At 56.9% G+C, this 56,539-nt stretch carries 53 protein-coding genes and 2 pseudogenes (1 of these 55 cut by a window edge); 28 read left to right on the forward strand and 27 right to left on the reverse strand.

From position 1 onward, the window contains the following. Positions 1-862, reverse strand: an 862-nt coding sequence (locus tag GHO03_RS04825) for a fatty acid desaturase (protein ID WP_256668412.1), incomplete at its 3' end; no start/stop codon positions are given. A 445-nt stretch (positions 863-1,307) separates the two neighbouring features. Continuing rightward, complete coding sequence (locus GHO03_RS04830) at positions 1,308-1,643, reverse strand: hypothetical protein (RefSeq protein WP_130872522.1); 336 nt, start codon at positions 1,641-1,643, stop codon at positions 1,308-1,310. 169 nt (positions 1,644-1,812) lie between these two features. Between GHO03_RS04830 and GHO03_RS04835 the strand changes: the two genes are divergently transcribed. Further along, positions 1,813-2,331: a DUF4142 domain-containing protein gene (locus tag GHO03_RS04835; protein ID WP_133144886.1), complete on the forward strand. Its 519-nt coding sequence runs from the start codon at positions 1,813-1,815 to the stop codon at positions 2,329-2,331. Between the two features lie 63 nt (positions 2,332-2,394). On the opposite strand, the gene GHO03_RS04840 is transcribed toward GHO03_RS04835, so the two are convergent. From GHO03_RS04840 to GHO03_RS04850, 3 genes are all read right to left on the reverse strand, one after another. Then, positions 2,395-2,691, reverse strand: coding sequence for a DUF6388 family protein (locus GHO03_RS04840; RefSeq protein ID WP_133144887.1), 297 nt, complete (start codon positions 2,689-2,691; stop codon positions 2,395-2,397). A gap of 76 nt (positions 2,692-2,767) precedes the next feature. Then, the gene (locus tag GHO03_RS04845) at positions 2,768-3,970 is read right to left on the reverse strand and encodes an MFS transporter (RefSeq protein ID WP_153399303.1); all 1,203 of its coding nucleotides are present in this window, start codon (positions 3,968-3,970) and stop codon (positions 2,768-2,770) included. A 148-nt stretch (positions 3,971-4,118) separates the two neighbouring features. Further along, positions 4,119-4,436, reverse strand: coding sequence for a YqjD family protein (locus tag GHO03_RS04850; protein ID WP_095002252.1), 318 nt, complete (start codon positions 4,434-4,436; stop codon positions 4,119-4,121). A 166-nt stretch (positions 4,437-4,602) separates the two neighbouring features. On the opposite strand from GHO03_RS04850, the gene GHO03_RS04855 reads away from it, so the two are divergent. Next, a complete protein-coding gene (locus GHO03_RS04855; protein WP_095002251.1) occupies positions 4,603-4,857 on the forward strand; it encodes a hypothetical protein in 255 nt (84 codons plus the stop codon). Positions 4,858-4,966: 109 nt separating this feature from the next. Here GHO03_RS04855 and GHO03_RS04860 read toward each other — a convergent pair whose 3' ends face one another. After that, positions 4,967-5,449: a GreA/GreB family elongation factor gene (locus GHO03_RS04860; RefSeq protein WP_133144888.1), complete on the reverse strand. Its 483-nt coding sequence runs from the start codon at positions 5,447-5,449 to the stop codon at positions 4,967-4,969. A gap of 126 nt (positions 5,450-5,575) precedes the next feature. On the opposite strand from GHO03_RS04860, the gene earP reads away from it, so the two are divergent. The 3 genes from earP to GHO03_RS04875 all read left to right on the forward strand — a co-directional run bounded on the left by earP (position 5,576) and on the right by GHO03_RS04875 (position 8,220). After that, positions 5,576-6,709: an elongation factor P maturation arginine rhamnosyltransferase EarP gene (gene earP, locus GHO03_RS04865; protein ID WP_095019386.1), complete on the forward strand. Its 1,134-nt coding sequence runs from the start codon at positions 5,576-5,578 to the stop codon at positions 6,707-6,709. 49 nt (positions 6,710-6,758) lie between these two features. Beyond that, positions 6,759-7,331: an elongation factor P gene (locus GHO03_RS04870; protein WP_016780001.1), complete on the forward strand. Its 573-nt coding sequence runs from the start codon at positions 6,759-6,761 to the stop codon at positions 7,329-7,331. 139 nt (positions 7,332-7,470) lie between these two features. Then, positions 7,471-8,220: a sulfite exporter TauE/SafE family protein gene (locus tag GHO03_RS04875; RefSeq protein WP_176465201.1), complete on the forward strand. Its 750-nt coding sequence runs from the start codon at positions 7,471-7,473 to the stop codon at positions 8,218-8,220. Here GHO03_RS04875 and GHO03_RS04880 read toward each other — a convergent pair. Continuing rightward, positions 8,210-9,067: a LysR substrate-binding domain-containing protein gene (locus GHO03_RS04880; protein WP_153399305.1), complete on the reverse strand. Its 858-nt coding sequence runs from the start codon at positions 9,065-9,067 to the stop codon at positions 8,210-8,212. The genes GHO03_RS04875 and GHO03_RS04880 overlap by 11 nt on opposite strands. Before the next feature lie 96 nt (positions 9,068-9,163). Here GHO03_RS04880 and GHO03_RS04885 point away from each other — a divergent pair, with 96 nt between their 5' ends. Beyond that, positions 9,164-9,343 (forward strand): DUF1127 domain-containing protein, encoded by a 180-nt coding sequence (locus GHO03_RS04885; RefSeq protein ID WP_133144889.1) that lies wholly within the window; start codon positions 9,164-9,166, stop codon positions 9,341-9,343. Positions 9,344-9,467: 124 nt separating this feature from the next. On the opposite strand, the gene GHO03_RS04890 is transcribed toward GHO03_RS04885, so the two are convergent. Continuing rightward, positions 9,468-10,814, reverse strand: coding sequence for a class II 3-deoxy-7-phosphoheptulonate synthase (locus tag GHO03_RS04890; RefSeq protein ID WP_095024006.1), 1,347 nt, complete (start codon positions 10,812-10,814; stop codon positions 9,468-9,470). Between the two features lie 157 nt (positions 10,815-10,971). Between GHO03_RS04890 and GHO03_RS04895 the strand changes: the two genes are divergently transcribed. Further along, entirely contained in the window at positions 10,972-11,727 is a 756-nt protein-coding gene (locus GHO03_RS04895; RefSeq protein WP_095002245.1) for a spermidine synthase, read from the forward strand. Positions 11,728-12,099: 372 nt separating this feature from the next. After that, positions 12,100-13,770, forward strand: coding sequence for a DEAD/DEAH box helicase (locus tag GHO03_RS04900; RefSeq protein ID WP_095002244.1), 1,671 nt, complete (start codon positions 12,100-12,102; stop codon positions 13,768-13,770). A gap of 99 nt (positions 13,771-13,869) precedes the next feature. Here GHO03_RS04900 and GHO03_RS04905 read toward each other — a convergent pair whose 3' ends face one another. After that, positions 13,870-14,637: a class III extradiol ring-cleavage dioxygenase gene (locus GHO03_RS04905; RefSeq protein WP_153399307.1), complete on the reverse strand. Its 768-nt coding sequence runs from the start codon at positions 14,635-14,637 to the stop codon at positions 13,870-13,872. A gap of 101 nt (positions 14,638-14,738) precedes the next feature. Between GHO03_RS04905 and GHO03_RS04910 the strand changes: the two genes are divergently transcribed. After that, complete coding sequence (locus GHO03_RS04910) at positions 14,739-15,398, forward strand: thiopurine S-methyltransferase (RefSeq protein WP_133144890.1); 660 nt, start codon at positions 14,739-14,741, stop codon at positions 15,396-15,398. A 60-nt stretch (positions 15,399-15,458) separates the two neighbouring features. Here the strand turns inward: GHO03_RS04910 and htpX are convergent, their stop codons facing one another. Together htpX and GHO03_RS04920 are read right to left on the reverse strand one after the other, a co-directional pair. Further along, complete coding sequence (gene htpX, locus GHO03_RS04915; RefSeq protein ID WP_088379295.1) at positions 15,459-16,346, reverse strand: protease HtpX; 888 nt, start codon at positions 16,344-16,346, stop codon at positions 15,459-15,461. 313 nt (positions 16,347-16,659) lie between these two features. After that, the gene (locus GHO03_RS04920; RefSeq protein WP_095002241.1) at positions 16,660-17,871 is read right to left on the reverse strand and encodes a pyridoxal phosphate-dependent aminotransferase; all 1,212 of its coding nucleotides are present in this window, start codon (positions 17,869-17,871) and stop codon (positions 16,660-16,662) included. A 222-nt stretch (positions 17,872-18,093) separates the two neighbouring features. Between GHO03_RS04920 and msrB the strand changes: the two genes are divergently transcribed. After that, on the forward strand, positions 18,094-18,489 hold the full coding sequence (gene msrB, locus GHO03_RS04925; protein ID WP_095002240.1) for a peptide-methionine (R)-S-oxide reductase MsrB: 396 nt from the start codon (positions 18,094-18,096) through the stop codon (positions 18,487-18,489). Positions 18,490-18,506: 17 nt separating this feature from the next. After that, a complete protein-coding gene (locus tag GHO03_RS04930) occupies positions 18,507-18,992 on the forward strand; it encodes a glutathione peroxidase (RefSeq protein ID WP_095024004.1) in 486 nt (161 codons plus the stop codon). A 142-nt stretch (positions 18,993-19,134) separates the two neighbouring features. On the opposite strand, the gene GHO03_RS04935 is transcribed toward GHO03_RS04930, so the two are convergent. Next, the gene (locus tag GHO03_RS04935; protein ID WP_133144891.1) at positions 19,135-21,483 is read right to left on the reverse strand and encodes a response regulator; all 2,349 of its coding nucleotides are present in this window, start codon (positions 21,481-21,483) and stop codon (positions 19,135-19,137) included. 177 nt (positions 21,484-21,660) lie between these two features. Here GHO03_RS04935 and GHO03_RS04940 point away from each other — a divergent pair, with 177 nt between their 5' ends. Beyond that, positions 21,661-22,554 (forward strand): ATP-binding protein, encoded by an 894-nt coding sequence (locus GHO03_RS04940; protein ID WP_095002237.1) that lies wholly within the window; start codon positions 21,661-21,663, stop codon positions 22,552-22,554. Next, entirely contained in the window at positions 22,547-23,029 is a 483-nt protein-coding gene (locus GHO03_RS04945) for a GAF domain-containing protein (protein ID WP_095002236.1), read from the forward strand. The genes GHO03_RS04940 and GHO03_RS04945 overlap by 8 nt, the downstream gene beginning before the upstream one ends. A 6-nt stretch (positions 23,030-23,035) precedes the next feature. On the opposite strand, the gene GHO03_RS04950 is transcribed toward GHO03_RS04945, so the two are convergent. The 4 genes and pseudogenes from GHO03_RS04950 to GHO03_RS04965 all read right to left on the reverse strand — a co-directional run. Next, entirely contained in the window at positions 23,036-25,990 is a 2,955-nt protein-coding gene (locus GHO03_RS04950) for an HD domain-containing phosphohydrolase (protein ID WP_153399309.1), read from the reverse strand. 79 nt (positions 25,991-26,069) lie between these two features. Next, on the reverse strand, positions 26,070-29,693 hold the full coding sequence (locus tag GHO03_RS04955; RefSeq protein WP_153399312.1) for a transporter substrate-binding domain-containing protein: 3,624 nt from the start codon (positions 29,691-29,693) through the stop codon (positions 26,070-26,072). A gap of 8 nt (positions 29,694-29,701) precedes the next feature. After that, entirely contained in the window at positions 29,702-30,328 is a 627-nt protein-coding gene (locus GHO03_RS04960; protein WP_153399314.1) for a response regulator transcription factor, read from the reverse strand. A 266-nt stretch (positions 30,329-30,594) separates the two neighbouring features. Beyond that, positions 30,595-31,177: pseudogene (locus tag GHO03_RS04965) on the reverse strand (deoxyguanosinetriphosphate triphosphohydrolase); the annotation flags it as partial. A 550-nt stretch (positions 31,178-31,727) separates the two neighbouring features. Here GHO03_RS04965 and GHO03_RS04970 point away from each other — a divergent pair. After that, the gene (locus tag GHO03_RS04970) at positions 31,728-32,288 is read left to right on the forward strand and encodes a hypothetical protein (protein ID WP_141228169.1); all 561 of its coding nucleotides are present in this window, start codon (positions 31,728-31,730) and stop codon (positions 32,286-32,288) included. Between the two features lie 177 nt (positions 32,289-32,465). Further along, positions 32,466-33,827: a deoxyguanosinetriphosphate triphosphohydrolase gene (locus GHO03_RS04975; RefSeq protein WP_306108787.1), complete on the forward strand. Its 1,362-nt coding sequence runs from the start codon at positions 32,466-32,468 to the stop codon at positions 33,825-33,827. An 87-nt stretch (positions 33,828-33,914) separates the two neighbouring features. On the opposite strand, the gene GHO03_RS04980 is transcribed toward GHO03_RS04975, so the two are convergent. The 6 genes and pseudogenes from GHO03_RS04980 to GHO03_RS05000 form a co-directional block, all read right to left on the reverse strand. Further along, a complete protein-coding gene (locus GHO03_RS04980; RefSeq protein WP_095002231.1) occupies positions 33,915-34,568 on the reverse strand; it encodes a hypothetical protein in 654 nt (217 codons plus the stop codon). Between the two features lie 487 nt (positions 34,569-35,055). Continuing rightward, positions 35,056-35,157: pseudogene (locus GHO03_RS25795) on the reverse strand (hypothetical protein); the annotation flags it as partial. 164 nt (positions 35,158-35,321) lie between these two features. Beyond that, positions 35,322-35,660, reverse strand: coding sequence for a hypothetical protein (locus GHO03_RS04985; protein WP_153399316.1), 339 nt, complete (start codon positions 35,658-35,660; stop codon positions 35,322-35,324). Continuing rightward, positions 35,657-36,031, reverse strand: coding sequence for a phage holin family protein (locus tag GHO03_RS04990; protein WP_095002229.1), 375 nt, complete (start codon positions 36,029-36,031; stop codon positions 35,657-35,659). The genes GHO03_RS04985 and GHO03_RS04990 overlap by 4 nt, the downstream gene beginning before the upstream one ends. A 1-nt stretch (position 36,032) precedes the next feature. After that, on the reverse strand, positions 36,033-36,347 hold the full coding sequence (locus tag GHO03_RS04995) for a YqjD family protein (RefSeq protein WP_095002228.1): 315 nt from the start codon (positions 36,345-36,347) through the stop codon (positions 36,033-36,035). Between the two features lie 142 nt (positions 36,348-36,489). After that, entirely contained in the window at positions 36,490-38,223 is a 1,734-nt protein-coding gene (locus GHO03_RS05000) for a monovalent cation:proton antiporter-2 (CPA2) family protein (protein ID WP_095002227.1), read from the reverse strand. Positions 38,224-38,432: 209 nt separating this feature from the next. Here GHO03_RS05000 and GHO03_RS05005 point away from each other — a divergent pair, with 209 nt between their 5' ends. Both GHO03_RS05005 and GHO03_RS05010 read left to right on the forward strand, forming a co-directional pair. Then, entirely contained in the window at positions 38,433-38,669 is a 237-nt protein-coding gene (locus tag GHO03_RS05005; protein ID WP_095002226.1) for a glutaredoxin family protein, read from the forward strand. Positions 38,670-38,711: 42 nt separating this feature from the next. Then, a complete protein-coding gene (locus GHO03_RS05010) occupies positions 38,712-39,602 on the forward strand; it encodes a pseudouridine synthase (protein WP_153399318.1) in 891 nt (296 codons plus the stop codon). Positions 39,603-39,650: 48 nt separating this feature from the next. Here the strand turns inward: GHO03_RS05010 and GHO03_RS05015 are convergent, their stop codons facing one another. Both GHO03_RS05015 and mobA read right to left on the reverse strand, forming a co-directional pair. Next, positions 39,651-39,872 carry a YgdI/YgdR family lipoprotein gene (locus GHO03_RS05015; RefSeq protein ID WP_095002224.1) on the reverse strand — a complete coding sequence of 74 codons (222 nt, stop codon included), beginning with the start codon at positions 39,870-39,872 and terminating at the stop codon, positions 39,651-39,653. Positions 39,873-39,976: 104 nt separating this feature from the next. Then, the gene (mobA, locus tag GHO03_RS05020; protein WP_095025147.1) at positions 39,977-40,546 is read right to left on the reverse strand and encodes a molybdenum cofactor guanylyltransferase MobA; all 570 of its coding nucleotides are present in this window, start codon (positions 40,544-40,546) and stop codon (positions 39,977-39,979) included. 78 nt (positions 40,547-40,624) lie between these two features. On the opposite strand from mobA, the gene moaB reads away from it, so the two are divergent. Together moaB and glp are read left to right on the forward strand one after the other, a co-directional pair. After that, positions 40,625-41,164: a molybdenum cofactor biosynthesis protein B gene (gene moaB, locus GHO03_RS05025; protein WP_095002222.1), complete on the forward strand. Its 540-nt coding sequence runs from the start codon at positions 40,625-40,627 to the stop codon at positions 41,162-41,164. Next, positions 41,148-42,374 (forward strand): gephyrin-like molybdotransferase Glp, encoded by a 1,227-nt coding sequence (gene glp / locus GHO03_RS05030; RefSeq protein ID WP_133144895.1) that lies wholly within the window; start codon positions 41,148-41,150, stop codon positions 42,372-42,374. The genes moaB and glp overlap by 17 nt, the downstream gene beginning before the upstream one ends. 83 nt (positions 42,375-42,457) lie before the next feature. Here glp and GHO03_RS05035 read toward each other — a convergent pair whose 3' ends face one another. Beyond that, the gene (locus tag GHO03_RS05035) at positions 42,458-43,900 is read right to left on the reverse strand and encodes a mannose-1-phosphate guanylyltransferase/mannose-6-phosphate isomerase (RefSeq protein ID WP_095023997.1); all 1,443 of its coding nucleotides are present in this window, start codon (positions 43,898-43,900) and stop codon (positions 42,458-42,460) included. Positions 43,901-44,057: 157 nt separating this feature from the next. On the opposite strand from GHO03_RS05035, the gene yegS reads away from it, so the two are divergent. The 3 genes from yegS (at position 44,058) to GHO03_RS05050 (ending at position 46,857) form a co-directional block, all read left to right on the forward strand. Beyond that, complete coding sequence (gene yegS, locus GHO03_RS05040) at positions 44,058-44,969, forward strand: lipid kinase YegS (RefSeq protein ID WP_153399320.1); 912 nt, start codon at positions 44,058-44,060, stop codon at positions 44,967-44,969. 75 nt (positions 44,970-45,044) lie between these two features. Continuing rightward, positions 45,045-45,980 carry a chemotaxis protein CheV gene (locus GHO03_RS05045; RefSeq protein WP_095019373.1) on the forward strand — a complete coding sequence of 312 codons (936 nt, stop codon included), beginning with the start codon at positions 45,045-45,047 and terminating at the stop codon, positions 45,978-45,980. A gap of 70 nt (positions 45,981-46,050) precedes the next feature. After that, positions 46,051-46,857: an MOSC domain-containing protein gene (locus GHO03_RS05050; RefSeq protein ID WP_095002217.1), complete on the forward strand. Its 807-nt coding sequence runs from the start codon at positions 46,051-46,053 to the stop codon at positions 46,855-46,857. A gap of 53 nt (positions 46,858-46,910) precedes the next feature. Here GHO03_RS05050 and GHO03_RS05055 read toward each other — a convergent pair whose 3' ends face one another. Continuing rightward, the gene (locus GHO03_RS05055) at positions 46,911-48,839 is read right to left on the reverse strand and encodes a transglycosylase SLT domain-containing protein (RefSeq protein WP_153399322.1); all 1,929 of its coding nucleotides are present in this window, start codon (positions 48,837-48,839) and stop codon (positions 46,911-46,913) included. A gap of 215 nt (positions 48,840-49,054) precedes the next feature. On the opposite strand from GHO03_RS05055, the gene GHO03_RS05060 reads away from it, so the two are divergent. Next, positions 49,055-50,971, forward strand: coding sequence for an ATP-binding cassette domain-containing protein (locus GHO03_RS05060; RefSeq protein ID WP_016780043.1), 1,917 nt, complete (start codon positions 49,055-49,057; stop codon positions 50,969-50,971). Positions 50,972-51,047: 76 nt separating this feature from the next. Here the strand turns inward: GHO03_RS05060 and GHO03_RS05065 are convergent, their stop codons facing one another. Continuing rightward, on the reverse strand, positions 51,048-51,488 hold the full coding sequence (locus tag GHO03_RS05065; RefSeq protein WP_016780044.1) for a universal stress protein: 441 nt from the start codon (positions 51,486-51,488) through the stop codon (positions 51,048-51,050). Between the two features lie 103 nt (positions 51,489-51,591). On the opposite strand from GHO03_RS05065, the gene GHO03_RS05070 reads away from it, so the two are divergent. The 5 genes from GHO03_RS05070 to topA form a co-directional block, all read left to right on the forward strand. Continuing rightward, complete coding sequence (locus tag GHO03_RS05070) at positions 51,592-52,029, forward strand: hypothetical protein (protein WP_088379313.1); 438 nt, start codon at positions 51,592-51,594, stop codon at positions 52,027-52,029. Positions 52,030-52,434: 405 nt separating this feature from the next. Beyond that, positions 52,435-54,582, forward strand: coding sequence for a fatty acid oxidation complex subunit alpha FadB (gene fadB, locus GHO03_RS05075; protein ID WP_095002215.1), 2,148 nt, complete (start codon positions 52,435-52,437; stop codon positions 54,580-54,582). A gap of 27 nt (positions 54,583-54,609) precedes the next feature. Beyond that, on the forward strand, positions 54,610-55,785 hold the full coding sequence (gene fadA / locus GHO03_RS05080) for an acetyl-CoA C-acyltransferase FadA (RefSeq protein ID WP_133144897.1): 1,176 nt from the start codon (positions 54,610-54,612) through the stop codon (positions 55,783-55,785). A gap of 87 nt (positions 55,786-55,872) precedes the next feature. After that, positions 55,873-56,109, forward strand: a complete 237-nt coding sequence (locus GHO03_RS05085) for a DUF1653 domain-containing protein (RefSeq protein WP_095002213.1) — start codon at positions 55,873-55,875, stop codon at positions 56,107-56,109. A 114-nt stretch (positions 56,110-56,223) separates the two neighbouring features. Then, positions 56,224-56,539, forward strand: partial view of a type I DNA topoisomerase gene (gene topA / locus GHO03_RS05090; protein ID WP_095019369.1) — the 5' portion only. The gene runs 2,312 nt beyond the window's last position; 316 of the gene's 2,628 nt are visible here — the first part of the coding sequence; it begins with the start codon at positions 56,224-56,226; its stop codon lies off the right edge, out of view.

The raw sequence follows: 56,539 nt of genomic DNA on the forward strand, positions 1-56,539 counted from the left end.
ATTTCGCGGTCAATAGCGCCAAATTCAGCGGGATTTTCAACTTACTGCGCGGTTGCGGCAAGTTGATCGGAGCTTCCTTAGAGCTGATAAAAAACAGGCAGAACTGACGGATGATATTGGGCGCGACGATAATCACCACTGCAGCATTGACCACCTGTATCAGCAGTGATGCGGCAGCAGAGAGCTCAACGGTGAGGCCCATCAGCGAGTTCACCCATGTGTAGAGGTGGTAACCCAGGAATATATACCAGCAGCCCCAGTACAGAAGCCCCATGGGCGCATTCAACCGAAGCACCTTGACGGTCAACCTGATTTTTTCTTGCCAGGTCGGTGCGATCAGGGCATTGACAATGCCAAAGACAAAACCGTCGATGAGTTTTAAAAAGCGCTTGGCCCCCCACTTGCTGCCGCTGGTGGTAATCCAGGCTTCAACATCGGTGTCGGTGCCGGATTCTTTGTGATGATGAAAGTGCAGTTCACGCCGTAACCAGGGGCTGGGCATACCGGGGCGGGCTATCCAGCACAGCAGCATCATCAGGTTGTGCGCCACGGGGTGTTTTCTGAAATACAGGCGATGAATCAAGTCGTGTTCAAGTTCATGAATAAATGACGTCAACAACGCATTGATTACAATACAAAGCCAGCCGGGAATAAGCCCTTTTATATACAGTGTGCCCGTTATTATCATGCCAGTTACAGAAACAGCCATCACGCTGGCGCCTATGGCATTCTGGAAACCCAGTACGCGATAGCGTTTACGTAGCTCATTACTGTGCTGTGTGATTTTTTGAGTAACGTCGTTAATTAAATCCTGCTCGGTTTTTGGCAAAGTCGTACTGGGTGCTCGAGAGTCAGTGTTCATCACTTCATCCTTTGAAGACGATGGGTTGGGATCGCTTCACTAGAAAAGCACATTTATTTTATTGGGCAAGTTTTAATGTTTTTATGGCGGTTTGGTCGGACGAGCGGATATATATCGTTATATTGTCGGACAATAACTTTGTGGCGCGGGGTTAACTTTTGCGTCGGGTTAAATATCGGCCTGAAAACTAACGTTTGATATTATGTAACTGGCCTGAACCGAATTGTTGCGAATGCTCGGTCGTGTGGCGCCGGGATTGAAGGATTACTACCCGGTAGTGCCATTGAACGCTCCCATTCGAGCTCAAATGGATTTAGACGATGATAAGGCTGCTCCCCCTTTGGCGTGCTGTTGCTGAATGCGGGCTGCGCGCAGGCCCGGCAGTACACGCCACCTGCCGGTGCCCCCGGGCGCAGCGCTACCCGGTCACGGCCCAAGACTTGATTCAGGAAGGCGGACTGTTCAGGTCCAGTTCTCTGGAAATTGCTTGTTCCGCTTTCACGAATGCTGGGGTTTTGCCGGCATCGGCATAAATCTCTTCACCTTCTTCAATCCTGATGACCTCAGAGCCCTTCACATAGGGCATGGCCTGCTCTGCTTGCTCAAGCGCGCAATGAATCAGGCTTTGGGTAATGGTGGCTTCATCCAGCCCGTAGGCTTGGGCGAAAGCCTTGATTTTGACCAAATCACGCTTGTGTAGTGAAAGGTTGTATTCAACCCGCTCACTGGACTCCTGAGATCTGGACTCCCAGTTGTCGAGCATGGCCCTGAAGGCGTCCATATGGCTTCTCCTGTTTGGCGCAAAGTGTTGCTGGACAGTATGGCTCAGGGTTCGCTGAAGTGCCTTCAGTTGCCATCCGTCAGAAAAAACAGCTTTGATTTAAACCTTTGCCATCACGTGCCTTCAGATTCTGTGCAGGGAATAAACCTGCCTTTTTCTGGAGGACGTTATGAAACACCTGATTGGCCCCAAACGCTTTGTGGCAGGTTGTGCCCTGGTCTGCTCCCTGATCGTGGCGGCCACAGCAGTCGCAGCCAGTCCGGCAGACTTTGTTGATGAGGCTCATGCAGCAGGGATTGCGGAGATCGAGACCAGCCGTATGGCGATCAGTAAAACCTCTTCGACGGACATAGAAAGCTATGCCGTGGAAGCCATCAAGGACCATACCAATGCCAATCGGGATTTGAAGGATCTTGCCAGCCGACTGGGCCTGCAGGTGTCCAGCGATGAGCAGATACTCGACAAGGCGAAAAAGCTGATGCTGCAAGTGCAGGAGGGCGATTCGTTCGACGCGGCCTATGCGGCCAACCAGGTCAAGGCCCATGAACAGGCCATCGAGTTGTACAAGGAGCAGGCGCAAAATCCCGAGTCACCGGAGTTGCAGGCGTTTGCCGAAAAGTATCTGCCCAAGCTGGAAATGCATCTGCTGATGGCGCAAAAACTGGTGGATGCCCACCAAAAGTCCTGATCCTTTAAGTGCAAAAACGCCCGGTGAGTGATCGACCGGGCGTTTTATGCAACGTGGCGTGGCTCAGACCGCGATTTCGTTGAACCCGCAGTACTCTTCCCAGCTCATGTCCAAGGCTTCGGCGACTTCCTGATGCACTTCAAGGCGCATGCTCTTGAGTTCTTCGGGGGAGCGGGCGATCAGTTCCAGGGCCAGTTCCCAGGCTTCCAGGCCGCGGCTTTCGGCTTCGTCTTCAAAGGCCCACAAAATCTGTTGCTGGCGATCCTCGGCGCTCAGCTCTTTCATTTCGTCGATCAGTTCAGGGTGCGCCTTGATAAAAGTATCCAGGGCCAGTTCGTTACGGGATTCTTTAGGGATCATATGGCGTCTCGGATGGTCAGGGCATTTTTCGCATGCTAGCGAGTTCGCATTACGATGAAAAGTGCCATATAGCTGCTTAGCCCACCGGTTGCAGCTTGCTTTCGCGCTGCAGGCTGTAGCCCCATACCGCCAATGCCAGTGTCGCGACCACGGCGCCGACCACGACAATACCGTCCCAGCCATAGGCCGGGTAGGTCTGCGCACCTACCAGTGAACCCAGTGCGCCGCCAATGAAATAACAGGTGATGTAGCCAGCATTCAGGCGGTTGCGGGCTGCCGGGCGGACTTTGAACACCGCGTTCTGGTTGCTCACATGGACCAGTTGCACGGCAAAATCCAGGGCCAGCACACCGATCAGCAAAGCCACCAATGAATGCCCGGCAAATGCCATGGGCAGCCAGCAGGCCAGTAGCACCAGCAGGCCAGCGGTGGTGGCCTGTTGCCCCTTGCCGCGATCAGCCATGCGTCCGGCCCAGTTGGCCGCTACCGCACCGACGGCGCCGGCCAGGCCGAACAGACCGATCACCGCGTCCGAGTAGCTGTAGGGTGGTACCGCCAGCAAAAAGGCCAGGGGGGTCCAGAACAGGGCGAACAGCGAGAAGGTCAGCAGGCCCAGCAGGGCGCGCAGGCGCAGTACGGGTTCTTCGATAAACAGAGTGAACACCGACTTCAGCAGTTTTGGGTAGCTCAGCCCGGCGCTTTGATGGTGGTTGGGCAGGGCGCAATACAGCGAGATGGCACTGATCAGCATCAAGGCGGCAGCTACCAGGTAAATGGTGCGCCAGTCACCTGCCGATGACAGCGCGCCCGCTACGGTGCGGGCCAGCAAAATGCCCAGCAACAGGCCACTCATCAGTGTCCCAACGACCCGACCACGGCTTTGCGGGTCGGTCAGGCTGACCGCCATGGGCACCAGCACCTGGGCCGATACCGAAAACAGTCCGGTCAGTGCCGTGCCGATCAACAGCCACGTCAACGAAGGGGCAAATGCGCTTAGCAGAAGGCCCAGGGCGCTGAGCACGGTCATGGTGACGATCAGTCGGCGTTGTTCGAACAGATCACCCAGCGGCACCAGCAGTAACAGGCCAGCGCCATAGCTGAGCTGGGCAGTGATAACCACGGTACCGGCGCTGCCCATGCTCAAGCCCAGTTGCTGGGCGATGGTATGCAGCAGGGGTTGGGCGTAATAGTTGCTGGCAACAGCCAGGCCGGTGGCGGTGGCCATCAGCAGAATCAGGGCGGTGCTAAGAGGTTTTGTTGCAGCAGTAGACGTGGACATTGACTGTCTCGTTGGCATGGGGAATGCGACGAAGTATCAGAATGTCAGCGGAGAATGTCACTGAATATGTCGGCGGTTTTAAATTTTAAACCGCACAGCCCCTGGCAATAAACACCAGGGGCTGTGCAGGCAACAGTGGCAGCCGATGTTAGTTGCGACGCCCCAGCAGCAGGCCAACGACCAGACCGAAACCGGCCGAGATGGCCACGGTCTGCCATGGATGGCCACCGATGTAGCTTTCCGTGGCGTCGACCACAGGCTTGGTGCGCTCGCGCACGTTGGTCACTGAATCCAGTGCCTGCTTGAGCTTGAGGCTCACCTGGGCACGCAGGGTTTCGCCTTCTTCACCGACCAGGGACACGCTGTCCTTGAGCAGTTTTTCAGATTCGGCAATCAGGTCTTGCAGTTCGCTGAACGCTTGATCCTTGATTTGATCTTCAGCTTGTACGGCATTTTTTCGAGCCATTGCGGTACTCCTTGCAGGTTAAAGGGGTGATATGTAATGGAGTCAACCCAATGCTAAAAAGTTGCATCTGATTTGCGCCTGAGCTGACAGCGTAGTCAAAAACCAGACTGAGACACTTCTTTGTAGGGTGTAAGATGTCACCTAATTAACACCGCAGGAAATTCACATGAGCTTCAACCTCGCCAACAAGCCTCTCGCAGAGCGTGCAGCGCTTGAAGATGAAAAATCCCGTTTGTATGACCTTTGGCAGAGCAACCTGGGCAAGGCCAAAGGGGATGCGGCGCGTTTGTTTGGTGAACGTGCCAAGCGCAAGGGCAAGTGGGCTGAATGGGTGCGCTCGGAACTGGACGCCATGTCACCGCCGGAATACGCCAACATGGTGCGCAGTGAGTTGAACCGCATGGTGGCTGCTGCCAAGTAAGGCATGCATCAAACTTTGGTAGGAGCGGGCTTGCTCGCGATTCAGCTGCCGCGGTTTATCTGCGTGACCGGGGCGATACTATCGCGAGCAAGCCCGCTCCCACAGTTGTCTAGAGCGTTTCGCAAACGCTAAACACCTGTACCGCACCGCCTACATTGATCTGCACTTCATCATCAAGCTGTTTGCCCTGCAAGGCGGCCCCCAGGGGTGAGCGCGGGGTGATGACGGTGACCGTCTGCCCGCTGTGGTCGAGCTTGAGCCCGGCGGCATCGGGGGCGAGGAACAGCCACTGTTCGCTGCCATTTTCCGCTTCCAGCTTGACCAGAGCTCCGATCTGAATGCCCTGCGCCGGGTTGTACGGCGCAAGGGTCATGGCCCGGCAGTTTTTCAACGCCTGGCGAATTTCCTCAACCCGGCGTGCCTGTCCTGTGGCCAGATATGACGCTTCCAGGCCGAGGGTGTCGTATTTGTTCTCGGCGATGTTTTCCGCATGGGTGGCCGCTTCATAGGCGGTTTGCGCCGCGCGCTGGAGGACATCGAGGTCGATTTCGAGTTTCTCCAGCATCAGCAGGTGCACAGCAGTCTTGTTCATGGTCGCAGCTTGATAGTGACGAACGCCGATTGTCGCACGAGTGCCGCGCAGATTAATCCGTCTCAAGACTTCTGTACGCAGCCAATTATGCGGACAATCCCCCCCTTTTGAATGTTGGAGCCCGGTATGAAAGCCTCCTGGGATATTTTTTGCAGCGTGGTCGATAATTACGGCGACATCGGGGTGACCTGGCGTCTGGCCCGGCAGTTGGTGGCCGAGCATCAGCAGGGCGTACGGTTGTGGGTCGATGACTTGCGAGCGTTTGTGCCGTTGTGCCCCGAGGCGGATGTCGGCGCTGCGCAGCAATGGCAGCAGGGGGTTGAGGTTTGCCAGTGGCCGGCGCAGTGGCCGGCGACGGAGGTTGCCGACGTGGTGGTCGAGGCCTTTGCCTGCAAACTGCCTGAAGGCTATCTGCAGGCGATGAAGGCTCGCGAAAAACCGGCGTTGTGGATCAATCTCGAATACTTGAGTGCCGAAGACTGGGTCAGCGGCTGCCACGGCCTGCCATCGATGCGGCCTGACGGTTTGAAACGGATGTTTTTCTTTCCGGGGTTTGATGCCGGTACTGGCGGGCTGTTGCGTGAGGCAGACTTGTTGCAGCGCCGCCACGCCTTTGAGCAGGACCCGCAGGCCAAGCAGGTATTTTTGCAGGGGCTGGGGGTTTGCCCGGCGCACAATGCGCGGCTGATTTCATTATTTGCCTATGAAAATACCGGCCTGGCCAGCTGGCTGGATGCAATGGCGGCGGGGGCCGGGCCGACCCACCTGCTGGTGCCACAAGGACGGATCATGGGTGATCTGCTGCAGTGGCTGGGTATTGAGCAGTTACCCCTGGGTGCGGTCGAACAGCGCGGGGCGTTGACCGTTCAGGCGTTGCCGTTCGTCAGGCAAGAGGATTACGACCACCTGTTATGGAGCTGTGATTTCAACGCAGTGCGCGGTGAAGACTCGTTTGTGCGGGCGCAATGGGCAGGGCGCCCCCTGCTGTGGCATATCTATGAGCAGGAAGAAGACGCGCACTGGGTCAAGCTCAACGCATTCCTCGACCTCTACGTCAAAGGCCTTTCGCCACAGGCCGCCCGGGCGGTTACCGGGCTTTGGCATGCCTGGAATGCTGGCGCCGAGATGGGCGAAAGCTGGAATGGGGTGCTCCAATGCTGGCCTGAAATCGCTGCACACGCTGAACAGTGGTGTCTGGAACAGTCATTACAGGCTGATCTTGCGCAAGCGCTAGTACTGTTTTATAGAAATTGGATATGATACGCGACCTAGATTTTTGTAAATCTCAATCCAAATTCGGATATTCGTAATGAAAACTGGTAAAGAGCTTAAACCCGGTACAGTCATCAAGCTCGAAAACGACCCTTGGTTGGTTCAGAAAGCTGAATTCACCAAGTCCGGTCGTAACAGCGCGATCATGAAGACCAAGCTGAAAAACCTGCTGACTGGCTACAAGACCGAAATCGTATACAGCGCTGACGACAAGCTGGAAGACGTGATCCTGGATCGCAAAGAAGCGACCCTGTCCTTCATCAGCGGCGACACCTACACGTTCATGGACACCACTGACTACACCATGTACGAGCTGAACGCTGAAGACATCGAAGCCGTTCTGCCATTCGTTGAAGAAGGCATGACCGACGTTTGCGAAGCGATCTTCTTCGAAGACCGTCTGGTATCCGTAGAGCTGCCGACCACTATCGTGCGTCAGGTTGACTACACCGAAGGTTCCGCTCGCGGCGACACTTCGGGCAAGGTGATGAAGCCTGCCAAACTGAAAAACGGTACCGAGCTGAGCGTTGCTGATTTCGTTGAAATCGGTGACTGGATCGAAATCGATACCCGTGACGGTGGTTCCTACAAGGGCCGCGCCAAGGTTTAAACCTTGCGTTAACCGCACGATGAAAAAGCCCGGCCTTGATGCCGGGCTTTTTTTTGCTCGATGAAAAAGCCCCGGTTCTGCGCTTTGCCCGGCGCCGGGGACTGGTTAGCATGGGTGCTCACAACGAGGGGTGGTAATGCTGATCGATTTTGTAATGTATGCAGCCTTGGGTATCGCCATGGGGGCGCTGGGCGGGTTGTTCGGAATTGGAGGCGGTCTGATCGCGATCCCGGTATTGGGGTTGTGGTTCGGTCTGGACCAGCAATTGGCGCAAGGCACGGCCCTGGCCATGTCGGTGCCCAATGTGTTCTTGGCGTTGTACCGCTATCAGCAACGCAACAGGATCAATTTGCGTCAGGCATTGCCGCTGGTGCTGATGAGTTTTTGCTTCGCCTGGTTGGGCGCGATGCTCGCCGTTGGCGTGGATGCGCGGATCATTCGCTGGGGCTTTATCGTCTTTTTGCTGGCGATCACCCTCTATAACCTGATCAAAATGTACACCTCGCCAGCCCCGCCTGTGGCCGGTTCACGCTATGGCTGGCCGTGGTTCGGGGTGCTGGGTGCCGTGGCAGGCACGACCGGCGGGCTGTTTGGTGTCGGTGGCGCCGTGGTGGCGGCGCCCGTGCTGACCAGTGTGTTCGGCACCACTCAAGTTGTGGCCCAGGGCCTGTCACTGGCCCTTGCTGCGCCAAGTACGGCGGTGACTTTGCTGACGTATGCAGTGCATGACGAGGTCAACTGGGCCATGGGCGTGCCGATGGCCATTGGTGGGCTGTTAAGCATCAGTTGGGGTGTCAGGCTGGCTCACGCTTTGCCGGAGCGCCTGTTGCGCGGCCTGTATTGTGCTTTCTTGCTGCTGTGCGCGGGGTTGCTGGCGCTCAAAGCTTGAAGCCTTCGACGATGTATTCGGCAAAGCACTCAATGATCGGTGACGACGCGCTGTTGGCTTTGCGTAACAGCACAATACTGGCTGAGGGAAGCTCCGGCAGGTTCTCGGCCGCGCCGATGATGTGCAGGTCGGGCGTCAGCAGGCTTTGTAGCTGAGCGGTGACGGCGAGCCCGGTGCTGACCACGGCGTTGATCGCCGCGAGGCTGGCACTGGTGTAGGCAACCCGGTATTCACGTTGTTGAATATCCAGGGCATTACAGGCCCAGGTCCGGCAAAAACAGTCGGTATTGAACATTGCCAGGGGCAGGGGTGTTTGTTCATGGGGCGAAAAGCCTTGGGCCACCATCCAGACAAAGCGTTCCTGGCGCAGGATCTGGCCCATTTCGGTACCGGGTTTGCGGGTCACGATCGTCAGGTCCAGATCATTACGCTGCAACAGCTGGGATGACGGCTCGCAATGTACCTCGACGTTGATCAGCGGGTAGTCCTGGGCAAAGCGCGACAATACGCCGGGCAAAAAACGCATCACGTAATCATCCGGCGAACCTATCTTCACCGTGCCCACCATCTGTGGTTGGCGCAGGGTGTTGAACACTTCGCTGTGCAGCTTGAGGATGCGCCGGGCATAGCCGAGCAGCACCACGCCTTCCTGGGTCAGGCTGACACTGCGCCCTTCGCGCTGGAACAGCGCACATTGCAGCACGTCTTCTTCCAGGCGCTTCATCTGCATGCTGACCGCCGACTGGGTGCGATTGACCGCTTCGGCGGCGCGGGTGAAGCCGCCGTGATCGGCGATGGCGGCAAAGGTGCGCAGCAGGTCGGTGTCGATGCTGGGAAATTCAGCCATTGATCAATCTCGCAGATGTATCGCATAAGAAACATTCGTTGGATTGATCTTATGCCCGCGCAGACACTTGAGCCATACCACAGGAGGGCTCAAGTGATGAAAGGTCAAATAGACGTAGTGTGGATTGCCCGGATTTCGCGCTGGTATCAATTGTCGCGGGAGCGGGCGTGCTTGCGGCAGATCAGTGATGCGGCGCTCAAGGACCTTGGGTTGAGCAGGGCGGATATCGAGGCCGAAAGCCATCGGGCTTTTTGGGATGATCCGTTTAACAGGTGAGGGCGCGGTGTTTGCTGCCCCTCACCCCAGCCCTCTCCCTAAGGGAGAGGGCGCTGATTGTCGGTGTTCTTGAAACCGCGTGCGGTCAGTCCCCTCTCCCTCCGGGAGAGGGTTAGGGTGCTCTTCAGCGTTTGACCTGCTTCAGCGTCTCGGCAATCAAAAACGCCAGTTCCAGTGACTGATCGGCATTCATCCGCGGGTCGCAGTGGGTGTGGTAGCGATCCGACAGGCTGTCTTCGGTAATCGGATTGGCACCGCCGATGCATTCGGTCACGTTCTGGCCGGTCATTTCGATATGAATGCCACCTGCGTAACTGCCTTCGGCATCGTGAACCTGGAAGAACTGTTTCACTTCACCCAGTATTTGCGCGAAATCACGGGTCTTGTAGCCGCTGCTGGCCTTGATGGTGTTGGCGTGCATCGGGTCGCAACTCCACAGCACCTGCTTGCCTTCGCCTTCTACCGCGCGGATCAGCTGCGGCAGGTGATCGCCCACTTTGTCGGCACCCATGCGCACGATCAGGTTGAGGCGGCCCGGATCGTTATCCGGGTTGAGGATATCGATCAGGCGGATCAGGTCTTCGTTGTTCATGCTCGGGCCGACCTTGACCCCGATCGGGTTGTTGACCCCGCGCAGGAACTCGACATGGGCGCCGTCCAGCTGGCGTGTGCGGTCGCCGATCCAGAGCATGTGTGCCGAGCAATCGTAGTAATCGTTGGTCAGGCTGTCGCGGCGTACGAAGGCTTCTTCGTAATTCAGCAGCAACGCTTCGTGGGCAGTAAAGAAGCTGGTTTCGCGCAGTTGCGGCGAGCTGTCCATGCCGCAGGCACGCATAAAGGCGAGGGTTTCATCGATACGGTCGGCCAGCTGGCTGTATTTCTCTGCCAGGGCCGAGTTGGCGATGAAGTCCAGGTTCCACTTGTGCACCTGGTGCAGGTCGGCAAAGCCGCCCTGGGCAAAGGCGCGCAGCAGGTTCAGGGTGGCGGTGGACTGGTGATAGGACTGCAGCAGGCGTTCTGGGTCTGGCACGCGGCTTTTTTCATCAAAGCCAATGCCGTTGACGATATCGCCTCGATAGGCAGGCAAGGTCACGCCGTTGATGGTTTCGTCATTGGCCGAGCGCGGCTTGGCGAATTGCCCGGCCATGCGCCCGACCTTGACCACCGGGCACCCTGCCGCGAAGGTCATGACAATGGCCATTTGCAGCAGGACCTTGAACGTGTCACGAATCTTGGCTGCCGAAAACTCCGCAAAACTCTCGGCACAATCACCGCCCTGAAGCAGAAACGCCCTGCCTTGAGTGACCTCGGCAAACTGTCGGCGCAGTTCCCGGGCTTCGCCAGCAAATACCAGTGGCGGGTAACTGGCCAGGCTTTGCTCGACGCGCAGCAGGTGCGCCGCGTCAGGGTAGTGGGGTTGTTGCTGGATCGGCAGGGCGCGCCAGCTGTCAGGGGTCCAGATTGGGCTCATCGCAGACTCTAGTATTTGTTGGAGATGGCCCATGTTAGCAGCAATTAGTGCGTGACCTGTTGCGCCGCAATGGCCGACAATCGCGCCTTTGCGCTCGATATCGAGTGGCTGTTTTTTCAGCGCCGCGGGTAGTACCGGGGCGCGGCAAGGAGAGGAAATGTCTGAGGAGCGCGTAGAGCGTCTGCTCGCCGAAGTTCATGATGACTTCGGCATGATTCGAGTGCTGGAAGTGGCTGACTACCGTTTCCTCGAATTCGGCGATGCGATCGAGCAAAGCTGCGTGTTCACTGCTGACCCCAGCTGGCTGGAATACGACTACACCCGCGCCATGCTGATTGGTGCGTTGTGCCATGACGCTCCGGAAAGCGCACTGTTTCTGGGGTTGGGTGCCGGAACCCTGACCCAGGCCTGTCTCAAGTTTTTGCCCCTGGAAGATGTCGAAGCCATCGAGCTGCGCCCGGATGTGCCGCGTCTGGCCATCGAATACCTGGGCCTGGATGATGATCCGCGTTTGTATATTCGTATCGGTGATGCCCTGGAGCTGCTGGACAGCGCCGAGCCCGCGGACCTGATTTTTGTCGATCTGTACAACGATCTTGGACCGGCAGCGGGTCACCTGGCCTGGACATTCCTTGAAAACTGCCAAAAGAAGCTGGCCCCCAATGGCTGGCTGATCATCAACCAGTGGGCCACCGACGATGGCAAGCCGCTGGGGGCTGCGTTGCTGCGCGGCCTGTATCACCGCCATTATTGGGAGCTGCCGGTCAAGGAGGGTAATGTCATCCTGATGGTACCTGCTGATCTGGAACAGGCACTCGATATCGACGCGCTGACAGTCCGGGCACAAGTCCTGGCTCCGCGTCTGGGTTATTCGCTGGAGTCCCTGATCAAGGCAATTCGCCCGGCGACTTGATGCCAAGCGGTGAAACGTTTTAGCGTTTCACCCAGAGTGGCCCGGCACGAAAAGCTTTTTCAAGGACGAAAAAAAACGTTAAAGCCCGGTCCACAGAGGGATACAGACGATTTTGTGGCAAAAAACCCCTTCTTTTTTTTGATAAATCCGGTATAGTGCGCGCCGGCCTTTAGCCGGGCCACGTTTAGGTGTCGCATTTCCCGAAGCACGCTTCGGCTGCTCGTCCGTTTCGCGGACAACCCTGAACGCTCCATTCATTTAAACGTTTTCGCAAATCCCCGCCGACAAAGCAGCCAGGGCGACTCTTGAGTCTTACACGGCATGCGCAGCTTTGGAGCATGGGTCTTTGCGGATGCACTTAGAGGCAGACCCATGACCCAGGAAACCGGCGGCTTCGCCGCTTTTAATCTTAATCCGAACATTCTTTCTGCTGTCATCGCGACTGGCTACGAAGAACCTTCGGCTATTCAGCAGCAATCGATCCCGATCATCATGGCCGGTCACGACATGATTGGTCAGGCGCAAACCGGTACGGGTAAAACCGCCGCGTTCGCCCTGCCGATCCTGCACCGCATCGATCCTGCTAAGCGCGAGCCGCAAGCCCTGATCCTGGCGCCAACCCGTGAGTTGGCGCTGCAAGTAGCAACCGCTTTCGAAACCTACGCCAAGCAAATGCCGGGCGTTACCGTTGTGGCCGTTTACGGCGGCGCCCCTATGGGTCCACAACTGAAAGCAATCCGTAATGGCGCACAGATCGTTGTCGCCACTCCGGGCCGTCTGTGCGACCACCTGCGTCGTGACGAAAAAGTGCTGTCGACCGTGAACCACCTGGTTCTGGACGAAGCTGACGAAATGTTGAAACTGGGTTTCATGGACGATCTTGAAGTTATCTTCAAGGCACTTCCGCCAACCCGTCAGACCGTATTGTTCTCGGCAACCTTGCCGCAGTCGATCCGTGCCATTGCCGAACGCCATCTGCGCGATCCGCAACACGTGAAGATCCAGACCAAGACTCAGACCGTTACCGCGATCGAACAGGCTCACCTGTTGGTTCACGCTGACCAGAAGACCTCGGCTGTATTGAGCCTGCTGGAAGTTGAAGATTTCGACGCCCTGATCATGTTCGTTCGCACCAAGCAAGCGACCCTGGATCTGGCCAGCGCCCTTGAAGCCAAAGGCTACAAAGCTGCTGCGCTGAACGGTGACATTGCCCAGAACCAGCGTGAGCGCGTTATCGACTCGCTCAAGGATGGCCGTCTGGACATCGTTGTGGCAACCGACGTAGCGGCACGTGGTCTTGATGTTCCACGTATCACTCACGTGTTCAACGTTGACATGCCTTACGATCCAGAGTCCTACGTTCACCGTATCGGCCGTACTGGCCGTGCCGGTCGCGAAGGTCGCGCACTGCTGCTGGTGACTCCGCGTGAGCGCCGCATGCTGCAAGTGATCGAGCGTGTAACCGGTCAGAAAGTTGCGGAAGTCCGTCTGCCGGATGCCCAGGCTGTTCTTGATGCCCGCATCAAGAAGTTGACCAACAGCCTGACGCCGCTGGTCGCTGACGCTGAATCGACTCACGGTGATCTGCTGGATCGCCTGATTGCCGATATCGGCTGCAGCCCGCGTGCCCTGGCCGCTGCTCTGCTGCGCAAGGCAACCAACGGTCAGGCCCTGACCCTGGCAGCCATCGAGCGTGAACGTCCACTGGTGCCTAACAGTGCACCGCGTGAGCGTTCCGAGCGTTCGGGTGACCGTCCTGATCGTGGTGATCGCGAGCGTCGTGCTCCGGTTCCATTGGCTGAAGGCCGTGCACGTTGCCGTACCGCGCTGGGTGCGCGTGACGGTATCGCTGCCAAGAACCTGCTGGGCGCTATCCTCAACGAGGGTGGCCTGGCTCGTGAAGCTATCGGTCGCATCCAGGTGCGTGACAGCTTCAGCCTGGTAGAACTGCCGGAAGCCGGTCTGGAAGGTTTGCTGGCCAAACTGAAAGACACCCGCGTTGCTGGCAAGCAGTTGAAACTGCGTCGCTACCGCGAAGATTAATCACTCTTGCAGTGATTGATCGCTAAAAAAATCCCCGCCTGGTGCGGGGATTTTTTTTGTCCGGGATTTGTATTTGCTGGCCTTTGTGGGAGCGGGGCGCTAGCCAAACCGGTAGATATCCATCCCCAACGCACCCAGTGTCCAGCCCTGGTGGGCAATGCTGAACTGGCCGCCCGCGGCACGGGCAAAATACAACGGCAGCAGGTGCTCGTCGCTGGGGTGGTTTTTAGCGGCGAAAGGCGCCTGTGTGCGGTAGGCATGCAGCGCCGTTTCGTCATCAGCCGCCAGTTTGTCGATCATCCAGTCACGAAACGCCTTGGCCCAGGATTCAATGCTCTCAGGGCCTGCGTGCCAGTCCAGTTCGCGCAGGTTGTGGGTGATGCTGCCCGAGCCGATGACCAGAATCCCCTCGCTGCGCAAGACCGCCAGTGCATGGCCTACCCTGGTCTGGCCCGCCGGGCCCAACTGGCTGGGCAACGAGACCTGCACCACCGGGATATCCGCATCCGGGTACATCAAGGACAGTGGCACCCAGGCGCCATGGTCAAAAGGGCGTCTGGCGTCCAGTCGCGCCGGCAAGCCGTTGTCTGCCAGTAATTCCACAATGTTCGCGGCCAACTTCGGGTCGCCGGGCGCAGGGTATTGCACGGCAAACAGTGCTGGCGGGAAGCCGCCAAAGTCATGCCAGGTTTCCGGTGACGGGTGGCTGGCGACCCGCAGGTCGGGGCTTTCCCAGTGCGCAGACACCAGCACTATGGCCTTGGGGCGCGGCAGTTCGGCCGCCAGGCGTTTGAGCGCCGGGCCACTGGCGCCCGGTTCCAGTGCTAGCATGGGGGAGCCGTGGGAGATAAACAGGCTGGGGAGCATGAAAGATGTCCTCGAAGTTGAGATGCGTCATCTTCATCCTGATCATTGATCTAAATCCAATATAAGTTTTAGTGCTTATCTATCGAATTTAAAGGTGAATCATGCAGCCCGAATTTTGGCACGACCGCTGGGATCGCAATCAGATTGGCTTTCACCTGTCGCAGGTCAACCCTTACCTTCAGCGCCTTTGGCCGGCACTGGGGGTGGAGGAGGGCGGTCGTGTGCTGGTGCCGCTATGCGGCAAAAGCCTGGATATGAGCTGGCTGGCGGCCAACGGTCATGAAGTGCTGGGCGTGGAGCTGACGCAGACGGCCGTGGAGCAGTTTTTCAGTGAACAACAGGTCGAGCCACAGGTTCGTCAGCAGGGCGCCTTCAAGGTGTACGAGGCGGGTCCTGTGAAGATCCTCTGCGGTGATGTGTTTGCCCTGACTGAGGCTGACGTGGCCTCCTGTGTGGGGTTGTATGACCGCGCTGCAACCATCGCATTCCCTCCCGAGATGCGTGCGGCCTATGCTCGGCACCTGAGCCGGATTCTGCCGCCAAGCTGTCGGGGGCTGTTGATTACCCTGGATTACGATCAGTCGCAAATGAACGGCCCGCCGTTCTCGGTGCCGGACGCCGAGGTACAAAGCCTGCTGTCGCATGCCTGGGCGCTGGAAGTGCTCGAGCAGCCGGATGTACTCGATCAGGAGTGGAAGTTCCTCAAGAGTGGCGTGACGCGACTGGTGGAGCGGGTGTATCGCCTGAGCAAAATCGCCTGAAGCAAAACCCGGGCACAAAAAAGGGCGACCTGGGTCGCCCTTTTTATGTTTGCCGTGGGGTTAGCCGCGGCGACGCAGTGCGTCGATACGTTCTTCCAGTGGCGGGTGGCTCATGAACATCCGCGCCAGGCCTTGTTTGAGGCCGCCGTTGATGCCGAAAGCCGCCATGGTGTCCGGCATGTGCACCGGCAGACCCTGCTCGGAGCGCAAGCGCTGCAGGGCGCTGATCATGGCCGAGGTGCCGGCGAGCTGCGCACCGGCTTCGTCAGCCCGGAATTCACGTTTACGCGAGAACCACATCACAATGGCGCTGGCGAGGAAACCCAGGACCAGTTCGGCGAAGATGGTCGCAACGTAGTAGGCAATGCCGCGGCCCTCGTCGTTCTTGAACACCACCTTGTCGACAAAGTTGCCGATGATTCGGGCAAAGAACATGACAAAGGTGTTCACCACGCCCTGCACCAGCGCCAGGGTGACCATGTCGCCGTTGGCAACGTGGCCGATTTCGTGGGCCAGTACCGCTTTTACTTCATCGGGCGAAAAACGCTCGAGCAAGCCCTGGCTGACTGCGACCAGTGCATCGTTTTTATTCCAGCCCGTGGCAAAGGCGTTAGCCTCGTATGCCGGGAAAATCCCCACTTCAGGCATCTTGATCCCGGCTTCGCGGGACAGTTGTTCAACGGTTTGCATCAACCATTGTTCATGACGAGTACGAGGTTGTGTAATCACCTGGGTGCTGGTGCTCATCTTCGCCATCCATTTGGATATGAATAGCGAGAACAGAGACCCTGCAAAACCAAAGACCGCACAGAACACCAACAGCTGACTGAGGTTCAGATCAACCCCGTTGGCCGCCATGAACCCGTCAAAGCCGAACAGGCTCAGGGTGATGCTGGCAATCAGCACGACCGCCAGGTTAGTGGCCAAAAACAGCAGAATGCGCATCATGGTTGTATGAATCTCCTCGTCTTAAGGGTGTTGCCGTATGCGGGGTATATAAGGTGCTGTCACAGGCTATTCAACCAGGTGACTATTTCAAACTGTGTCCTGCAGCCTGATTTTAGTAGTTTGCTGGGAATTTCCTAATATGAAGGAGCGTTTTTTTTGGCCAAAAGTTCCACTGAGCGCCAGTAAATAAAGGGCTTTATGGTTTTCATGAGGCTATTGAAGGCGGGGGAGGTCCGTAAAGACGCAGAATGAAGAATGTTTCATCAGACACATGTTGTGCGACTTTTGATTGGTCGCACAACATATTCAGAAACTACTGACGATAAGTCTTCAGAAAGTTACCGATCCGGCCAATGGCCATGTCCAGCTCGTCGACACGAGGCAGGGTCACGACGCGGAAGTGATCCGGCCACGGCCAGTTGAAGGCGGTGCCTTGTACCACCAGCAGTTTTTCCGAGAGCAGGAGGTCCAGCACGAATTTCTCGTCGTTGAGGATCGGGCACACTTTCGGGTCGATACGCGGGAACGCATACAACGCCCCCATCGGTTTCACGCAACTGACACCGGGGATCGCGTTGAGCAGTTCCCAAGTGCGGTTCCGTTGCTCAAGGAGGCGTCCGTTGGGCAGTACCAGATCATTGATGCTCTGGTAGCCGCCCAGTGCGGTTTGAATGGCGTGCTGGCTGGGCACGTTGGCGCACAGGCGCATGTTGGCCAGCATGTCGATGCCTTCGATATAGCCCTGAGCGTTTTGCTTGGGCCCGGAGATGGCAATCCAGCCCGAGCGGAAACCCGCAACCCGGTACGACTTGGACAGGCCGTTGAAGGTCAGGCACAACACGTCAGGGGCCAGTGAAGCGGTGCAGATATGCACCGCGTCGTCGTAGAGGATCTTGTCGTAGATCTCGTCCGAGAACACCACCAGATTGTGCTGGCGGGCAATCTCGAGCATGCCCAGCAGGACTTCCTTGGAGTACACCGCACCCGTCGGGTTGTTCGGGTTGATGATGACCATGGCTTTGGTGTTTGGAGTGATCCTGGCTTTTATGTCCTCAAGATCAGGCCACCAGTTGGCTTGCTCGTCGCACAGGTAGTGCACCGGATGGCCGCCAGCCAGCGTCACGGCAGCGGTCCACAGCGGGTAGTCCGGTGCTGGTACGAGAACTTCGTCGCCATTGTTGAGCAGCGCCTGCAGCGACATCACGATCAGCTCGGACACGCCGTTGCCCAGGTAGATGTCTTCGATGCCGACACCTTCCACCTGCTTTTGCTGGTAGTACTGCATGACTGCCTTGCGGGCGCTGAACAGGCCTTTGGAGTCGCTGTAGCCCTGGGCTGTCGGCAGGTTGCGGATCACGTCCTGGAGGATTTCGTCCGGCGCTTCAAAACCAAAAGGTGCCGGGTTGCCGATGTTCAGCTTGAGGATGCGATGGCCTTCCTCCTCCAGTCGTTTGGCGTGCTTGAGCACCGGGCCGCGAATGTCATAACAGACGTTGGCGAGCTTGTTTGATTTGCTGACCTGCATGGCGATGTGATCCCGAAAATGAACGATCCAGGCGATGTGATGACCACTGCTCTGGGAAATTCTGTGTTTGCACACAGTGGCTAACACCGCTTTGCTTCAAGAATCCGTTTGAATGCAGCTAGGGCGGGTGCCAGACTGGTGATTAACGAGGCGCAATCATACGTGCCACCCGATCCCTGGAAAAGCCACCGGTCGGGGTTTTTCAGTGACAGAGGCAGAACCATGGAAAAGTTGAACAAAACCCTGGACGAATGGAAGGCCATGCTCGACCCGGAGCAATACAACGTGTGCCGCCTCAAAGGCACCGAACGGCCGTTTTCGGGGAAATACAACGCCACCAAAACTGACGGTGTCTATCACTGTATCTGCTGCAACGCGCCGCTGTTTGACTCCAGCGCCAAGTTTGACTCTGGCTGCGGCTGGCCGAGCTTTTCCCGGCCCATTGGCGACAGTGCGATGGTCGAGATCCGTGACGTCAGCCACGGCATGGTGCGTACCGAAGTGGTCTGCGCCAAATGTGATGCGCATCTGGGCCATGTGTTCCCTGACGGTCCGCCCCCGACCGGGCTGCGCTACTGTATCAACTCGGTGTGCCTGGACCTGGTCCCTCGCGTCTGACTTCTTGAGGTGTTGCCATGAACGATAACCTGCTCGATATTGCCTGTACCACGCTGGTCGGTGAGCAAAAGGCCCTTGGCGATTTCGGCGGCAAGGCGCTGCTGGTGGTCAATACGGCCAGCAAGTGCGGCTTTACCCCACAGTACAAAGGGCTGGAGGCGTTGTGGCAGCAGTACAGGGATCAAGGGCTGGTGATTCTGGGCTTCCCCTGTAACCAGTTTGGCAAGCAGGAGCCGGGCGACGAAGCGGCCATTTCCGGGTTTTGCGAGCTGAATTTTGGTGTGAGCTTCCCGCTGTTCAAGAAGGTCGAGGTCAATGGCCCCCAGGCTCATCCGTTGTTTGTCCAGCTCAAGAGGCGTGCGCCGGGGCTGTTGGGCTCGCAGGTAATCAAATGGAACTTCACCAAATTCCTGGTCAGTGGCGATGGCAAAAGCGTAAAGCGCTATGCCCCGACCACCAAGCCTGAGGCGCTCAAGGCCGATATCGAAGCGTTACTGGGTTAAAATCGCTCTATCTGTAGCCGCTGACGAGTGGAACGAGGCTGCGATCGGCGGCGCAGCCGTCGCAAATCCTGAAAACCGTGTCTGTCTGGTGCACCCTGGTGCATCATTTTGCGACCGCTTCGCGCTCGATCGCAGCCTCGTTCTACTCGTCGGCGGCAACACGGTTGGTGTCTCTGTCTCGCCTTTGCGGCACCCATACCTCAATCAACGCCGCCAGCTCTTCGCGCCGAAACGGCTTGGCCAGATAATCGTTCATCCCCGCCGAACGGCAGCGCTCGCGCTCTTCGGGCATGGCATTGGCGGTCAGGGCGACGATGGGCAACTTGGGCCAGCGCCCGCGATGGCGGATTTGCCGTGTGGCTTCGTAGCCATCCATGACTGGCATGTTGCAGTCCATCAACACCAGGTCAAAGGTCTTCTGCTCCAGCCGACTCAGCGCCTCGCCGCCGTGGCTCGCAACCACCACTTCACAGCCCAGCTTGCTCAACATGCCCTTGGCCACCAGCTGGTTGACCGGATTGTCTTCGACCAGCAGGATTCGCGCGCGGTGTACCGCAGGAGTATTCACGGTTTGAGTGCCCTGTACCTCGCTGTCGTCCTTGAGCAACAAATGTTGCAAGGTCTTGTACAGTGCCTGACGCGACAGGGGCCGGGCTTTTTGTTGCAGGGGTGCCAGCGCATTGACCTGGTCACCGGGCATAAAGTTGCCATACGCGGTCACCAGCAGGATCGGCGCACTGATGGCCGGGCGCAGGCCAAACAGGCACTCGGCACAGTCGGTAATCAGTAACTGTGGATGGGTGTCGGTCAGTGAGTCGTCCTGGGAGTAGCGTGTGTAGTCCAGCCCCCACAGGGGCAAAAAACTGCCAAGCATTTCGCTCAGCCCGCTGCTCGCTGCACTCACCACAATAACCCGGCCGGACAACGGCTTTGGCTGGATGGCGGGGGTATGGCAGGGCAGGGGGAGTTCGGCGCAGAACTGGCTGCCAAAACCGACTTCCGAGCTGATGGTCAGGCGTCCGTGCATGACTGCGCACAGACTGTTGGTCAGGGTCAGACCAAGCCCGGTGCCACCATACTGGCGGGTGATGCCGGCCTCTGCCTGAGTGAAGGGGCTGAAAATTCTGGCCTGGGCCTCCTGGGCGATGCCGATGCCGGTGTCGCAAACCTCGATACGTACCTGATCGCCTTGCGCGCTGAGCCGTACATCCACCCGCCCGAATCGGGTGAATTTCAGCGCGTTGGACAACAAATTGCTGACGATCTGTCGAACCCGGGTCGGGTCCCCCATGACCAGTGCCGGAAACTGCGGATCGATCAGGCAGGTCAGTTCCACGCTGGGTGCGGCGTTCTGTGACAGCAGGTTGGCGGTATCTTCGATCAGCGTGCCCAGGTCGAAGGCAATATGTTCAAGCTCCAGTTGGCCCGCGTCGAATTTCGACAGGTCGAGAATGTCATTGAGCAGCTCGACCAGAACCTTGCCGGAGTCATGGGCAATCGACAATTGCTGGTGTTGCTCGGCATTCAGCGGGCTGTCCAGGCACAGCGCCAGCATCCCGAGCAAACCATTGAGCGGGGTGCGTATTTCATGGCTCATATTGGCCAGAAACGCTGAGCGTGCCTGGGCCATTTCCAGGGCAGTAGTGCGCGCAGCCTCAAGCTCTTCATTGGAGTGGCGCAGTTGTTCGTTGCTGGCCTCCAGTTCCTGGGTGCGCACAGAAACAATGGTTTCCAGCTGTGCCAGGTACTCGGTCAGGGTGTTTTCGGCGCGGCGTCGGTATTCCATTTCACGGGCCATGGCCTCGAACTGCTGATTGGCAGCGTTCACCAGTACGCCAATTTCATCGTTTTCGTGACCGCTGGGGCAGTGCACTTTCGACTGCCCCGGATCTGCGGGCTTGCCATCGCTGATCTCACGAATCACTCGCACCAGCGGCTTGGTCAGCATGACGTAAAACAGGCCCAGAAGAATAAAGGTGAGCACGATGCTGCGAATAAAACCGCTGAGCAGTGTGACTTCCGCCCGCTGCAAAAACCGCTTGCCGAAGGGGTAGGTATCCACCTCAAGGTGCAAGACGCCCATGCTTTGTTCGGGGAGGTGATTGAAGTACAGTCGCTGGTCAAATGAGCGGTTGGCACCAAACAGAGAGTCGCTCAGCGCCCGATAACGGCCGGTTTCAGGCAAATCCTGCACCGCCGAGAGCACCAGATAGTCGTTGTCGAGCAGTTGTGCGGCGGTGATCGCCGGTGAGCGCACCAGCCCCTGCAAAAGCTCTTGGGCAAGCTCCGAATCAAGGTTGTAGGCAATGCGTGATGCCGGGTTGTGACTGATCTCCAGCAGCGACTGGATTTCGCGATCGATGGCGGCGTTTTCACTGGCATAATCGATGCCGATTTGCAGCAGGCTAAGCAGGGTCCCCAATATCAGACCGACCAGCACAGTCAGTTTGGCTTGCTTGAAAGACAGGCGGTGGGTGATTTTTATGTCCATTGGGGGTGTTGCACCTGTTTCCATTTCCTTGCGGCGTGCAAGAGTAGTCGATTCGTGGGTCAACCGGCAGGCATTACTGCGGTATTTGCGACCTGGCGATGTGAGTCGTAATGTGGTTTGAGCTGAATGTAGGTCATATCAATATGCCATCATTGTGTATCAGTCTGAGGAAATGTTGTGAATTCTAATCTGGATGCCTTTCTGCAACGGGCCGAAGCGGTCCTCGCACGTCTTGAACCCTTGCTGCCTGCTCAGCGTGAGCCGATCGAATGGCATCAATGCCTGGCGGCCCGTTGGCAGCGGGAGGGGCGTTCGGGTTACCTGATGCCATTGCAAGTCAGCCTTGATATGCGCCTTTCGGACCTGATCGGCGTCGATAACCAGCGGGATCAGCTGGGTCGCAATACCAAACAGTTCCTTGATGGTTTGCCGGCCAACCACGCTCTGCTTTGGGGTTCGCGCGGTACTGGCAAGTCTTCGATCATCCGCGCACTGCTTGCCGAGTATGGCAATGCGGGCCTGCGCCTGATCGAGATCGAGCGTGACCATCTGGCCGACCTGCCGCGGGTGGTCGAGCAATTGCAAGGTTTGCCCCAGCGCTTTGTGCTGTTTTGCGATGACTTGTCATTTGAGGCGGGTGAAAGCGATTACCGGGTGCTCAAAAGCGTGCTCGATGGTTCCCTTGAGCAAGCGCCGGATAACGTCCTGCTTTACGCCACGTCGAACCGCCGTCATCTGGTGCCCGAAAAGGAAAGCGATAACGAGAACTGGAAGAATGTCGACGGTGAGTTGCATCCCAATGAAGCTGTGGAAGACAAGATCGCCTTGTCTGATCGCTTCGGCCTGTGGCTGTCGTTTTATCCGTTCACCCAGGACCATTTCCTGAGCGTGGTTGAGCACTGGATCGATGTATTGGCCACCAAAGCCGGTTTGCAGTGGCAGCGCGACGAGGCACTGGATATTCTGGCGGTGCGCTGGGCAACCGGGCGTGGCAACCGCAACGGCCGTTGTGCCTATCAGTTCGCGCGTTATTGGGTGGGTTTGAAATTGTTGGAGCAAGTGAATGATTGATTTGAACGCCACAGGTGCAGGCCTGAACGGCTATGGCCTGTTGCAGGCTCAGTTGGAGTCGTTGTTGGCAGATGAGCGTGACTTTATTGCCAACGCTGCACAGTTCTCGGCGTTTTTGTATCACCAGCTCGATGATCTGAACTGGGCCGGGTTTTACCTCAATCGTAATGAGGAGCTGGTACTGGGCCCGTTTCAGGGGCAAATTGCCTGTGTTCGTATCCCGTTTGGGCGTGGCGTCTGCGGGGCTGCAGCGGCGAGCCGGCAAACGCAGCGAGTTGAAGACGTGCATGCATTTGCCGGGCACATCGCTTGCGACAGTGCCTCCAACAGTGAGTTGGTCGTGCCGTTGATCAAGGATGGTCGCCTGATCGGCGTGCTGGATCTGGACAGCCCGAGCATCGGGCGCTTCAGCGAGCAGGATCAGTTGGGCATTGAAGCGCTGGCGGCCATCTTTTTGCGCTTGAGCGAGTGCTGATCCGCATCAGTTTTTCAGCCCGGCCTTGAGCATCAGCGCATCGATATCGACCGTATCGATTTGTTGAGGGTCAAGAAACTGCCGGGCGTATTGCAGGTAAATCTGTTCGTGCATGAACAGCGCGAACAGTTGCGGATCAATATGGGCGTCATGGCACATGGCGGCCATGATGTTCAGCGCCTCACTCAAGGTTTTGCTGCGTTTATAGGGGCGATCCGACGCGGTCAATGCCTCGAAAATATCGGCAATTGCCATCATCCGTGCCTCCAGGCTCATTTCCTCGCGTTTCAGGCGTTTTGGATAACCGCTGCCATCCATTTTTTCGTGATGCCCCCCGGCAATTTCGGCAATGTTGCTCAGGTAGGCAGGTAGCGGCAGGCTGCTGAGCATCAGGATGGTTTGCACGATGTGGTTATTGATGATGTAGCGCTCTTCGCGGGTCAAGGTGCCGCGCCGGGTACTGAGGTTGTACAGCTCGCCACGGTTGAATTTGTAGGGTGGTACTTCGAGTTTGAAGCCCCAGGGGTTTCCGGGGTCAATCAGGTCGGCCTCGGGGCGAGTGAACAGGTGCTCGGGCTTGTCGGCCAGCAGCGACTCGGTCACCGGCAAGGCTTGCTCCTGGCGGGTGGACTGGCGTTTGTTTTCTTCCCAGGATACGCCAAGGCGATCATCCAGCGTGCGGGTCCAGGTGCGGCGCGCAATGGCGTTCAAACGCTGCAGGTCTGCCTCCATCATGGCTTCCCCGCCCAGATTGCACTGGGCGACAAAAGCGAAGTCATCATCCAGCTCAAGCAGGCAGGCATCTCGCAGGTGCGCCAGCTGTTGATCGTCGCCACCCAGGGCTCGTGCCTGCCAGTAATTGACCCAGGCATCGCGCTTGAGCACTTCAAAGCGGGTGCGGATTTCGTGAATGCGGTCGTACAGGGTTTCCAGCTTGGTGGCCTTGTCGACTACATATTCCGGTGTTGTGACTTTGCCGCAGTCGTGCAGCCAGGCGGCGATACGCAGCGCCTCCCATTGCTCATCCGTGGGAGCGTACTGCTCAAAGGGTGGCTGCCGGCTCGCAGCCGCCGCCTGGGCCAGCATCAATGTCAGGATTGGAACCCGTTGGCAATGGCTGGCGGTGTACGGGCTTTTGGCGTCGATAGCCCCCGCCAGCAATTGGATCAATGCATCCAGCAACTGTTTCTGCCGAGCCTGCAGGCGCTGGCTTTCAATAGCAACGGCAGCCGTACCGGACACCGCCTGGATAAAGGCAATCCGGTCGGCCCGCAAGTGGTCCTGATCGTCAGTCGAACCACTGTCGTTCAATACCAGCACAAGAATACCCACCGTTTCGCCCTGGCGGTTGTGCAGGCGAATGCCGATCAGGTGGACACTCTGGCTGCCCAGTTCATCCATCACAGACTGCAACCCACCCGCCTGTTCAAGGGTGAGTGAGCGGGCGACACTGTCATGACCTTCGAAAAGCGCCCGCAACCACTCGGGGCTCTGGCTGTCGTCAGGGTTTAGCACGGGCGCGGGCTGGGTTGCCAGATCCTGGGGCTGGCCGTTGATGATCAGGCCTTTTAACTCCAGTTGAGTACTGTCGTTTTTTGTCAGGTAGATCAGCCCGGCCTCTGCCTGAGCAATCTTGAGAGTCTCGAACAGTACGGACTGCAGCAAGGGTTCAAATCGGGTATGGGCCGAGAGGCTGGAGGTGATTTCAAAAAAGCTGGCGAGGGTTTCTTTCATGCGACCCATGGATGCCTGCATCTGATCGATTTCGAGCACGGGCGATTGTCGTGTGAATGGATAGTTGAAATCGAACCGTCGAACCGCATCGGCTTCACGCACCAATTCGCGCAAGGGCCTCACCAGCAACCTGGAGGTCACCCACCCCATGGGCAGGCACAGCACCAGGGCGCCCAATGTCACCAGGGCCCCTTGCCAGCGCAACTGATAGGCATCGGCCAACAGCTCGTCTTGCGGGACCATCATTGCCAATTGCAAGCCATTGGCACTGCCATCGTCCACCTTGAACCGCGAAACGATCCATTGGCGCTGGCCGTCGTCCAGGCGCTGCTGAGCATCTGCCCCTTGATTGATCAGCAGTCCAAGGGCCGGATTCAGCTCCGAGACTTTGGGCAGTTTGGTGGGGTCCATGGCGTTCAATAATTTGTTGAAGTCCGGGTAAGCGATGGCCCGGCCATCATCGCCGAACAGAACAATCTGTGTACCAGGCGTTGTTTGATGGTCGGCCAGGGTGGCGGACAGTTGAGACAGCGTTACATCGGCACCCATCACCGTATTGGCAGTACTGCGTTTGGCGAGTGTAGTACCAACTTCGTGGGTGGTAAAAAACAGGTAGGGGGTGGTGGTGGTCTGATTTTTGTCGGCATCCTGCGCAATAAACCAGCTGCGCACGCGGGGGTCATAGAGCTCATTGGGGATGTTGCGCTGTTCGAGCTGTTTCAGATTTGCATCCAGATACAGTTTTTTTGAATTAACCGTGCCTTGCCGGGCTGCACGTGTTATCGACCATACTTCGAAGCTAGCTTGGGGTGGGGCTTTTAACTGGCGCCGGATCTCTTGATTGCGTAAAGGCCGGACCAGGAAAAAGTTGCCGTTGTCATCGCCCAGGTATAGAGCTGACAGTGTGTGGTTGTCTTCGAGTGCTTGTACAAAGGGCTGCAGCAGGCCTGTTCGAAGCTCGACCTGGTCGGTTGTGGCCGCAGAATCAAGAATTAGCAGGTTGAGCGCATGCCGTATGGGTTGATAGGCATCCAGCAGGTCATCCTGAACATCCTGTTCTATGTAGCTGAACAACTTTTGGCTGCTGTCGAGAATGATGCGGGTGGTTTGCTGGTAATTGAATACGCCCAGTACAACGCCCAGCAATAGCAACAAAAATGTAAACATCGCACTTATGTGAGCATGCAGCGGGTACTGGCGCCGATGGGAGAGCGCACTGTTGCGCATGGGCTGATTCTCCGCTGATGTAGGCGTGCTGGTATCTATCAGCATAGTAAAACCGCGCCAACCTGCCTTTGATTGGCGCTCAGGTGTGCTTCGTCAACGATTCAAGTTGCAGGGCCAGCGCCTGTCCCAGTGCACGCATGGAGACCTGCACTTGCTCGCGGGCCTGCACAAGGTTAGCGGGCGTGGCTTGCTCCAGTGCCTCGCAGTTGTTGATCAGGCTTTGGGCGCCCACGATGCGGGCAGCGCCTTTTATCCTGTGGGCAATTTCGACAAACGCCTGCAATTCGCCGTTGTCAGGTAACTCAAGCAGCGTCTTGAGATCCTGGCAGTTGCTGCGGAGCAGTTCTTCCAGCAAGAGTCTTGTTCGTTCCTTGTCGCCTCCTGTAAGCGGGCTGAGAGCGTCGGCGTTGAAGACTTCCGGGCAGTGGAATAGCGGCTCAAGCATGGCCAGTCGTCGACTCAACAGGGTCAGGCTGATGGGTTTGAACAGGCAGTCGTCCATTCCTGCCTGCTTGCAGCGTTGCCGCTCTTCCGGTTGGGCATTTGCAGTAAACCCCAGCACGGTACATGGCCGTTGGCTGGAGGCCAGCTCATGCTTGCGTATGGCTCGAGTCAGCTCATAGCCATTCAGGACAGGCATGTTGCAGTCTGCAATGACCAGGTCGAATTTTCCTGTCTTCCAGGTTTTCAAACCTGCGGCGCCGTCGTGCTCGGTGGTAAACCTGTGCCCTAAAAATCCAAGTTGCTGGCACATCAGCAAGCGGTTGGCCGGGTGATCATCCACCACCAGTACGTTAAGCGGATGAGCGGCAGGGTTGATTGAGGGTTCTTGTGCGGGGGTGCACTGGGACGGCGTCAGGGTCGGCACTTCAAGTTTTATCTGAACCTGGGTACCTGCACTTTCCTGGCTGCTCAGTACCAGGGTGCCGCCCATCATTTCGCACAGGCTACGGCAGATGACAAGGCCAAGACCGGCACCATTGAGCGCCAGTTGCCCGCTGTTCTGTGCCTGGGCGAAGGGCTCAAACAGGCGTGCCTGATCACGCTCGCTGATGCCGATGCCAGTGTCTTTGACGCTCAAGTGCAGTTCAGTCCGCTCAGGGGTGCCGGCTGGCAGCAAGTTGATTTCAAGCGTCACCCGGCCTTGTTGGGTGAACTTGATCGCATTGCTGATCAGGTTGGTCAGGATTTGCTTGAGACGAAGCGGATCGATCAGTACGTCGGGTAGATCGTCTGTTGCATCGAAACGCAGGTCGAGCGTGAGGTTTTTTTGCCGCGCCAGGCCATCAAAAATCCGCATCACGGAGTGTGCCAGTTGGTGCAGATTGACGCGTTCCGGGGACAGGTTCAGGCGGCCGGACTCTATACGGGCAATATCAAGAATATCGCCTATCAGCTCCAGCAGGTCTTTGGCCGAGTTATAAGCAACTTCAATGGACGGGCGGTCGAGATGCCCATGGTCGGCGCGCTTGAGCGTCAGTTCAAGCAAACCGATCACTGCGTTCATCGGTGTACGGATTTCATGGCTCATGGTTGCCAGGAAGGTGCTTTTGGCCCGGTTGGCATCATCTGCCAGCTCCTTGGCCGTACGCAGCTCATCCAGTAGCTGATGACGTTCACTGATATCAATCCAGCCACCGATGATGCCCTGTACTTCGCCCAGGGAGTCCCGATAGGGAAGAATCCAGTGATAGATAGTGAGCGTTTTTTCGCCGATTCTCAGCGGGCGATCAGTCACCAGCGGAGTACCTTCACGCATGACACGCAGGTAGTCGGCCTGATAATCACGGGCTTCACATTCGTTGCTCAGGAGGTCGCAGGTTTGCATCACGGTCTTGCCGATGACTTCTTCGCGCCTGGCTGAAAAGGCATTCAAGTAGCTGTCATTGCAGGTTTTCAGAACACCTTCGCGATCACGCACATAAATAGGATGAGGCGTACCGTTGACGAGCGCACGCATGAACTCGAACTGATCGCTGAGTGCACGTTCGGCCGATTTTCGTTGCCGGATCTGGCGCCGCATATAGGCATTCCAGATCAGGGACAGCAACAGTAAAAGGCTGGTGCCAATGATGAACTGGTAGAACAGGCGATGGTAATTGTGCCAGTAACTATCAGATGCCGGCACATAGCCCCGCCAGCGGCTGTTGATAATGCCCAGCTCATCAGGCGCGATACTCAACAACGCCTTGTTGAGGATTGAGGACAACTCGCTGGCATCCCGGGCAGTGGCGAGGGAAAACATGGCGGGTTGGGTGCCGATGGTGGCACTGATTTGTAACCGGTCCTGAAACAACCCCGAGGCCAGCAGGTAGTTGACGATGACCAGCGTACTGACTGCACCTTGCACTTTCTCTTCGGCCAGCAGTTCTGTGGCGCGATAGATATCCCCGGTTTCTACCAGTGTTATCTGCGGGTATTGACTGCGCAGGTAATCGGTCAGGGGATTGCCTCGGGTCAAGGCCAGTTTTTTACCCGCAAGTTGTTCAAGGCTCGCAGGTTGCCCATCACCTTTTGCCGTAAGCAGGACAAAGGAGTTCACCAGATAGGGACGGGTGAAACTGAGGGCGCTTTCTCGTGAGGCTGAAGGATTGATGGCCGAGATAATGTCGGTTTCGTGCCGACTGATCATTCGGGTCATGGTGTCGAGGCTGTTCGCGCGTTGTATTTCGAAGCGCAGCCCCGTGCGCAGACGGATCATCTCCAGCAGGTCGGCAGTAATGCCTCGGAAATCCCCGCTGGCATCAAAAAATGTCAGGGGTGCCATGGTTTCGTTGACCACTACGTTGACCACAGGATGCTTGAGCAGCCAACGGGCTTCTCGCTGAGTAAGCTGCAGCTTCTGATCGGACAGTAGAATGTCACTGCCAGCGCTCCAGCGTTTGGCAATGCTTTCTTGTTCACTGTTGGGTACGGCCTTGAGTGTGGCGTTGATGATGCCTAGCAGGGGCGAGTTGTCCCGACGCACTGCAAAGCTGAATCCATGGGCTTCGTGTTTGCCAAAATTGGCCATCTTGATGTTTTTCAGGTACCCCTTGTTGATCATGTAATGGGTCGACACAGTGTCCCCCAGAAAAATATCCGCCTGATCGAAAGCCACGGCATTAATGGCATTTTGATAGGACGGATAAGACTGGATGATTGCCTGGGGATAAAGCGCCTTTACTTCCTCCTGGGGCAGATAGTGGTACACCATACTCAAGCGCAAACCGGCGAGGCCTTGGGAGAGTGAGCGTGTTTCTCCCTCTCGGGTCACCAGTACGGGTTGGTCGATGGCATAGGGAATGGAAAGTACAAGGTGCTGGTTCGCGGCCTCAAAGCCGTTGGAAGTACCCAGCAGGTCAATCTGGCCGTCCTCGAGTGCCTTGATGGCTGCTTCTCTGGAGGCAAAGCGCTGGATCCTGATCGACAGCTTGAGGGCTTTGCGCAGAAGGCCGGCGTAATCTGCGGTGAGGCCTTCGTAGTCCCGACCGCTATCGGTCATGTCGAACGGTGGATAGTCGGCAGCAGAGGTGCCGATCACGAGTTCGCGCTTATTTTGCAGCCAGTATCGTTGAGTGTTGTCCAGGGGGACTTCAATGTGGCCGGAACTCGAGCGGCTGAGCAACGTAAGGGGTTCACTGCGGACCGGGGCGGCCAGCACGGGCACGCACAGAACTAACCCCGCAAAAAGTGACAGGTACTTGATTAATCGTGCGGGCATCCTGTTTTTCATACAAGACCATTACGTTTTGCCAGCTCGATAAGTTCCACCAGCGAATGGGCTTTCAGTTTTTGCATGAGGCGCTTTTTGTAAGTCCTCTCGGTTTTGTTGCTTAAAAACATGCCGGCTGCAATGTCCTTGTTTGTTTTGCCTTGTGCGAACAGCTTCAGAACCATAAGTTCCCTGTCGTTGACAAGTTTGAATAACTCGATTTCAGATGAGTTGTTGTGATCGTTTGTTTCAGAAGTCAATGCCTGGCTTGGAAAATAGTTGTAGCCAGAAAATACCGCTTTTATTGCACTGGTAAGCTCACTCAGCTCTTCTTGTTTGCACACATACCCGGCTGCACCGGATTGCATGCAGCGCATGGCGAAAAGTGTCGGTGACTGCGATGTGAGAACCAGCGTCTTGAGGGCTGGGCTTATTGAGCTGAAGCGTGACAGCACTTCCAGGCCATCGAGTTTGGGGATGCTGATATCAAGAATTACCAGATCAGGAGTGCACTCGCGGATCATCTGCATGGCGTCTACTCCATTGTCGGTTTCTCCGACTATTTCATAACCTTCATGTTCTAACAACATGCGAATTGCGAGCCGGATTACAGGATGGTCGTCGACAATAAATACGGTGTTCATATTGATTCCCCATAAGGTGCTGAATAGAAAGCGCGACCTTAGCTCAGATGTAAGAGCTGGGGCAGGAACCGGGGAGCCTACAAACGTAGTATGGGAATTATCCTACGCAAAATAAGGCGATGGCTCACTAAATACACAAGGGGAGAGGCGTATTTAAATGCGCGTTTAAAGATTTTTTGAGTTTAACGCTGGGCGCGCGAGTATATTTCTTTCTTGTGTATGGAAAAGTCTTACTTGCTACTTCATGTGGTAAACATAGTGTTTGATCAAGTGGAGCTGCGTGCCCTCCCTGTTTGGCAGGGGAGGGCAGCGGTTGTCAGGCGGGGGGTGGAGTGACCTGTCATTGCTCTGGCCATTTCAGTGGCATAACTGTCGGTCATGCCGGCAATAAAGTCGTTGATGCGCATAAACGATCGATGTAATGGCCACTGTGGGTCGGGAGCATTGTTGCCCAGCAAATCGAGGATTCGACGGTTTTTGAACGATGGGGTACGACCGCAATGCTGCGAAAGCGCGGCGCCACAGAATGCATTGAGGAGGATTTCCAGGGACGTATAGGCATCCATTTCATGCAAGGTTTTGCATTTGTCCTGGAAGATTTTTTTGCGTGCCATGTCTTTGTTGTCCAGCACGCAAGGTGGCCGTGCCGTGCATATGCTCGACCAGATCCCCTGGTGCCAGCAGTGCTTGCTGTTGTTCGACAAAAGCCCGGGCAGCGGCGTTGGTCAGATGTTCGATGGCCTTGCCGCGCAGTATTGCCCGTTTTCGCCGTCGTGAGTCGTTGGGGCCAAGCAGGCGAAAAGTTTCAGGCAAATCATCGCCCACCAGGTTCAGCAGCAGGGACTCGACACATGGAGAAGCTGCGTTTGCGTTTGGGAACCTCTCTTGGTGATAAATGGACAAGGCTAGTTACATCATTGCAGTTTTGGATATTTTGAAGAGGCCATGATCTGCCGTTGAGGGTCTTCAGGTTTAGAGTATATATGTGTTTGGTGGGTTGGTTTATGTAAGGTTTTCCTTAAGTAATAAGTGTTTTTTATGTGCGGTGAACTCTATTTACTTCCTGTTGACTGGCTATAGGCGGCAAAATACCCAGTTCCTTTTGTTTAGTCAGGTTGGGCTGTTAGGGGGGTGTTTATAAGTCGTGATTTTTCTCTAACTGTTATAGCTTGTCGAGTGAGCTGGGGTGTTTGTAATCTGTACTTTAGTCAGGGGGGGATGCTAGCTGTAAGGGGTTGTTAAATTTCCTGTTGCTGGTTGTCTGTCAGGTATAGCAGTGGAGAAGTTATTAGCAGGTTGTGAATTTATTTTTGTGTAGGGGGTAGTGGCATTTTACAATCAGTCGTTTTGTGATAGGATTTGTCCGTTCTAGCGTTGATTGGTTTATGCAATCTATTAAATGGAAAAGGAAAAAATGGATAAAATTATAAGTGTTGTATTTGCGTCGTTGATTGCGGTTTCGTCGTTTGCAGCATCAGCAGAAACCTTTGAGCGAGTAGAACTTGATAAAGATAGAACCAGTGTTCAGTACGCTGGCCCTATTAAGTCAGTCACTAAATCGCTTGAAGGTTATAAGTGGCTTGGTCAATCAGATGACATGAATGGTGGCGTGGTTTTTGAGCCGTATGCAAACCCTGATTTCGGTAAAAATGACACTGAAACGGGGGGTGCAATCATGGTGACCGCTACATTCTATCTTTATGATAAGCCAGTTAAAGAGGCTCTGATGATTGCTCGTCAAAGCGAGATTCCGGGTTTTGTTGAGTTTTACGGGTACGAATCAAGAGAGCTACAATTGCACGTGAGGATGGCTGATGATAATGCATTCCAAGCTTTTTCAAGTGCAGACGAATATCGTAGGCCGGAAAAGTTGATGGCATATAAAAAGGTTGAACAATTTAATAAGAGTAACTATGAGAGCACGTTGAAGTCTGCACTTGATGATGGAACTTTTTTTTAGTAACGGCGTCTAGAGAAAAGGCTGCCTTGGTGGTCTTTTTTATTTTTATGGTTTGGGATTTTTTGAAGTAGGGGGCTTGATCCAGGTTGGGGGATTGAATTGATCAGTTTAAAGTGTGTTTTGAACCGTGGTATAAATCAACTGTCTTAGGTGTTTATCAATTACTGGGGAGTACGCATGGAAAGCATGAGTTGGGACAAGTTGCTGAATAACACCCGTCTTGGCGGTCGTCCTCCTAAATCTGAGCTAGGCCGTTCACCTTTCCACTCAGACCACGACAAGGTTATTTTCTCCGGAGCTTTCAGACGCCTTGCCAGAAAGACTCAGGTTCATCCTCTTGCCACTAATGACCACGTTCATAACCGTCTCACACACAGCTTGGAAGTGGCTTGTGTAGGCCGTACCCTGGGGGTGAGAGTAGGCCAAGAACTTCTGAATGAAAGACTTATTCCTGAGCAACATTCAGCTTCTGATATTGGTGATATTGTCCAGACTGCTTGTCTCGCTCATGACATTGGCAACCCTCCCTTTGGGCATACAGGTGAAGAAGCTATTCGTCACTGGTTCACCAATGATGTTGGGGCGAAGATAATAGAACAATTGCCTTTTAATGAAGCTACTGATTTACGTAGATTTGAAGGCAATGCACAAGGGTTTAGGGTTTTAACGACCTCGGAATATCATCCCTATGAAGGGGGGATGCGTCTTACTTATGCGTCGCTTGGCGCTTTCATTAAGTATCCTTGGCTTGCTGGTGATGCTGTTAATGGGCAAAGACCTATTCAGAACAAATATGGTATTTACTGTTCTGAATTGGGTTTGTTCAATGAAGTGGCGGACGCTACTGGCTTGTTAAAGCTGGGTGATGGTTGGCGGTGTCGCCATCCACTGGCTAACTTGATGGAAGTGTCTGATGATTTTTGCTACGCCATTCTTGATTTAGAGGATGGTGTAGAGATGGGTATCCTTGAGTGGGATAAGGTCTTTGAAATACTGTGCCTTGTCCTTGATGATCACCAGAAGAATCAGTTGGTCAAAGAAATTCAAGGCATGAAGGTTGGCCGTAGGCTCTCTATGATTCGTGGGAAAGTTATTTCAGCTTTTGTAGATGCTGGAGCGACTGCTTTCATGAATAACCATAATGAAATCATGACTGGCAAGGTTCTAGGTATTTTAGAACTTTGTGATAAGAATGTCCGTGAGTGTGTAGCCGCCGCCAAAGGTCTTGCTCGCGATGAAATCTTCCAGCATCCCAGGAAGGTTGAGTTAGAAATAGGGGCTTATAGCACTATATCTACGCTGCTAAACGTTAGCTGCTCTGCTGCTTTGGAATATGTCAGAAAGGGCGGTGTAGCTGATTCGAAGACGAGAAGGGTGGTAGAGCTTCTTGGGCTGGACTTGAATAATTTAGACGCCAGTGGGGGTGTTTCCAAGGAGTACGGTGCAATGATGCAGGTTCTGGATTACGTGAGTGGCATGACCGATAACTATGCCATGCACTTGGCTCGACAGTTTAATGGTATGGGCGGGGAGCGTTGAGCCTGCGTGTACATAATAGCCAGCTGTTTTATTATGTGATTGCAAATGTGCTTCTCATTGAAAAGGCCACCTAAGTGGCCTTTTGTATCACAATTCAGCTTTTAATTTGTCGAATTCATTTTTTATTTCACGAAGCATTAACTTGCGTCCCTCATTTGCTTTGGAGTTTCCAATAATGGCAGAGATGGAAAATCCAACGGCAGTAAGGGCTGTTCCTACTACATAGCCAAACCATCCTTTGGCAATGTATACGCTAAGGGCAGTAACTGCGAGTCCGGCGGCGACAACAATTTTGTTGCCGTTATAGGTTTTGAATTCCCCGTGCTCGTAATACGTTTGCGTAACTGCAAGTGAGGCCAGGCTAAAAAAGGTGCCTACGCCCGGCAATGCAAACATTATAAAGTCTTGAAAAGTAAAAGTTTCTCTTTCGCTAATATACCCGAGTGTGTAAATCTCTCCATTCGGGGTCACTTGATAGGCGACGGGTTCACCACTTTTAAAAGCCATTAGAATTTTTTTGCCAACAGGAGCATGTAAACTCTCGTCAATGAGGATCGCTGGCAGCAAGTCACCGTTCTGAAACTCAAGCAATGCCTCAAGCTTGACATGAGTTCCTATATTGTTACTGACTGAAACGTTGTTGCCTTGCTTAGTGGTTGTAACTGAGCCGCTTGTGTGGGAGGTGACTGTTTTGTCCCTTAAAATGACTGCTGCACAATCGAACGCGGGCCTTCTACTCATGGCTATTCCTTAGCTTGCTAACAATAAAAACGACTAACTCAAAAAATTAAGCGGGAGGCTGGCATAATGCCATTATTTGATGAGGGCCAGGAACTTATCAAATTTCCAAAGCCTGATCAAGCGGCTGTAGAGGCTTCATTCTTTTATGCGTTCGTTAGAGGCTAACAGGATAGGGTTTCGCTGCTGCGCCAGAGGCGTAGAGCAGGTGACTTATAGGCAGGCGATGGCTAGTGTCTTTGTTTTGCTGGTGATGCAAACAACCGTAAATCCCTAGTCAGTTCGAACGGGCTGTTCGAAGGGTGGTGTATCGGCTCTATAATTGTCCTGACAAAAACCGAGGTTATTCCTAAGTGGTACAATTTCGTCTTCTTGTTCTTATATATTCTTATTTGTAACTAGTTGGCTGTTGACCCTGTAATAAGGTCGTTTTTGGCTGCGGAGCCTAAATACAGTTCGCTCGGTAGCCGCCGAACCGGTGCTTCTTGTCACCCAGGGAGCGGCCGACGCAACTGACTTCGAGGGAGTGGGTGAGGCGGGTGTGGATATGGTCGTTGCTGTTGACCGGATGGACCTGTGTTTTGCGCCCCAGCAGCTTCTCGTTTCAGAACGGATGACGCAAGTGGAGGCATGATCAGGGGCGCCATCTGTGGCAGCGGGCTTGCTCACGATGCAGGCAGCGCGGTGTTTCAGTCAAACCGCGTCGATGCCATCGCGAGCAAGCCCGCTCCCATAGAAGGAGGGGGGGCTTTCAGTTCAGGGCTTGTGCGAGGCCTGGATCACCATCTTGATCAGTGGTATCAAGCCAGTGGTCAAGCTGATCCAGCGTGACGTGCCCCCGGTATTTTTGCTTTTGGCGCCTCTGCCGGTCAGGAACCCGAGCAGGGTGACAATCCCCACACCCCACAAGGGTGCATGCTTGATCCCCAGGGTTTCCTGCCAGTTGCTGGTCATCCCGCGCATTTTTTGCAGGGGTTGCAGCAGTTGTTGCGACTCATGACGAATCTCCTGCCGGTGCATTTCCATGCGCAGGCGGATCAAGGTTTTGCGCAACTCCTGGCGTGAAGCATTTTTCGGCAATTCAGGCAGGCTCATGGCAACAAACGCTCGCGGTCTTTGGCCAGCTCTTCAAGCGTGGCATTGAAAGGAGAGGATTCATCGAATATCGCGGCGTTGAGGCGCAGCCCGCAGAACACCGCGGCCAGCGTATAAAACACACAAAGCCCGATAATGCCGGGGATGCGGTAGCTGTCCCAGAGCAGGATCATCACCAGCGCCGACAGTCCGATCAGCAGCAACAGCGCGAACACCAGTGCCAGCCCGGCAAACAACAACAGGCTGACGGTGCGTGCCTTCTGCTCTTGCAGTTCGATGCCCAGCAATTCGACATGGCTGTGCAACAGACCCAGGAATGCGGCACCCAAGCGCCGCGGTGAGGAACGGGGGGAACCGGATTCGTCTGTCATATCAGCGCCGGGTTGCCAGCAGGCCCAGAACAAAGCCGATACCGGCCGCGATGCCCACAGACTGCCAAGGGTTTGCCTGCACATAATCTTCGGTGGCCACCACAGCCGCCTGACTGCGGTCTTTCAACGATTCCTTGGTTTCTTCCAGGGTTGCGCGAGCCTTGAACAGGCTGTCCTTTATCTGGGCGCGCAGTTCTTCAGCCTGGTCACCGGCCAGGGACGCGGTGTGTTCCAGCAACTTTTCGGCATCGAGTACCAGCGTCTGGAAATCGGCCATCAGGATTTCTTGAGCATTCTTTGCTGTTTTACGGGCCATGATTCACTCCATTAGTGGCTTGATAATCGTTCGAGTGTAGGCCTTCGGTGAAGGTTCACTCGTTTCCTTGGCATTGCTTACGCGGTTGGATGGGCAATGCCAGAGATGTCTTTTGTGTACAGAGGCAAAACCTTACCTTAAATCAGTCGTTTTCGCGGGGGATTGCAGCTTCCCGCGCGTCTTCGCTTTCAAAACAGCCTTCGAGCAGGTGATAGCGGTCATGGCGTACCTGGTCGACCCGGCGTTGCACGATTTTTTCTGACAGGCCCAGCAAAATCAAGGCATGGGAGGCGAGCATCAGGCTCGACTCGAGCAATTCCGGTACCACTTCAGTTGCCCCGGCGGCCTTCAGCTCGGTGAGCTGGCTGTCATCGCGGGTCCTGACCAGGATAGGCACTTCGAGGGTAATCAGCCGGGCTTCCTTGAGTACGCTCATGGCCACCTCGGTGTTGTCCACGGCAATCACCAGCAGTCGCGCACGATCCAGGCCTACAGCGCGCAGCAGATCACCCCGGCGGGCGTCGCCGTAGTGCACGCAGCTGTCCGCTTTAGCTGCTTCCTCAATGCGATCGGGGTCGTAGTCCAGCGCGACAAAGTCCTTGTGTTCGCTGCGCAGGAAACGGCCAATGGACTGGCCCACGCGGCCATAGCCGCACATCACCACGTGCCCGTGCAGTTCGGCGTTTTGGCTGGCGATTTCTTCCAGCTCCGCCTCTTCATAGGATTGCCGGTGCAGGCTGGCTGCGATAAGTGGCGCGGCGCGCAGCAGCAGGGGCGTCAGCAGCATCGAGCAGAACGTGGCGGCCAGCAGATAGGCAGCCATATCCGCCGGGATCAGCGAGTTGCTCTGCATCTGCGCCATCAGGGCAAAGCAGAACTCACCGCCCTGGGCCAGGGCCAGGCCACTGCGCCAGGCGGTTTCTCCGTCGCTGCCACGCAACTTGACCAGAATCGCGACCACGGCACCCTTGATCAGCATCAGGACCAGGGTCAGGCCTAAAATCAGGAAACCGTGGTGAATGAAAAGCTGCAGGTCGATCAGCATGCCGATGCTGACGAAAAACAGACCCAGCAGAATGTCCCGGAAAGGTCGGATATCGGCTTCAATCTGATGTCGATAGTGGCTTTCACCCAGTAGCATGCCGGCCAGGAAGGCGCCGAGCGCAGGGGACAGGCCCAGCAGGTGGGTGAGCCAGGCGGTGAGCAGCACGATCACCAGCGCCAGCAACACAAACAGCTCTGCCGAGCGCGACGCGGCCACCTCGTGGAACAGGCGCGGCAGCAGGAAGCGACTGGCAAACAGAAGCCCCAGAAACAGGATCACAGTCTTGCCCAAGGTAACCGGCAAGGCCCAATACCAGGCCTGGTCGCTGCTGCCGGCGAACACCGGCACCAGGGTCAGCAACAGTACCGCGACCACGTCCTGAAACAGCAGTACGCCAATGGCATTCTGCCCGTGACGACTGAAGATTTCCCCCAGGCTAGTCAGCTCTTTACTTACGATCGCCGTGGATGACAGGGCGAGTCCGGCACCGAGCAGGAACGCGCCGTTAAGGCTCATGCCAAAGGCATACAGCAGGCCGCCCAGCGCCACTGCCGAACACAGCACTTGCAGGCTGCCCAGGCCAAATACCACCCGACGCAGCTTGAGCATCTTGGGCAGCGAGAACTCCAGCCCCAGGGAAAACAGCAAAAACACCACTCCAAGCTCTGCCAGGTCAGGCAGATCGGGGCTGTCATTGATCCAGTCGAGGGCGGTGGGACCTACAAACAGGCCGACACACAGGTAACCCAGCACCGGCGGCAGCTTCAGGCGCCGGAACAGGGCAATGACCACCAGTGACGAGGCAAGGATGATTAACAGATTGGCAAACACGAAAGGCTTCCTTGGCAGGTCGGGAAAAAGGTCGCGAGCATCCGGCAAATACGAAGGTCTGTCGCTGATGTGGGTCAAGCGTAGTCGCAAGCAGGGGAATAGAGCGATTGTATTGGCAAATCAGGCATACGGCTGCGGCTATCTGCTACGGGTCGACGTCACCGGGCCAGGCTCTTAAGATAAACACTTTATTTCTAAGGTCGTTATTTATGCCTCCCGAATGCCAATTGTTCGGCACCCTGGGTTGTCACCTGTGTGAACTGGCCGAAGCGGTTTTAATGCCCTTGGTCGAGCATGGGTTGATGGTCGAGCTGGTCGATATTGCTGACAGCGACTCGTTGTTTGAAAGCTACGGCTTGCGTATTCCGGTATTGCGCCGGGTCGATACGGGCCAGGAGTTGGGCTGGCCGTTTGATACTGCGCAGGTGGTCAATTTTCTTGGATAAACCTGCATAATCACCGGCTGCATTTTCCGCTCGAGACCCTTTATGTCGTCCCAGGCTTTCATCGCCGCTGAGCATCAAGCCAGTACCTTGCACCTGCCGCCAGGCAGATGGTTGACGGTGCTCGACTGCCTGAGTGAACACTTCAGTGCCATCAGCCGCGAACAGTGGCTTGACCGTATCGCCCGTGGCCGGGTGCTGGATGCCGACGGTGCGCCTATCAGCCCGCAGCTGGCGTACCGGGAAGGCCTGCGCATTCATTACTTTCGCGAAGTGCCCAACGAAACGCCCATTCCGGTGCAGGAAACCATCCTGTATGCCGATGAGCATCTGGTGGTGGCGGACAAACCGCACTTCCTGCCGGTGACCCCGGGCGGTGAGTATGTCGAGCAAACACTGCTGCGGCGCTTGATCCGCACCCTGGGCAACCCCCATCTGGTGCCCCTGCACCGTATCGACCGGCACACGGCGGGCCTCGTGCTGTTTTCTGCCAATCCGGACACTCGTTCGGCGTATCAGTCGTTGTTTCCCACGCGCAAGATCGACAAACGCTATGAGGCCATTGCTCGCGCATTGCCTGAACTTGAGCTGCCGCTGGTGCATAAAAGCCGCCTGGTGGAGGGCGAGCCTTTTTTCCGCATGAAAGAAGGGTCGGGCGCCAGCAATACCGAGACCCTGGTCGACGTTTGTGAGAAAAACGGTGAGTTGTGGCGTTATGCGTTGTACCCCGTCACCGGGAAAAAGCATCAGTTGCGGGTGCATATGGCGGCGCTGGGGGCAGGGATATGCAATGACCCGTTCTACCCGGACGTGATCAGGGACGCTGTCGATGACTACGCCGAGCCGCTGAAACTGCTGGCCCAGAGTTTGCGCTTTGTTGATCCGCTCACGGGAGAAGCACGCTTTTTCGAGAGCAGGATTCATCTGGACTGGTAAAACAAAACCCGCACTAGGCGGGTTTTGTTTTAAGACCAGAGAGCGGTATTACAGCTCTTTAACGGTACGAATCTGGTCTTTGTTGATGCGGGTTTCTTTACCGTCCAGTTGCTTGAACTGGTAGAAGCCTGAGTCGTCATCGTATTTTGGCGCGTCGACAGTCTGGATTTCGCGACCGTCGTTCAGGGTGATCACCGAAGGCGAGGAGCAGCCGGCAAGGGCGGCCATGCCAGCAGCGAGCATCAGGGCGGCGAGAGTCCGGTGAGTCATTGTGTATCTCCAACAAGTGAATGTGCTGTTAATGATTACTGTCCTTGAGACGTATACATCGTCTGCAAGTTCCATTGCTAGCCCCAGGCAGACACTGGCGCGGATTATTTCAGCCAGTCCGGGGTATTGAAATTGGCCAGCCGCGGGTCATTTTCGGCGCATTGCCAGGCCCGTGCATTGAGCTGGAGCATGATTTTGCGCGGGCTGCGTTCACCTGCCTGCCAGGCGGCCTCGAATACATCTTTCAGTGCTGTGGGGATCACGCATAACAGCGGTTCCCAGTGCTCCCCGTGGCGCACCATCAGCGGCTGATCGGGATGTTGAGCGGCAGCGCCCAGCAGGGCATCGAGCAACCCGCGGTCGATTTTCGGTACATCGCAGGGCAACACCAGCAAGTGTGAGTGGCGGGCCACGGCCAGCCCGGCGCGGATCCCCGCCAACGGCCCGGCAAAGTCATCATTGCCATCACTGACCAGTTGATCGGCCAGGCGGGTGTACTGTTCGTGGTTGCGATTGCACGAAATGATCAGGTCATCGGTCAGCGGGCGGGTGACGCGCTGGGCATACGCGATCAGCGGCTGACCCTGCCATCTCACCAGCCCCTTGTCCTGACCGCCCATGCGCTGGCCACGGCCACCTGCCAGCAGCAAGATGGAGCATTGAAACCGGTTCATATGGAACTCCGCGCAACCAGGCAAAAGAAGCGCTGTGATATAACACCGGGCTGTTTCTCCTACAACTGGACCTCGTCTATGAAAGCCAAGGTTGATGCACCTTTCGTACCTTTGAATATCGCCGTTCTTACCGTCAGTGACACTCGAACCCTGGAAACGGACACTTCGGGTCAGGTTTTTGTCGATCGCCTGCGTGATGCCGGGCACAACCTGGCGGCACGGGTGTTGCTCAAGGATGACCTGTATAAAATCCGCGCCCAGGTCGCCACCTGGATCGCCGACGATGGGGTGCAGGTGGTGCTGATTACCGGCGGCACAGGTTTTACTGCACGCGACAGCACGCCAGAAGCCGTCAGTTGTCTGCTGGACAAGCAAGTAGATGGCTTTGGTGAACTGTTCCGCCAGATCTCCGTGGCCGATATCGGCACTTCGACCGTGCAGTCCCGTGCTCTTGCCGGCTTGGCCAACGGTACGCTGGTGTGCTGCCTGCCGGGTTCGACCAACGCTGTACGCACCGGTTGGGACGGGATATTGGCCGAGCAACTGGATTCCCGTCATCGCCCCTGCAACTTCGTCGCCCACTTGAAGCAGGCACCGGCCTGTGAAACCCGTGGATAAGCCGGGCCGAACTGGCGCGCTGATGCCCGTCGAGGTGGCACTTGAGCGTTTGCTGGCACTGGCTGAGTCGGCGCCGATCCTTGATACCGAATCGGTTCCGGTGGGCGCAGGGGATGGCCGCGTACTGGCCCACGACTTGATTGCAAGCCTTGATCTTCCCCCTTGGCCCAACAGTGCAATGGACGGTTATGCGTTGAACCTGGGCGACTGGTCCGGGGAACCGCTAACCGTTAGCCAGCGAATTTTTGCCGGTACTGCCCCGGAGCCACTGGCGCCAGGCACCTGTGCACGCATTTTTACTGGTGCCCCGGTACCTGCGGGCGCGGACTGCGTCGAAATGCAGGAAAATGCCGTGGTGCAAGCTGACGGACGAGTGGTATTTACCCATGCCTTGCGTGCAGGTCAGAACATTCGTCCTAAGGGGCAGGAAACCACCATTGGTGAGGTAGTCCTTACTGCGGGGACGCGCTTGGGGCCGATCGAGCAGGGGCTGGCAGCATCCCTGGGCTGCGCCGAGCTGCGAGTCATGCGACGGGTCAAGGTGGCGGTGTTATCCACTGGCGATGAACTGATCGAGCCCGGGCAGTCGTTGGGCCCGGGGCAAATCTACAACAGCAACCGCATAGTGCTGTGCAGCTGGTTGGCGCGCATGGGGTGTGAAGTGGTCGATGGGGGGATTCTGCCTGATGACTTGCCCGCCACCCGCCAACGCTTGGGTGAGTTGGGAACGGTTGACCTGATTTTATCCACCGGCGGAGTGTCGGTCGGTGAGGCAGACTTTTTGGGCATTGCGTTGCGCGAAGAGGGCGAGCTGGCGCTGTGGAAGTTGGCAATCAAGCCGGGCAAACCCCTGACCTGCGGGCATTTTCGCGGTGTGCCGGTGATCGGCCTGCCAGGTAACCCTGCCTCGACTCTGGTGACGTTCGCGTTGCTGGCACGGCCTTATCTGCTGCGCCTGCAAGGCGTGCAGGCTGTCGAACCGCTGAAGTTCCAGGTGCCTGCAGGATTTGTCTGGCCCAAGCCGGGCAATCGTCGCGAGTACCTGCGCGGGCGTTTGGAGCAAGGGCGTGCGGTGATTTACAAAAACCAGAGTTCAGGCGTGTTGCGCAGCGCGGCATGGGCTGAAGGGCTGGTGGAAGTCCTTGAGGATTGCACCCTGGCCGAAGGCGACCGGGTGGGGTTTATCCCGTTGAGTGAAGTGCTGGGCTAGCACTGTTGCGTCACCCGTGGGAGCGGGCTTGCTCGCGATTGCGGGTGATCGCCATCGCGAGCAAGCCCGCTCCCACAATGATCTCAGACAGGCGCGCGCCCATAGATATCAGTCAGGCGCACGATGTCGTCTTCGCCCACATACTCGCCGCTTTGCACTTCGATCATGACCAGTTCAGCCTCCCCGGTGTTGCCCAGCCGGTGTGGGCTGCCGGGTTTGATAAAGGTGGACTCGTTGGTTTCGAGGGTGAAGTCCAGGCCATCATTGTTCACTTCGGCCCTGCCACTGACCACAATCCAGTGTTCGCTGCGCCGTTGGTGCACCTGCAGGGACAGCGCGGCTCCGGGCTTGACCACGATGCGTTTGATCTTGAACCCCGGACCTTCCTCCAGCACGGTGTAGGTGCCCCACGGGCGGGTGACAGTGCGGTGCAGGCGATAGGCGTCGTGGCCCTGGAGTCTGAGTGTTCGGGCGATGTGCCTGACGTCCTGGCTGCGTCGGGCGTCGGCCACGAGCAGAGCATCCGGCGTATCGATAATGATCAGGTCGTTTAGTCCGACCCCGCCCACCAACCGTTTCGGCGAATCGATGTAGCAGTTGTGTACATCGTGCAGTACGTTTTCGCCAGTACACTGGTTGCCATTGGCGTCGGCCGGGGTCAGCTCGCGCACCGCCTGCCATGAGCCTATATCACTCCAGCCCAGCTGGCAGGGCACTACGGCAACTTTTTGCGAGCGCTCCATCACGGCGTAGTCTATGGAGATATCGGGCACCAGGGCGAAACTCGGGCTGTCCAGTTCGAGGTGGCGTTGTTGTTTGCCCTCAAACATCTGGCTGTGATCAAGGCAGTGGGTCACGGCATCCAGTACCAGAGGCGCATGGGCCCTGAATTCTTGCAGTACGCTGTCGGCGCGCATGCAGAACATGCCGCTGTTCCACAGATGCAGGCCGCCGTCGAGGTAGCCCTGGGCCGTTTTGGTGTCCGGTTTTTCAACAAACTGCGCCACTTCAAAGCCATCCTGGTTCAGCTTCTGGCCTTTTTCTATATAACCAAAGCCGATTTCGGCCCGGGTTGGCAGTATGCCAAAGGTCACCAGCCAGCCCTCGTCGGCCAGTTTGCGGGCGTTGTCGACGGCCCGGCCGAAGGCGGCAATATCGGTGATCAGATGGTCGGCGGGGAGCACCAGCAACTGCGTATCACCGCCGTAGCGCTGCGCAATCTGCAAGGCGGCTGCGGCAATCGCCGGGGCAGTATTGCGGCCAAATGGCTCGAGGATAAAGTCCAGCTCGATGCCGTCCATGCACTGTGCGCGGTAATCATCAAGCGTGCGAAAAAACACCTCCCTGTTGGTTACGGTCAGCAACGGGCCAACGTCACGCAGGCCGGTTGCGCGGGCAAAGGTCTTTTGCAGCAGGCTCTGACCATCGGGCAGGCACATAAAGGGTTTGGGCATGGCCTCGCGCGACACTGGCCATAGCCGGGTGCCAGCGCCACCGGCGATGATGCAGGGAACCAGTGTGCTCATACAGAACGCCTCTAGAATCATTGGACAACTTACAGGGGTTGAAGTCTGACCGGTTCTGCGCTTTTGATCGAGCCGTGAAGGTTAAATCACGGGTGCATGGGCCTTTTCGGTCTGGCTGTTGTCCAAGCAATCAGACCGTTATGTCGAGGGATGGAATATGAGTGCAGGTAAGGCTTTTTTGATTTTGCACGGCAAGCAGGCGCTCAACGAAGACGTGCGCGCTGCCGTTGAGCAGCAGCGGGCGGCGGGGTGGGAACTGGCGGTGCGGCTGACCTGGGAGGCCGGGGATGCGCAGCGTCTGGTACGCGAGGCGCTGGAGGGCGGCTACACCCGGCTGATTGCCGGTGGCGGCGATGGCACTTTGCGTGATATTTGCGAGGCGATGGCACTGGCCGATACCGAGGCCAGCCTGGTGCTGTTGCCGTTGGGCACCGCCAATGACTTTGCCCGGGCGGCCGGTGTGTCCCTGGAGCCCGCTCAAGCCCTGGCCTTGCTCGATGTGCCAGCCTGTCCCATCGATCTGGGTGAAGTCGACGGCCAGTTGTTTTTGAACATGGCCACCGGTGGCTTTGGTAGCCAGGTCACCGCCAATACCTCCGAAGACCTGAAAAAGGTACTGGGCGGCGCTGCCTATCTGTTTACCGGGCTGTCGCGCTTTACTGAGCTGCACGCGGCCTATGCCGAGCTACAGGGGCCGGACTTTCACTGGCAAGGCGAGTTGCTGGCGCTGGGCATCGGCAACGGTCGTCAGGCCGGGGGCGGGCAAGTCCTGTGCCCTGAGGCGCTGGTCGATGATGGCATGCTGGATATCAGCATTTTGCCTGCACCCACGGAAATCGTCGGCACGCTCAAAAGCCTGATGACCGAAGGCTGGGGGCTGGATAACCTGTTTGTCCGCGCGCGTTTGCCCTGGGTCGAGATCAAGGCCGCCGAAGGGCTGGCGATCAACCTCGATGGTGAGCCGCTTGCGGGCGATGCGATGCGCTTTGCCGTGCGCAAGGGCGCTTTGAAGGTCCACTTACCCCAGGGGTCGCCTTTGCTGGGCCAGTCAGAACTGTGGGTTGGTTGATAGCTAAACGATATCAAGGTCCTGGGAATCCGGCCGATAAGGTCAGGCATCAAGTACCTACCCCAGGAGTTACTCATGGCCGGCATTCTCGACACGGTAGACCAGCGCACTCAACTGGTCGGTGAAAACCGACTGGAACTTCTCATGTTTCGTCTGGCCGGCAGGCAGTTGTTCGCGATCAACGTGTTCAAGGTGCAAGAAGTCCTGCAATTGCCAAAACTGACCTTGATGCCGCACCGCCATCCCCATGTGTGCGGCGTGGTCAACCTGCGCGGTAAAACCCTGCCGGTGATCGACCTGTCCCAGGCCATCGGCATGCGTGCGCTGGTGCCGGGCCCGGACAGCACCATTATCGTCACCGAGTACAACCGCTCGGTGCAGGCCTTCCTGGTGGGCGGGGTTGACCGTATCGTCAATATGAACTGGGAGGCCATCCTGCCTCCACCCGCCAGTGCCGGGCGCAGTCATTACCTGACGGCCATCAGTAAGGTCGAGGAGCAATTGGTCGAGATCATCGACGTGGAAAAAGTTCTTGCCGAAATCGTGCCGTACAACGCCAAAGTCTCGCGCGAGAAGCTTGCCGATCCGATCTTCGAGCAAGTGCGCGGGCGTGAAGTGCTGCTGGTCGACGATTCCAGTGTAGCGCTGGCGCAACTGCGTGAAACGCTTTCGCAACTGGGGGTCAAGATGCATATCGCCAGCGATGGTTTGAAGGCGCTGAACATGCTCAAGGGCTGGGCCGATACCGGGCAGGTAATGACCGACAAGTTGCTGATGATCTTCACCGATGCCGAAATGCCGGAAATGGACGGTTACCGGTTGACCACTGAAATCCGTAATGACCCGCGTTTGCGCGCGCTGTATGTGGTGTTGCATACCTCGTTGTCCGGCAGCTTTAACGAGTCGATGGTGAAAAAGGTCGGGTGCGACAATTTTCTGTCCAAATTCCAGCCGGACAAGCTGGTGGATGTCGTACGCCAGCGCCTGATACTGGACCAACAACCTGCTTGAAGTCCCGCACCTTTGCATCAGTGATCGGCTCGTATACTGTGGCTTTTTTAACCCCGCAGGGAGCTGAGTCATGCTGCGTCTAAGCGCGCTTTATCGTTTTCCACTTAAATCCGGCAAAGGTGAAAGCTTGCCTCTGGCCACGCTGGACAAGCTGGGGCTGGTGGGCGATCGACGCTGGATGTTGGTGGATGAAGCCAGCGGGCGGTTTCTGACCCAGCGTGCCGACCCCAAAATGAGTCAGCTGTCTGCGCTGTGGAATGTCGCCGGTGGCTTGACCTTGAATGCCGAAGGGTTCGAGGCACTGGAGGTCGCAGTGCCGGATGCCGACACCGACCTGCGTGGCGTGACGATATGGCGCGACACCTTGCGTGTACCGGATGCAGGGGATGCTGCTGCTGACTGGCTAAGCCGCTTTGTAGAAAAGCCGGTGCGGCTGGTGCATGTGCCACTGCAAAGGGCGCGCACCACGGAGTCGGGCTACGGCCGGGATGATGACCAGGTTGCGTTCGCCGATGGTTATCCGCTTTTGCTGATTGGCCAGGCATCGCTGGATGATATTTCGCACAAGATCGGCCGGCCGATGGACATGCTGCGCTTTCGCCCCAACCTGGTGATCGAAGGCAGCGAAGCCTTTGCCGAAGACGGCTGGAAGCGTATCCGCATCGGCGATGTCGAGTTCCGCGTGGTCAAGTCCTGCTCGCGCTGCATCCTCACTACTGTTGATCCGCATACAGGGGTGCGTGATGAACAGCGCGAACCGCTGGCGACCCTGATGACCTACCGCAAGCAGGAAAACGGCACCATGTTCGGTCAGAACCTGGTTAACGAGGGTAATGGCGTTCTGGAAGTCGGCATGCCGGTAACAATCCTGGAGTAGCCAAGCCCTGTAGCAGCTGCCTCGTTCCTTCGGCAGCTGCTACAGGCTACCTGTCACTGATCATCAAAATAGCGCTCATGCCAGTCCACTACAGGCTGTGGCGCATTGAGCTTTTGCCCGTAGATCACCGAATAAGACAACACGTTCTGCACGTACTGGCGGGTTTCGTCGAACGGGATGCTCTCGATCCACACGTCGAAGCCCAGGTGGTTGGCACCCTTGAGCCACTGGCGCACACGTCCCGGCCCGGCGTTGTAAGCCGCTGAAGCCAGCACCCGGTTGCCGTTGAACTGGCCATGCACCTGGCTCAGGTAAGCAGCACCCAGCTGGATGTTCTTGTCGGGGTTAAGCACTTGCTGCGGCGAGGCCAGCGGGATGCTGAATTTTCGTGCGGTCTCTTTGGCGGTGGCGGGCATCAACTGCATCAGGCCGCTGGCGCCAACGCCGGAGCGGGCGTCATCCATAAAGGCACTTTCCTGACGGGTGATGGCGAATACCCAGCTGGAGTGCAAGCCGCGGAGTTTGGCTTCGCGCACCAGAGTATCGCGGTGGGCCATCGGGAAGCGAATGTCCAGGTCATCCCAGTACTGGGCCTGGCTGATGGTGCGGATAGCCGGGAAATACCACTTGAGGTCGTAAGCCAGCTTGGCCTGGGCGACCATTTCGTCACGGCTGAACAGGCGACTGACGTAATACCACTCACGACGACCATCGACCACCTGGCCGCGGTCATGGAATTCAAGTGCGCGCTGCACGCCTGGCGTATTGCGCACTTTTTTGATCAGTTGCGGGCTGAGCACCAGCGGCCGGTTGTTGAGTTGATAAGGGGTTTGCGCCCGGTCAGCGGCCAGGAACCCGTAGAAATCACGTTCGTTGGCGACTTTTTTGAACAGGACCTGAGCTTGCGGGTTTTTGGGTTCGGCCAGTTCAAGGCTGCGGGCCTGCCAGTAGCGCCAGCGGCTGGTGGTTGCCAAGTCTTGTGGGAGTTTGCGGGTGAGCTGGTAGGCATCTTCCCAGCGGCCCAGACGCAGCAGCAGACGCAGGCGCCACTCGGTGACGGTATTGTCCCGCAGTTCGGGGTCGTACTGGGTCATGATGTCCAGGCCGCGGCTGTCGTAGCGGCGGGCGAACGTCAGGCCGATTTCCCGGGCGATGGCGACTTTTTCATCGCGGGAAAAATGCATGTTGGTGGCGTAGGTGTCGAGCAGGGACGCGGCTTTTTCCGGGTCCTGACGTGCCAGGCGGCGCAGGCCCAGGCCTACGGCGTCAGACATGGCCTCGCTGGCCGGGGCAAAACGTGACGGCTGGCTGAGCATGTCGGGTTTTTGCGCCACGTCAATCATCAGCCGGGCTTGTGGGCCAAGCGTATTGAGGCCGTTGGCGAGTTGCGTGGCCAGGGCGTAATTACGTGCTTCAGCGGCCAGTTTGACCCGCTGCCAGCGTTTTTGCTCGGTCAGCTGGCCTGCCGCGGCCCATTGGCTGAACAGGGCATCGCAGGCGGCCGGTTGCGCCTTGCCGACCATCCAGAGTTTTTCTGCGCTGGCATAACCCTCGGCCTTGCAGTTGTGTTGCAACTCATATTGGCCGTTGAGGCAGTCCAGCTCGGTGAAGTTGAGCTTGGGGTCGTAGTACTTTGCGAAAGTGGCCCAGTCGCCACGGTCTGCCAGCCAGCGCAGCCAGCGCAGTTTCATCCAGTTGGCTTGCGGCAGGTCGCCATGTGCGGCGAGAAACTGTTCGATTTCTGTGTTGCTTGCGGACTTCAGGCGTGCGGTCAACTCGTCATAGGCCAGATACGGCGTAAGCGGGTAGCTGCGCAAGGCTGCGGAATTTTGAAAGTAAGGGCCGGAATCGCCTTTGGCCAAGGCGCGCTTGGCCTGGTCGTAGAGCTGGCGTTGTTGGGTCAGGTCTGCGCCATGGGCGGCTTGCACGGCGCAGCTGGTGAGAAGCAGGCAGGATAAAAAGTTGAAGAGACGACTGCGCATGAGGCTTCCGTACTGATAAAAAACGTGACGAGCGCAGGCCGAACCTGCACTGATTATTTCGTAGCTTAGCCTTTTGCCAGCGACGCGTGAACGTCTTGGCGGCCAACCATAGCAACTTGGCACTAAATGAAGGCAAGACGGCACCGTACAAGAAATACCCGGCCGCCCGGGGGTTCAAATCAGGTAGAATGCGCGCCCAGTTTTTGGAGAAGCTCATGACCCTGCTCAAATTCAGCGATGTGTCCCTTGCTTTCGGCTCTATGCCGTTGTTGGACAAGGTGTCCTGGCAGATCGCCCGTGGAGAGCGGGTGTGCATCATCGGCCGCAACGGTACCGGCAAGTCCAGCATGATGAAGCTGGTTAAAGGTGATCAAAAACCCGATGACGGCTCTGTTTGGCGCGCGCCCGGCCTCAAGATTGGCGAATTGCCGCAAGAGTTGCCGGTTGCCGACGAGCGGACTGTATTCGACGTTGTGGCCGAAGGCCTGGACGGTGTTGGCGAGTTACTGGCCCAGTACCATCACTTGAGCCAGAACATCGTCACCGATGCTGACCTGGACAAGCTGATGCACGTCCAGCAAGACCTCGAAGCCCGTGATGGCTGGCGCTTGCAGCAATTGGTGGACAGCACCCTGAGCCGCCTGCAATTGCCTGCCGACAAAACCCTGGCCGAATTGTCCGGCGGCTGGCGTCGTCGCGTCCTGCTTGCACAGGCTCTGGTTTCCGAACCGGATCTGCTGCTGCTCGACGAACCGACCAACCACCTGGATATCGGCGCAATCGCGTGGCTGGAAGAGGCCCTCAAGGACTTCCAGGGCGCGGTTCTGTTTATTACCCATGACCGTTCATTCCTGCAGAACCTGGCCACCCGGATTCTGGAGCTGGACCGTGGCGGCCTGATCGACTGGAATGGCGACTACGCCAGTTTCCTGGTGCACAAGGAAGCTACCCTGGCCGCGGAAGAAACCGCCAATGCGCTGTTCGACAAGCGTCTGGCTCAGGAAGAAGTCTGGATCCGCCAGGGCATCAAGGCCCGCCGCACCCGTAACGAAGGCCGCGTGCGCGCCCTGAAAGAACTGCGCGTAGAGCGCAGCGAACGTCGCGAGCGTACCGGCAAGGCGAATATCCAGCTGGACACGGCAGACAAGTCCGGCAAGCAAGTGATGGTGCTGGAAAACGTCAGCTTTGCTCACCCGGGTGGTCCGTTCCTGCTCAAGGACTTCTCGATGGTGCTGCAGCGCGGCGACCGTATCGGTCTGCTGGGTGCCAACGGTACCGGTAAAACCACGCTGCTCAAGCTGATGCTGGGCGGCCTGGTGCCAACTGAAGGTACGGTTGAAGAGGGCACGCGTATCGACGTGGCTTACTTCGATCAGCTGCGCCATCAGCTGGATCTGGAAAAAACCGTGATCGACAACGTGGCCGAAGGCCGCGACTTTATCGATATCGACGGCCAGAGCCGTCACGTGCTCAGCTACCTGGGTGACTTCCTGTTCAGCCCTCAGCGTGCCCGCACGCCGGTCAAGGCGCTGTCGGGTGGTGAGCGTGCGCGTCTGTTGCTGGCCAAGCTGTTCAGCAAGCCGGCCAACCTGCTGGTGCTCGATGAGCCGACCAACGACCTCGACGTTGAAACCCTGGAGCTGCTTGAGGAGGTGCTGCTGACCTTCAAGGGCACTGTGCTGATGGTCAGTCACGACCGGGCATTCCTCGATAACGTGGTGACCAGCACCCTGGTTTTCCAGGGCGAAGGCAAGGTTCGCGAGTACGTGGGCGGTTATCAGGACTGGCTGCGTCAGGGCGGTTCACCGCGCCTGCTGGGCGTGACCGAGAGCAAGTCGGGCAAAGCCGACCTCAACTCGGCCGTGGTCGAGGCTGCACCGGCACCTGTGGCTGCTCAGCCTGCTCCTGCGGCGAAAAAGAAACTCAGCTACAAGCTGCAGCGTGAGCTGGAAGCCCTGCCGGCCGATATCGACGCCAAGGAACAGGCCATTGCTGCGGTTGAAGCAGAAATGGCTGACGCTGGTTTCTATCAACTGCCTGCGGCCAAAACCGCGGAAGTGATTGCCAAGCTTGAAACATTGCAAGCCGAGCTTGAGCAGCTGGTTGAGCGCTGGGCCGAGCTGGATGCCTGATTGACCCCGTGCTGAACTGAAAAAGCCCGGCCCTTTTATAAGGGGCCGGGCTTTTTTGTGGTTGCTGCAGATAAACTCAGTCAGGTTTTTTCAGGCTGACCGCCAGCACGTCGCACGGTGCACCATGCAGTACGTCGTTGGCGGTCGAGCCCAGCAGCAGGGCGAGGCCGTGGCGGCCGTGGCTGCCAACCACGATCAGGTCGCAGTTTTGCGCTTTGGCCAGGGCATGGATTTCCTGGCGCGGCTGGCCGTAGTTCAGGTGGCAGTAGTCCTTGTGCAGCTGCGGGTATTTGGCGATCAGGCGTTCAAGGCGTTCCTTGGCCTGGTCGAATTGTTGCTGCTGCAGTTGCGAGAGATCCATTGGCACATCGCCGCCGAACGCCATCGCCATCGGTTCGACGATATGGATCAGTGACAATTTGGCGCCGTTGGCCTTGGCGCTTTCACTGGCGCGGTTGATCACGGGGTCACATTCGTCGGTCAGGTCGACGGCGACCAGGATATGTTCGTAGGGCATGTGGGGTGCTCCTGTAGATGGCGATTAATTATGAGTATGGCCCTTTTCCAGAGCCTTGGTTCAAGTCTGGGTCATGCGTTTATCAAGCAGTGAGAGTACAGATATGACGGTATGGATAGTGGTGTCAATCCTGGCACTGGTTCTGAGTCCCCTGGCGTGGTTGCGCCCGTCCCGGGGGCAAAGTGGTCGGATGGACCTGCGCATGGAGGCGCGGCGCATGGGGTTGTCCATGCAGCTGGCGCCTCAGGAGTGGCCGCACTGGCTTGAGCCGCAACCGCCCGGTTCCTGCGCGCAGTACCACCGTCCGCGCCGCAGTACTAAACCTGATGTTTGGTGCTATTGGCAATCGGCACCGGGAAAATGGCTCAATCGCTGGCAGGAAGAATGCGAGGACGAGCGCCTGCTGGCGCAGTTTCGCAAGCTGCCAGCCAATGTCTACAAGGTTGAGGCCGATAAACAAATGATTGTGCTGGTCTGGGGCGAGAAGGGCGAGGCTCAGGTGCTCAAGGCCATTGACGAGGTGCTCAAGGCGCTGGCATGACCCTTGTGGGGGCGGGCTTCCCGCGATGGAATCGGCGGGGTGTGGCAGACAAACCGCGGCGTCTGAATCGCGAGCAAGCCCGCTCCCACACTTTTCACCTGCAAGGCGCCGCAATGGTTTCGGGCGCTCATAGCGCAGGTGTCTAAACTGACTGCCGGGTCGTTTTGTCATCATTGTTTTGGACAATTGACAATCGATCGCTTTTCCGTGAAGGTGTCGACACCCAAATCAAACGGGCGTATGAATTGAGTGTTTGTCGTGTCGGACGATGCTTGTTCAATCCCGATTATCGCGTTGGCGGGTGTGCCTGGCGGATTGGCAACAGCATTGACGCAAAGGTCAGTGACAGCCAGACGCTAGCTTCTGACGTGTACTGTTCAGCTTCCATATCCTGGAGATCAGTTGATGATTTACGAAGGTAAAGCCATCACGGTTACGGCTCTTGAAAGTGGCATCGTCGAACTCAAGTTCGACCTCAAGGGTGAGTCCGTCAACAAGTTCAACCGTCTAACCCTGAACGAATTGCGTCAGGCAGTAGATGCGATCAAGGCAGATGCTTCGGTCAAGGGTGTCATCGTTTCCAGCGGTAAAGACGTGTTTATCGTCGGCGCCGACATCACCGAATTCGTTGAAAACTTCAAATTGCCGGATGCCGAGCTGATTGCCGGCAACCTGGAAGCCAACAGAATCTTCAGCGATTTCGAAGACCTCAACGTACCTACCGTCGCTGCCATCAATGGCATCGCGTTGGGCGGCGGTCTGGAAATGTGCCTGGCAGCCGACTTCCGGGTCATGGCTGACAGCGCCAAGATCGGCCTGCCGGAAGTCAAGCTGGGTATCTACCCGGGCTTTGGCGGCACCGTGCGTCTGCCACGCCTGATCGGCGTTGATAACGCGGTTGAATGGATTGCCTCCGGCAAGGAAAACCGCGCAGAAGACGCTCTGAAAGTAGGTGCCGTTGATGCTGTGGTCACCGCTGACAAGCTGGGCGCAGCTGCCCTGGACCTGATCAAGCGCGCCATCAGTGGTGAGCTGGACTACAAGGCCAAGCGTCAGCCGAAGCTGGAAAAGCTCAAGCTCAACGCAATCGAACAAATGATGGCGTTCGAAACCGCCAAAGGTTTCGTGGCTGGCCAGGCCGGCCCGAACTACCCGGCCCCGGTTGAAGCGATCAAGACCATCCAGAAAGCCGCGAACTTCGGTCGTGACAAGGCGCTGGAAGTGGAAGCTGCAGGTTTTGCCAAACTGGCCAAGACCTCCGCTTCAAACTGTCTGATCGGCCTGTTCCTGAACGATCAGGAACTGAAGAAAAAAGCCAAGATCTACGACAAAATCGCCAAAGACGTGAAGCAGGCCGCCGTTCTTGGTGCAGGCATCATGGGTGGCGGTATTGCCTATCAGTCGGCCTCCAAAGGCACGCCGATCCTGATGAAGGACATCAACGAACACGGCATCGAGCAAGGGCTGGCTGAAGCCGCCAAGTTGCTGGTGGGTCGCGTTGATAAAGGTCGCATGACTCCGGCGAAAATGGCCGAAGTACTGAACGGTATTCGTCCTACTCTGTCCTACGGCGATTTCGGCAACGTCGACCTGGTGGTCGAAGCGGTAGTCGAGAACCCGAAGGTCAAGCAAGCGGTACTGGCGGAAGTGGAAAACCATGTTCGCGAAGACGCCATCCTGGCTTCCAACACTTCGACCATTTCCATCAGCCTGCTGGCCAAGGCCCTCAAGCGTCCGGAAAATTTCGTCGGCATGCACTTCTTCAACCCGGTGCACATGATGCCGCTGGTTGAAGTGATTCGTGGCGAGAAGTCCAGCGACCTGGCTGTTGCCACCACCGTTGCCTACGCCAAGAAAATGGGCAAGAACCCGATCGTGGTCAACGACTGCCCGGGCTTTTTGGTCAACCGCGTATTGTTCCCGTACTTCGGCGGTTTTGCCCGTCTGGTCAGTGCCGGTGTCGACTTTGTGCGCATCGACAAAGTAATGGAAAAATTCGGCTGGCCAATGGGCCCGGCGTACCTGATGGACGTGGTCGGCATCGACACCGGCCACCACGGTCGCGACGTGATGGCTGAAGGCTTCCCGGATCGCATGAAAGACGACCGCCGCTCGGCGATCGACGCTCTGTACGAGGCCAAGCGCCTGGGTCAGAAAAACGGCAAGGGCTTCTATGCCTACGAGGCTGACAAAAAGGGCAAGCAGAAGAAAGTCGTTGATTCCAGCGTACTTGAAGTGCTCAAGCCAATTGTTTACGAGCAGCGCGACGTGACCGACGAGGACATCATCAACTGGATGATGATTCCGTTGTGTCTGGAAACCGTACGCTGCCTGGAAGACGGCATCGTTGAAACCGCAGCCGAGGCCGATATGGGTCTGGTCTACGGTATTGGCTTCCCGCTGTTCCGTGGCGGCGCACTGCGCTACATCGATTCGATCGGTGTTGCAGAGTTCGTGGCCCTGGCCGATCAGTACGCTGAACTGGGCGCGCTGTACCACCCGACTGCGAAGCTGCGTGAGATGGCCAAGAACGGCCAGAGCTTCTTCGGTTAAGCGCCCCATTAGAGTGAGAGTGAAATTATGAGCTTGAATCCTAGAGACGTGGTGATTGTAGACTTCGGTCGCACCCCGATGGGCCGCTCCAAGGGTGGCATGCACCGCAACACCCGTGCTGAAGACATGTCTGCGCACTTGATCAGCAAAGTGCTGGAGCGCAACAACAAGGTTGACCCGAGCGAAGTGGAAGACGTGATCTGGGGCTGTGTGAACCAGACCCTGGAGCAGGGCTGGAACATCGCGCGCATGGCGTCGCTGATGACCCAGATCCCGCACACCAGCGCTGCACAGACCGTAAGCCGCCTGTGCGGCTCGTCCATGAGTGCCCTGCACACGGCTGCGCAAGCGATCATGACCGGCAACGGTGACGTTTTCGTGGTTGGCGGCGTCGAGCATATGGGCCGCGTGAGCATGATGCACGGCGTTGACCCTAACCCGCACATGTCGCTGTACGCGGCGAAAGCCTCGGGCATGATGGGTTTGACCGCTGAAATGCTGGGCAAGATGCACGGCATCACCCGCGAACAGCAGGACGCATTTGCAGTGCGCTCGCACCAGTTGGCGCACAAGGCGACGATTGAAGGCAAGTTCAAAGACGAAATCATCCCGATGCAGGGATATGACGAAAACGGCTTCCTGAAGATTTTCGACTACGATGAAACTATTCGTCCAGATACCACCCTGGAAAGCCTGGCGGCGTTGAAACCTGCTTTCAACCCTAAAGGCGGTACAGTGACTGCGGGCACGTCGTCGCAGATCACCGATGGTGCTTCGTGCATGATCGTGATGTCGGCTCAGCGTGCAAAAGACCTGGGCCTGGAGCCTTTGGCCGTTATCCGCTCCATGGCCGTTGCCGGTGTGGATCCTGCGATCATGGGCTATGGTCCAGTACCGGCTACGCAAAAAGCGTTGAAGCGTGCGGGCTTGAATATGGCTGATATCGACTTCATCGAGCTTAACGAAGCTTTCGCTGCACAGGCCCTGCCAGTGCTGAAAGATTTGAAAGTGCTCGACAAGATGAATGAGAAGGTTAACCTGCACGGCGGTGCCATCGCTCTGGGTCACCCGTTTGGATGTTCGGGCGCTCGTATCTCTGGCACTTTGCTCAATGTAATGAAGCAAAATGGCGGCACCTTCGGGTTGTCCACCATGTGCATTGGTCTTGGCCAGGGCATTTCCACCGTCTTCGAACGCGTCTAAGCGTTGCGATGATGGAAGCCGGGGCCTTGTGCCCCGGTTTTTGTTTTTAAGCGTTTTTATTTTTTTATTTTGCAGAGGGGCCGCAACATGCCGCTACAACCCGGGCTCTATCAACATTACAAAGGCCCTCAATATCGGGTATTCAGTGTGGCTCGCCACTCCGAAACCGAAGAGGATGTAGTGTTCTACCAAGCCCTGTATGGCGATTACGGCTTTTGGGTGCGCCCGCTGAGCATGTTCCTGGAGTCAGTCATTGTCGAGGGCGAACAGGTCCCGCGCTTTGCCCTGATTCAGGCCGAACCCAGCGTTTTTTCCCGGCCATAAGGCATGGTCGCGCAGAACCCTGTGCTTGACCTCACCTTGTAGCCACTATATATAGCGGTGCCGCGTCAGGCGCGAACCGCCTTTCACTTCTAGAATTCAGGAATTTTCTGATCCATGGGCAAATCGCTGGTCATTGTGGAATCCCCGGCTAAGGCCAAGACCATCAACAAGTACTTGGGTAACGAGTACGTGGTGAAGTCGAGTATCGGCCATATCCGAGACCTGCCCACCAGCGGTTCGGCTAGCGCCAGCAAAGAACCTGCTGCCAAGCGTGGTAAGGCTGCGGCCGGCGAGGCGCCGGCCCTGTCGCCAAAAGAGAAAGCTCAAAAGCAGCTGATCTCGCGCATGGGCGTCGATCCGGAACATGGCTGGAAAGCCAAGTACGAGATCCTCCCGGGCAAGGAAAAGGTCATCGAAGAGCTGCGCCGGC

Origin of the sequence: Pseudomonas sp. FSL R10-1339 (genome assembly GCF_009600545.1) — a bacterium.
Taxonomy (GTDB): Bacteria; Pseudomonadota; Gammaproteobacteria; order Pseudomonadales; family Pseudomonadaceae; genus Aquipseudomonas; species Aquipseudomonas bubulae.

Bases quoted from the DNA above. Each gene is read 5' to 3' on its own strand.
- GHO03_RS04830 (WP_130872522.1), bottom strand. From the start codon at position 1,643: ATGGACGCCTTCAGGGCCATGCTCGACAACTGGGAGTCCAGATCTCAG.
- GHO03_RS04835 (WP_133144886.1), top strand. From the start codon at position 1,813: ATGAAACACCTGATTGGCCCCAAACGCTTTGTGGCAGGTTGTGCCCTG.
- GHO03_RS04840 (WP_133144887.1), bottom strand. From the start codon at position 2,691: ATGATCCCTAAAGAATCCCGTAACGAACTGGCCCTGGATACTTTTATC.
- GHO03_RS04845 (WP_153399303.1), bottom strand. From the start codon at position 3,970: ATGTCCACGTCTACTGCTGCAACAAAACCTCTTAGCACCGCCCTGATT.
- GHO03_RS04850 (WP_095002252.1), bottom strand. From the start codon at position 4,436: ATGGCTCGAAAAAATGCCGTACAAGCTGAAGATCAAATCAAGGATCAA.
- GHO03_RS04855 (WP_095002251.1), top strand. From the start codon at position 4,603: ATGAGCTTCAACCTCGCCAACAAGCCTCTCGCAGAGCGTGCAGCGCTT.
- GHO03_RS04860 (WP_133144888.1), bottom strand. From the start codon at position 5,449: ATGAACAAGACTGCTGTGCACCTGCTGATGCTGGAGAAACTCGAAATC.
- earP (WP_095019386.1), top strand. From the start codon at position 5,576: ATGAAAGCCTCCTGGGATATTTTTTGCAGCGTGGTCGATAATTACGGC.
- GHO03_RS04870 (WP_016780001.1), top strand. From the start codon at position 6,759: ATGAAAACTGGTAAAGAGCTTAAACCCGGTACAGTCATCAAGCTCGAA.
- GHO03_RS04880 (WP_153399305.1), bottom strand. From the start codon at position 9,067: ATGGCTGAATTTCCCAGCATCGACACCGACCTGCTGCGCACCTTTGCC.
- GHO03_RS04885 (WP_133144889.1), top strand. From the start codon at position 9,164: ATGAAAGGTCAAATAGACGTAGTGTGGATTGCCCGGATTTCGCGCTGG.
- GHO03_RS04890 (WP_095024006.1), bottom strand. From the start codon at position 10,814: ATGAGCCCAATCTGGACCCCTGACAGCTGGCGCGCCCTGCCGATCCAG.
- GHO03_RS04895 (WP_095002245.1), top strand. From the start codon at position 10,972: ATGTCTGAGGAGCGCGTAGAGCGTCTGCTCGCCGAAGTTCATGATGAC.
- GHO03_RS04900 (WP_095002244.1), top strand. From the start codon at position 12,100: ATGACCCAGGAAACCGGCGGCTTCGCCGCTTTTAATCTTAATCCGAAC.
- GHO03_RS04905 (WP_153399307.1), bottom strand. From the start codon at position 14,637: ATGCTCCCCAGCCTGTTTATCTCCCACGGCTCCCCCATGCTAGCACTG.
- GHO03_RS04910 (WP_133144890.1), top strand. From the start codon at position 14,739: ATGCAGCCCGAATTTTGGCACGACCGCTGGGATCGCAATCAGATTGGC.
- htpX (WP_088379295.1), bottom strand. From the start codon at position 16,346: ATGATGCGCATTCTGCTGTTTTTGGCCACTAACCTGGCGGTCGTGCTG.
- GHO03_RS04920 (WP_095002241.1), bottom strand. From the start codon at position 17,871: ATGCAGGTCAGCAAATCAAACAAGCTCGCCAACGTCTGTTATGACATT.
- msrB (WP_095002240.1), top strand. From the start codon at position 18,094: ATGGAAAAGTTGAACAAAACCCTGGACGAATGGAAGGCCATGCTCGAC.
- GHO03_RS04930 (WP_095024004.1), top strand. From the start codon at position 18,507: ATGAACGATAACCTGCTCGATATTGCCTGTACCACGCTGGTCGGTGAG.
- GHO03_RS04935 (WP_133144891.1), bottom strand. From the start codon at position 21,483: ATGGACATAAAAATCACCCACCGCCTGTCTTTCAAGCAAGCCAAACTG.
- GHO03_RS04945 (WP_095002236.1), top strand. From the start codon at position 22,547: ATGATTGATTTGAACGCCACAGGTGCAGGCCTGAACGGCTATGGCCTG.
- GHO03_RS04950 (WP_153399309.1), bottom strand. From the start codon at position 25,990: ATGCGCAACAGTGCGCTCTCCCATCGGCGCCAGTACCCGCTGCATGCT.
- GHO03_RS04955 (WP_153399312.1), bottom strand. From the start codon at position 29,693: ATGCCCGCACGATTAATCAAGTACCTGTCACTTTTTGCGGGGTTAGTT.
- GHO03_RS04960 (WP_153399314.1), bottom strand. From the start codon at position 30,328: ATGAACACCGTATTTATTGTCGACGACCATCCTGTAATCCGGCTCGCA.
- GHO03_RS04970 (WP_141228169.1), top strand. From the start codon at position 31,728: ATGGAAAAGGAAAAAATGGATAAAATTATAAGTGTTGTATTTGCGTCG.
- GHO03_RS04975 (WP_306108787.1), top strand. From the start codon at position 32,466: ATGGAAAGCATGAGTTGGGACAAGTTGCTGAATAACACCCGTCTTGGC.
- GHO03_RS04980 (WP_095002231.1), bottom strand. From the start codon at position 34,568: ATGAGTAGAAGGCCCGCGTTCGATTGTGCAGCAGTCATTTTAAGGGAC.
- GHO03_RS04985 (WP_153399316.1), bottom strand. From the start codon at position 35,660: ATGAGCCTGCCTGAATTGCCGAAAAATGCTTCACGCCAGGAGTTGCGC.
- GHO03_RS04990 (WP_095002229.1), bottom strand. From the start codon at position 36,031: ATGACAGACGAATCCGGTTCCCCCCGTTCCTCACCGCGGCGCTTGGGT.
- GHO03_RS04995 (WP_095002228.1), bottom strand. From the start codon at position 36,347: ATGGCCCGTAAAACAGCAAAGAATGCTCAAGAAATCCTGATGGCCGAT.
- GHO03_RS05005 (WP_095002226.1), top strand. From the start codon at position 38,433: ATGCCTCCCGAATGCCAATTGTTCGGCACCCTGGGTTGTCACCTGTGT.
- GHO03_RS05010 (WP_153399318.1), top strand. From the start codon at position 38,712: ATGTCGTCCCAGGCTTTCATCGCCGCTGAGCATCAAGCCAGTACCTTG.
- GHO03_RS05015 (WP_095002224.1), bottom strand. From the start codon at position 39,872: ATGACTCACCGGACTCTCGCCGCCCTGATGCTCGCTGCTGGCATGGCC.
- mobA (WP_095025147.1), bottom strand. From the start codon at position 40,546: ATGAACCGGTTTCAATGCTCCATCTTGCTGCTGGCAGGTGGCCGTGGC.
- moaB (WP_095002222.1), top strand. From the start codon at position 40,625: ATGAAAGCCAAGGTTGATGCACCTTTCGTACCTTTGAATATCGCCGTT.
- GHO03_RS05035 (WP_095023997.1), bottom strand. From the start codon at position 43,900: ATGAGCACACTGGTTCCCTGCATCATCGCCGGTGGCGCTGGCACCCGG.
- yegS (WP_153399320.1), top strand. From the start codon at position 44,058: ATGAGTGCAGGTAAGGCTTTTTTGATTTTGCACGGCAAGCAGGCGCTC.
- GHO03_RS05045 (WP_095019373.1), top strand. From the start codon at position 45,045: ATGGCCGGCATTCTCGACACGGTAGACCAGCGCACTCAACTGGTCGGT.
- GHO03_RS05050 (WP_095002217.1), top strand. From the start codon at position 46,051: ATGCTGCGTCTAAGCGCGCTTTATCGTTTTCCACTTAAATCCGGCAAA.
- GHO03_RS05055 (WP_153399322.1), bottom strand. From the start codon at position 48,839: ATGCGCAGTCGTCTCTTCAACTTTTTATCCTGCCTGCTTCTCACCAGC.
- GHO03_RS05060 (WP_016780043.1), top strand. From the start codon at position 49,055: ATGACCCTGCTCAAATTCAGCGATGTGTCCCTTGCTTTCGGCTCTATG.
- GHO03_RS05065 (WP_016780044.1), bottom strand. From the start codon at position 51,488: ATGCCCTACGAACATATCCTGGTCGCCGTCGACCTGACCGACGAATGT.
- GHO03_RS05070 (WP_088379313.1), top strand. From the start codon at position 51,592: ATGACGGTATGGATAGTGGTGTCAATCCTGGCACTGGTTCTGAGTCCC.
- fadB (WP_095002215.1), top strand. From the start codon at position 52,435: ATGATTTACGAAGGTAAAGCCATCACGGTTACGGCTCTTGAAAGTGGC.
- fadA (WP_133144897.1), top strand. From the start codon at position 54,610: ATGAGCTTGAATCCTAGAGACGTGGTGATTGTAGACTTCGGTCGCACC.
- GHO03_RS05085 (WP_095002213.1), top strand. From the start codon at position 55,873: ATGCCGCTACAACCCGGGCTCTATCAACATTACAAAGGCCCTCAATAT.